General features: G+C 66.8%; 47 protein-coding genes, 1 tRNA gene and 2 pseudogenes (1 of these 50 running past the window's edge). 20 read left to right on the plus strand and 30 right to left on the minus strand.

The annotated features are described in order from the left end of the window. Positions 1-128: 128 nt before the first annotated feature. The 3 genes from NL1_RS22105 to NL1_RS22115 all read right to left on the minus strand — a co-directional run bounded on the left by NL1_RS22105 (position 129) and on the right by NL1_RS22115 (position 1,539). Positions 129-200 (minus strand) — tRNA-Thr (locus tag NL1_RS22105). A 111-nt stretch (positions 201-311) separates the two neighbouring features. Beyond that, entirely contained in the window at positions 312-554 is a 243-nt protein-coding gene (locus NL1_RS22110; RefSeq protein WP_011207082.1) for an MbtH family protein, read from the minus strand. A 151-nt stretch (positions 555-705) separates the two neighbouring features. Then, positions 706-1,539 (minus strand): alpha/beta fold hydrolase, encoded by an 834-nt coding sequence (locus NL1_RS22115; RefSeq protein WP_067842470.1) that lies wholly within the window; start codon positions 1,537-1,539, stop codon positions 706-708. A gap of 205 nt (positions 1,540-1,744) precedes the next feature. On the opposite strand from NL1_RS22115, the gene NL1_RS38620 reads away from it, so the two are divergent. From NL1_RS38620 to NL1_RS22130, 4 genes are all read left to right on the plus strand, one after another. Then, a complete protein-coding gene (locus tag NL1_RS38620) occupies positions 1,745-1,915 on the plus strand; it encodes a hypothetical protein (protein ID WP_169813597.1) in 171 nt (56 codons plus the stop codon). A 250-nt stretch (positions 1,916-2,165) separates the two neighbouring features. Then, complete coding sequence (locus NL1_RS22120) at positions 2,166-3,671, plus strand: alpha,alpha-trehalose-phosphate synthase (UDP-forming) (protein WP_067842583.1); 1,506 nt, start codon at positions 2,166-2,168, stop codon at positions 3,669-3,671. Positions 3,672-4,042: 371 nt separating this feature from the next. Then, a complete protein-coding gene (locus NL1_RS22125) occupies positions 4,043-4,780 on the plus strand; it encodes a response regulator transcription factor (protein WP_067842473.1) in 738 nt (245 codons plus the stop codon). A gap of 140 nt (positions 4,781-4,920) precedes the next feature. Beyond that, the gene (locus NL1_RS22130) at positions 4,921-6,330 is read left to right on the plus strand and encodes a sensor histidine kinase (protein ID WP_067842587.1); all 1,410 of its coding nucleotides are present in this window, start codon (positions 4,921-4,923) and stop codon (positions 6,328-6,330) included. A 28-nt stretch (positions 6,331-6,358) separates the two neighbouring features. On the opposite strand, the gene NL1_RS22135 is transcribed toward NL1_RS22130, so the two are convergent. The 3 genes and pseudogenes from NL1_RS22135 to NL1_RS22145 all read right to left on the minus strand — a co-directional run. Further along, the gene (locus NL1_RS22135; RefSeq protein WP_067842476.1) at positions 6,359-7,465 is read right to left on the minus strand and encodes an FAD-dependent monooxygenase; all 1,107 of its coding nucleotides are present in this window, start codon (positions 7,463-7,465) and stop codon (positions 6,359-6,361) included. A 53-nt stretch (positions 7,466-7,518) separates the two neighbouring features. After that, positions 7,519-13,731, minus strand: a complete 6,213-nt coding sequence (locus NL1_RS22140) for a type I polyketide synthase (protein ID WP_067842478.1) — start codon at positions 13,729-13,731, stop codon at positions 7,519-7,521. 189 nt (positions 13,732-13,920) lie between these two features. Beyond that, positions 13,921-16,848, minus strand: a pseudogene (locus NL1_RS22145) (type I polyketide synthase); the annotation flags it as partial. Positions 16,849-17,178: 330 nt separating this feature from the next. On the opposite strand from NL1_RS22145, the gene NL1_RS22150 reads away from it, so the two are divergent. Continuing rightward, positions 17,179-18,501 carry a cytochrome P450 gene (locus NL1_RS22150; RefSeq protein ID WP_084510851.1) on the plus strand — a complete coding sequence of 441 codons (1,323 nt, stop codon included), beginning with the start codon at positions 17,179-17,181 and terminating at the stop codon, positions 18,499-18,501. A gap of 48 nt (positions 18,502-18,549) precedes the next feature. Here NL1_RS22150 and NL1_RS22155 read toward each other — a convergent pair whose 3' ends face one another. From NL1_RS22155 to NL1_RS22210, 12 genes are all read right to left on the minus strand, one after another. After that, on the minus strand, positions 18,550-19,050 hold the full coding sequence (locus NL1_RS22155) for a h domain protein (protein ID WP_067842486.1): 501 nt from the start codon (positions 19,048-19,050) through the stop codon (positions 18,550-18,552). After that, positions 19,047-19,880, minus strand: a complete 834-nt coding sequence (locus NL1_RS36770) for an Rv1363c family protein (protein WP_084510852.1) — start codon at positions 19,878-19,880, stop codon at positions 19,047-19,049. The genes NL1_RS22155 and NL1_RS36770 overlap by 4 nt, the downstream gene beginning before the upstream one ends. Continuing rightward, positions 19,877-21,307 carry an MCE family protein gene (locus NL1_RS22165; RefSeq protein WP_067842489.1) on the minus strand — a complete coding sequence of 477 codons (1,431 nt, stop codon included), beginning with the start codon at positions 21,305-21,307 and terminating at the stop codon, positions 19,877-19,879. Before NL1_RS22165 ends, NL1_RS36770 begins: the two co-directional genes overlap by 4 nt. Continuing rightward, the gene (locus NL1_RS22170) at positions 21,304-22,521 is read right to left on the minus strand and encodes an MCE family protein (RefSeq protein ID WP_067842593.1); all 1,218 of its coding nucleotides are present in this window, start codon (positions 22,519-22,521) and stop codon (positions 21,304-21,306) included. Before NL1_RS22170 ends, NL1_RS22165 begins: the two co-directional genes overlap by 4 nt. Beyond that, positions 22,521-23,765, minus strand: a complete 1,245-nt coding sequence (locus tag NL1_RS22175) for an MCE family protein (RefSeq protein WP_067842492.1) — start codon at positions 23,763-23,765, stop codon at positions 22,521-22,523. Before NL1_RS22175 ends, NL1_RS22170 begins: the two co-directional genes overlap by 1 nt. Then, positions 23,762-24,835 carry an MCE family protein gene (locus NL1_RS22180; RefSeq protein WP_067842495.1) on the minus strand — a complete coding sequence of 358 codons (1,074 nt, stop codon included), beginning with the start codon at positions 24,833-24,835 and terminating at the stop codon, positions 23,762-23,764. Before NL1_RS22180 ends, NL1_RS22175 begins: the two co-directional genes overlap by 4 nt. Next, on the minus strand, positions 24,828-25,856 hold the full coding sequence (locus NL1_RS22185) for an MCE family protein (RefSeq protein ID WP_084510853.1): 1,029 nt from the start codon (positions 25,854-25,856) through the stop codon (positions 24,828-24,830). Before NL1_RS22185 ends, NL1_RS22180 begins: the two co-directional genes overlap by 8 nt. Continuing rightward, complete coding sequence (locus NL1_RS22190) at positions 25,853-27,034, minus strand: MCE family protein (RefSeq protein ID WP_373862578.1); 1,182 nt, start codon at positions 27,032-27,034, stop codon at positions 25,853-25,855. The genes NL1_RS22185 and NL1_RS22190 overlap by 4 nt, the downstream gene beginning before the upstream one ends. Before the next feature lie 5 nt (positions 27,035-27,039). Further along, complete coding sequence (locus tag NL1_RS22195; protein ID WP_067842497.1) at positions 27,040-27,891, minus strand: MlaE family ABC transporter permease; 852 nt, start codon at positions 27,889-27,891, stop codon at positions 27,040-27,042. Between the two features lie 4 nt (positions 27,892-27,895). Next, entirely contained in the window at positions 27,896-28,660 is a 765-nt protein-coding gene (locus NL1_RS22200) for an MlaE family ABC transporter permease (RefSeq protein ID WP_067842501.1), read from the minus strand. Between the two features lie 285 nt (positions 28,661-28,945). Continuing rightward, the gene (locus NL1_RS22205; protein ID WP_067842504.1) at positions 28,946-29,851 is read right to left on the minus strand and encodes a 3-oxoacyl-ACP reductase; all 906 of its coding nucleotides are present in this window, start codon (positions 29,849-29,851) and stop codon (positions 28,946-28,948) included. A 44-nt stretch (positions 29,852-29,895) separates the two neighbouring features. Then, positions 29,896-30,084 (minus strand): ferredoxin, encoded by a 189-nt coding sequence (locus NL1_RS22210; RefSeq protein WP_067842507.1) that lies wholly within the window; start codon positions 30,082-30,084, stop codon positions 29,896-29,898. Between the two features lie 151 nt (positions 30,085-30,235). On the opposite strand from NL1_RS22210, the gene NL1_RS22215 reads away from it, so the two are divergent. Together NL1_RS22215 and NL1_RS22220 are read left to right on the plus strand one after the other, a co-directional pair. Next, entirely contained in the window at positions 30,236-31,429 is a 1,194-nt protein-coding gene (locus NL1_RS22215; protein WP_067842510.1) for an acyl-CoA dehydrogenase family protein, read from the plus strand. 21 nt (positions 31,430-31,450) lie between these two features. Beyond that, a complete protein-coding gene (locus tag NL1_RS22220) occupies positions 31,451-32,554 on the plus strand; it encodes an acyl-CoA dehydrogenase family protein (protein WP_067842512.1) in 1,104 nt (367 codons plus the stop codon). Between the two features lie 100 nt (positions 32,555-32,654). On the opposite strand, the gene NL1_RS39635 is transcribed toward NL1_RS22220, so the two are convergent. After that, a complete protein-coding gene (locus tag NL1_RS39635; protein WP_245673454.1) occupies positions 32,655-32,903 on the minus strand; it encodes a TetR/AcrR family transcriptional regulator in 249 nt (82 codons plus the stop codon). Between NL1_RS39635 and NL1_RS22225 the strand changes: the two are divergent. Then, positions 32,797-33,888, plus strand: a pseudogene (locus NL1_RS22225) (FAD-dependent monooxygenase); the annotation flags it as partial. The gene NL1_RS39635 and the pseudogene NL1_RS22225 sit on opposite strands and share 107 nt — an antisense overlap. A 72-nt stretch (positions 33,889-33,960) precedes the next feature. Here the strand turns inward: NL1_RS22225 and NL1_RS22230 are convergent. Continuing rightward, complete coding sequence (locus tag NL1_RS22230; protein ID WP_067842518.1) at positions 33,961-35,601, minus strand: acyl-CoA synthetase; 1,641 nt, start codon at positions 35,599-35,601, stop codon at positions 33,961-33,963. Between the two features lie 60 nt (positions 35,602-35,661). Here NL1_RS22230 and NL1_RS22235 point away from each other — a divergent pair, with 60 nt between their 5' ends. Then, positions 35,662-36,444: a crotonase/enoyl-CoA hydratase family protein gene (locus NL1_RS22235; RefSeq protein WP_067842521.1), complete on the plus strand. Its 783-nt coding sequence runs from the start codon at positions 35,662-35,664 to the stop codon at positions 36,442-36,444. A 60-nt stretch (positions 36,445-36,504) separates the two neighbouring features. Here the strand turns inward: NL1_RS22235 and NL1_RS22240 are convergent, their stop codons facing one another. Next, positions 36,505-36,924, minus strand: coding sequence for a VOC family protein (locus NL1_RS22240; protein WP_067842524.1), 420 nt, complete (start codon positions 36,922-36,924; stop codon positions 36,505-36,507). Positions 36,925-37,101: 177 nt separating this feature from the next. Here NL1_RS22240 and NL1_RS22245 point away from each other — a divergent pair, with 177 nt between their 5' ends. After that, a complete protein-coding gene (locus NL1_RS22245; RefSeq protein ID WP_067842599.1) occupies positions 37,102-38,103 on the plus strand; it encodes a sigma-70 family RNA polymerase sigma factor in 1,002 nt (333 codons plus the stop codon). 24 nt (positions 38,104-38,127) lie between these two features. On the opposite strand, the gene NL1_RS22250 is transcribed toward NL1_RS22245, so the two are convergent. Continuing rightward, positions 38,128-39,678, minus strand: coding sequence for an acyl-CoA synthetase (locus NL1_RS22250; RefSeq protein WP_067842527.1), 1,551 nt, complete (start codon positions 39,676-39,678; stop codon positions 38,128-38,130). 70 nt (positions 39,679-39,748) lie between these two features. Beyond that, a complete protein-coding gene (locus NL1_RS22255; RefSeq protein ID WP_067842530.1) occupies positions 39,749-40,786 on the minus strand; it encodes an LLM class F420-dependent oxidoreductase in 1,038 nt (345 codons plus the stop codon). Positions 40,787-41,039: 253 nt separating this feature from the next. On the opposite strand from NL1_RS22255, the gene NL1_RS22260 reads away from it, so the two are divergent. The 4 genes from NL1_RS22260 to NL1_RS22275 are packed head-to-tail and all read left to right on the plus strand — an operon-like array spanning position 41,040 to position 44,631. Further along, the gene (locus NL1_RS22260; RefSeq protein ID WP_067842534.1) at positions 41,040-42,005 is read left to right on the plus strand and encodes a Zn-ribbon domain-containing OB-fold protein; all 966 of its coding nucleotides are present in this window, start codon (positions 41,040-41,042) and stop codon (positions 42,003-42,005) included. Between the two features lie 12 nt (positions 42,006-42,017). Then, positions 42,018-43,052, plus strand: a complete 1,035-nt coding sequence (locus NL1_RS22265; protein ID WP_067842537.1) for a thiolase family protein — start codon at positions 42,018-42,020, stop codon at positions 43,050-43,052. Then, on the plus strand, positions 43,049-44,215 hold the full coding sequence (locus NL1_RS22270; protein ID WP_067842540.1) for a thiolase family protein: 1,167 nt from the start codon (positions 43,049-43,051) through the stop codon (positions 44,213-44,215). The genes NL1_RS22265 and NL1_RS22270 overlap by 4 nt, the downstream gene beginning before the upstream one ends. Next, complete coding sequence (locus NL1_RS22275; RefSeq protein ID WP_067842542.1) at positions 44,212-44,631, plus strand: nuclear transport factor 2 family protein; 420 nt, start codon at positions 44,212-44,214, stop codon at positions 44,629-44,631. Before NL1_RS22270 ends, NL1_RS22275 begins: the two co-directional genes overlap by 4 nt. 85 nt (positions 44,632-44,716) lie before the next feature. Here the strand turns inward: NL1_RS22275 and NL1_RS22280 are convergent, their stop codons facing one another. After that, positions 44,717-45,979, minus strand: coding sequence for a cytochrome P450 (locus NL1_RS22280; protein ID WP_067842545.1), 1,263 nt, complete (start codon positions 45,977-45,979; stop codon positions 44,717-44,719). 130 nt (positions 45,980-46,109) lie between these two features. Between NL1_RS22280 and NL1_RS22285 the strand changes: the two genes are divergently transcribed. Beyond that, entirely contained in the window at positions 46,110-47,273 is a 1,164-nt protein-coding gene (locus NL1_RS22285; protein ID WP_067842549.1) for a steroid 3-ketoacyl-CoA thiolase, read from the plus strand. 363 nt (positions 47,274-47,636) lie between these two features. Next, positions 47,637-48,053, plus strand: coding sequence for a helix-turn-helix domain-containing protein (locus NL1_RS22290; protein ID WP_011207048.1), 417 nt, complete (start codon positions 47,637-47,639; stop codon positions 48,051-48,053). Between the two features lie 533 nt (positions 48,054-48,586). Here NL1_RS22290 and NL1_RS22295 read toward each other — a convergent pair. From NL1_RS22295 to NL1_RS22320, 5 genes are all read right to left on the minus strand, one after another. After that, positions 48,587-49,609, minus strand: a complete 1,023-nt coding sequence (locus NL1_RS22295) for a hypothetical protein (protein WP_067842552.1) — start codon at positions 49,607-49,609, stop codon at positions 48,587-48,589. Further along, a complete protein-coding gene (locus tag NL1_RS22300; RefSeq protein ID WP_067842555.1) occupies positions 49,606-50,121 on the minus strand; it encodes an ImmA/IrrE family metallo-endopeptidase in 516 nt (171 codons plus the stop codon). The genes NL1_RS22295 and NL1_RS22300 overlap by 4 nt, the downstream gene beginning before the upstream one ends. 10 nt (positions 50,122-50,131) lie before the next feature. Beyond that, positions 50,132-51,019, minus strand: a complete 888-nt coding sequence (locus NL1_RS22305) for a hypothetical protein (RefSeq protein WP_067842559.1) — start codon at positions 51,017-51,019, stop codon at positions 50,132-50,134. A gap of 926 nt (positions 51,020-51,945) precedes the next feature. Continuing rightward, a complete protein-coding gene (locus NL1_RS22315) occupies positions 51,946-52,854 on the minus strand; it encodes an SDR family oxidoreductase (RefSeq protein ID WP_067842565.1) in 909 nt (302 codons plus the stop codon). Positions 52,855-52,885: 31 nt separating this feature from the next. Continuing rightward, the gene (locus NL1_RS22320) at positions 52,886-53,677 is read right to left on the minus strand and encodes an SDR family oxidoreductase (RefSeq protein ID WP_067842568.1); all 792 of its coding nucleotides are present in this window, start codon (positions 53,675-53,677) and stop codon (positions 52,886-52,888) included. A gap of 86 nt (positions 53,678-53,763) precedes the next feature. Between NL1_RS22320 and NL1_RS22325 the strand changes: the two genes are divergently transcribed. Genes NL1_RS22325 through NL1_RS22340 form a run of 4 tightly spaced genes read left to right on the plus strand, consistent with a single transcriptional unit; the run spans position 53,764 to position 57,278 of the window. Beyond that, on the plus strand, positions 53,764-54,528 hold the full coding sequence (locus tag NL1_RS22325; protein WP_067842571.1) for an enoyl-CoA hydratase family protein: 765 nt from the start codon (positions 53,764-53,766) through the stop codon (positions 54,526-54,528). Positions 54,529-54,554: 26 nt separating this feature from the next. Continuing rightward, positions 54,555-55,433, plus strand: coding sequence for a CoA transferase subunit A (locus NL1_RS22330; RefSeq protein ID WP_067842574.1), 879 nt, complete (start codon positions 54,555-54,557; stop codon positions 55,431-55,433). Positions 55,434-55,437: 4 nt separating this feature from the next. Then, a complete protein-coding gene (locus tag NL1_RS22335) occupies positions 55,438-56,196 on the plus strand; it encodes a CoA-transferase subunit beta (RefSeq protein ID WP_067842578.1) in 759 nt (252 codons plus the stop codon). Continuing rightward, on the plus strand, positions 56,193-57,278 hold the full coding sequence (locus tag NL1_RS22340) for an NAD(P)H-dependent flavin oxidoreductase (protein WP_067842581.1): 1,086 nt from the start codon (positions 56,193-56,195) through the stop codon (positions 57,276-57,278). Before NL1_RS22335 ends, NL1_RS22340 begins: the two co-directional genes overlap by 4 nt. Before the next feature lie 173 nt (positions 57,279-57,451). Here NL1_RS22340 and NL1_RS22345 read toward each other — a convergent pair whose 3' ends face one another. Further along, positions 57,452-57,671: the final stretch of an acetyl-CoA C-acetyltransferase gene (locus tag NL1_RS22345; protein ID WP_373862579.1), read on the minus strand. Its footprint extends 965 nt past the window's final position; 220 of the gene's 1,185 nt are visible here — the last part of the coding sequence; its start codon lies off the right edge, out of view; its stop codon occupies positions 57,452-57,454.

The following is a 57,671-nucleotide window of genomic DNA, read 5'->3' on the forward strand; positions in this document are numbered from 1 at the left end:
CCCCCTGTCAGGATTGAACTGACGACCTTTCGCTTACACAAACGACAGAGCCTCCACCACTGAGCTCAGCCGCGAAGCGGATGCAGAAAGGCGCCCGGCCCCAAGAACCGAGCGCCCTTCCACCAACGAGCCCCCTGTCAGGATTGAACTGACGACCTTTCGCTTACAAGGCGAGTGCTCTACCACTGAGCTAAGGAGGCGAGAAGCGGTGCCAATCATAGCCGGGCCTGCCCGCCGCGTGACACCGGCTTTACGGTGCCACGCGGTGGCGGCTCAGCGAGATTTCCCGGCGCAGTATCGAATACCGCGGTTCAGGACTGGGCGCCCTGCCGGGCCGCGTCGTCGGCGGCCATCGCGTCGCGCAGACTCTTCGGACGCATATCGGTCCAGTTCTTCTCGACGTACTCGACGCAGGCAGCGCGGCTGTCCTCACCGAACACGACTCGCCATCCGGCCGGAACCTCGGCGAAGGCGGGCCACAGGGAATGCTGTTCCTCGTCGTTGACCAGGACAAAGAAGCGGCCGTCTTCGTCATCGAAGGGGTTGGTGCTCAATTTCACCTCACTGGATACTGGCGCTATGTACGGGATCGACTCCAGGGCCTGTCCGTTGCGTGACCGTGTGAATCACGAGCCGTGCACCGGACAGACTCCCCGAGCGTTGTGTCGACCCTAGCAAGGGAGACGTTACGCGTAGGTGGTTACCTCAGGCAGCAAAGAATTCCAGGAGGATCTTGTTGACCGCCTCCGGCCGCTCGAGGTAGCCGAAGTGCCCGGCGTCGGGGATCTCCTGGTAGCGGGCTCCGGGGATGGCCTCCGCCACCTCCCTGGTGAGGTATGGGGGGATCATCCGGTCATCGGCGAATCCGACGGCCAAGCAGGGCACTGAGATCCCGCGGTAGGCCTGCACGCGGTCGAAATCGTGGTCCATCTTGCGCTGGGCCCGGATGCCGGGGGTGACCGGACCGCCGGTGAATTCGAACAGGTCGAGCCAGTCGCGGGCGGCGTTGGTCTGGGCCATGGTGGCGGGCGACAGGTTCATCACCGCGGTCACCGCGGCCTCGTATTTCGGCGGCAGCTTGACACCGCTCGCGTCCAGGTCGTGCTCGCCGAGCGAGAGCGTCTTCTGGAACTGGTCGAGCCGCCCGTGCCCGGCCATGAACACGGCCTTGCGCACCAGATCGGGCCTGGCCAGCGCGAGTTCCTGGGCGACGCGCGCGCCCATCGAGGTGCCGACCACCAGCGCGGGACCCTCGCCGAGTAGCTCGATGAGCCCGGCGGTGTCGGCGACCAATTCGTCGACCGTCATGCCGGAGGCCGCCTCGAACGAGGGCGCGATGCCGCGGTTGTCGAAGGTGCAGACCCGGTACCCGGCGCCGACCAGCGCGGGCACCTGGTGCAGCTCCCAGACCCGGCCGGGGCTTCCGGTGCCCATGATCATCACCACGAGCGGCCCGCCGCCCTTGACGTCGGTGCCCTTCGCCCGGTCGCCCTTGACCTGATAGTTGAGGGAGATACCGTTCACCGTCGCCAGCGGCATTGTCGACCCTTTCGTGGAGTTGATGCTGCGCCACCACGGTATAGGCACTCGGGTTAGGGTGCAGCAGGCACTCGGGGAAAGCGGGATACTGGTGCGGCGGCGCCGATTCCATACCGCGAAGCGGCTCCGAGGCCTTGGGGGCGCCACTGTCGCTTACCATTGACTATTCGCACGCACGAGCGTATTGAGCCGGGAGGACGAGAATATGGCCGCGAAGGGTAGCGCGAACGACATCGCGGACGACGAGCTGGAACCACTCGCCGACGAGACCGCACGTCAGGCGCAGCGGGTCGTCGCGGCCTACGCCGAGGACGCCGACGAATGCCGGATGCTGCTTGCGATGCTCGGCATCGGCCCGAGCGGCCGCACCGAGTAAACGCCCGGCCACTCACTCGACGACAACGGCGCCGTCGACTCGACAGACAAACTCCAACGCCGAATCAGCGACGCGTGATCAGGCGAGAGCGACGGGCCCCGGCGACACCAGCCCGCGTAACCGCACAGGAGACCGCGAGCGCCGCCAACCAAATAAGGATGCGTGAGTGGACCAGATGACCGAACAGCCGTTCGACGACCAGCACGCCAAGTCCGAACTACCCGAACCCGGCCCCTCGGAGCCCGGCGCCCTGCGTGCCGGATCGATCGCTCCGGAGGGCGCGGGTTCGGGTTTCGTCGTCGTGGCCAATCGTCTGCCTGTCGATCTGGAGAAACTGCCCGACGGCAGCACCCGCTGGAAGCGCAGCCCCGGCGGCCTGGTCACCGCGTTGGAGCCGGTGTTGCGCAACAACAAGGGCGCGTGGGTCGGCTGGGCGGGCGTGCCCGACGTCGAGGTCGAGCCGATCATCGAAGACGGCCTCGAGCTGCATCCGGTGCCGCTGTCGGCGCAGGAGGTCACCGACTACTACGAGGGCTTCTCGAACGGGACGCTGTGGCCGCTGTACCACGACGTGATCGTCCGGCCGATCTACGACCGGAACTGGTGGGCCGCCTACGTCAACGTGAACCGCCGGTTCGCCGAGGAGACCGCGAAGGTGGCCGCCGAGGGCGCGACCGTGTGGGTGCAGGACTACCAGCTCCAGCTGGTGCCCAAGATGTTGCGCATGCTGCGGCCCGACCTGACCATCGGCTTCTTCCTGCACATCCCGTTCCCGCCGGTCGAGCTGTTCATGCAGATGCCGTGGCGGACCGAGATCATCGAAGGTCTGCTCGGCGCCGATCTGATCGGTTTCCACCTGCCCGGCGGCGCGCAGAACTTCCTGTACCTGGCGCGGCGACTGGCCGGGCAGCCGACCTCGCGCGGCGCCATCGGCGTGCGTTCCAAGCTCGGCGTGGTGCAGGTGGGTTTCCGCAGCGTGCGGGTCGGCGCGTTCCCGATCTCGATCGCCTCGGCCGCGCTGGACGAGCACTCGCGGCGGCGCTCGATCCGTGAGCGTGCCGCCAAGATCCGCGCCGAGCTGGGCAACCCGAAGAACATCCTGCTCGGTGTCGACCGGCTCGACTACACCAAGGGCATCGACATCCGGCTCAACGCGCTGGAAGAGCTGCTGATCGACGGCCGCGTCGACCCGTCCGAGACCGTCATGGTGCAGCTGGCCACCCCGAGCCGCGAGCGCGTCGAGAGCTACATCCAGATGCGCGGCGACATCGAGCGCCAGGTGGGCCGGATCAACGGCGAGTTCGCCAGGGTCGGCTACCCGGTGGTGCACTACCTGCACCGCCCCATTCCGCGCGACGAGCTGATCGCCTTCTTCGTCGCCGCCGACGTCATGCTGGTGACCCCGCTGCGCGACGGCATGAACCTGGTGGCCAAGGAGTACGTCGCCTGTCACAGCGGCCTCAACGGCGCCCTGGTGCTCAGCGAGTTCACCGGCGCGGCCGCAGAGCTGCGCCAGTCCTACCTGTGCAACCCACACGACCTGGACAGCGTGAAGGACGCCATCGTCTCCGCCGTCGAAGACAACCGCGACACCAAACGCCGCCGCATGCGCTCCCTGCGCCGCCAGGTCCTCGCCCACGACGTAGACCGCTGGGCCCGCGCCTTCCTCGACGCCCTCGCCCAGGACCAGGTGGCGGGTAGTGCGCTGTTGACCGACGAGGACGTCTACCCGGAGTCGGACAACCCCAGCCGCTGAGCGCGTCACCAGGTCGGCCGGCAGCCGGGCGCGCATCCAGGCCACGCCCTGCCCACCGACGAAGACGTCTACCCGGAGTCCGAGCACCCCACCCGCTGATACAACCGCGATTACCCCTCAGGCCGGCGAACCCGAGGACAAACGCACCATCCACGCCCTCCCAACCACCCCCAGGCGAGTCTTACGAGCCCGTTCGCGGCCCGTCTCGCGTCCGAGCGGTCGCGACGCATGCGCCGAAGGCGCGAGACGCGACCGCTCGGACGCGAGACACCAGGGGGCCGCGAACACGCGCGCGCCAGCGCGCCAACCAACACAGCAAGTTCCCAGGAAAGGTCCAGCGTTCTCGCAGATGCGAGGCGCACCATGAAGCTATGACTGGTGCGCCCACGGAGCAGTCCCCCGAGGCCAGGGTGCTGGTGGTGGACGACGAGCCGATGATCCTGGAGTTGCTCTCGGTGAGCCTGCGCTACCAGGGCTTCGAGGTGGAGACCGCGAGCGATGGCGCGCAGGCGCTGGACCGGGCCCGCAGCTTCCGGCCGCAGGCCTTGATCGTCGACGTGATGATGCCGGGCATCGATGGCTTCGGCCTGCTGCCGAGGCTGCGCGCCGACGGCATCGACGCGCCCGTGCTTTTCCTGACCGCCCGCGACGACGTGCAGGACAAGGTGGCGGGGCTGACCTTGGGCGCCGACGACTACATCACCAAGCCGTTCAGCTTGGAGGAGGTGGTGGCCCGGCTGCGGGTGGTGCTGCGCCGCGCCGGGCCCTGCGAATCCGCGAAGGAGAGTTCGCGGATCCGCTTCGAGGACATCGAACTCGACGACGACACCCACGAGGTGTGGAAGGCGGGCGAGCCGGTCACCCTGTCCCCCACCGAGTTCACCCTGCTGCGGTATTTCATGGTCAACGCGGGCACCGTGCTGAGCAAGCCGCGCATCTTGGATCACGTGTGGCGCTACGACTTCGGCGGCGAGGTCGGCGTGGTGGAGACCTACGTGTCGTATCTGCGCAAGAAGGTGGACACCGGCGAGCAGCGGCTGATCCACACCTTGCGCGGCGTCGGCTACGTGATGCGAGCGCCGCAACGTGGCCGCCCGCCGGGCCAGTGAGCGTGGGTTCGGTGCGTGCAGAGGCCGATCGGAAAGCGCCAGCCGCCAAGCGGACTCGTCCCTCGGCACAGCGGCGCGCCGCCCGCGAACCAGGCAGGGCGCGCCGGGCGCGGGAGGCGCTCGCGCGGTGGCTCGGCGCGATTCCGCTGCGGGTGACGCTGGTGGTGGCCCTGGTGGCGCTGGCCGGTCTCGGCTTGCTGGCTTCCGGCATGGCGGTCACGTCGTCGCTGGAGGTGTCCCTGCTGAACCGCACCGATCAGCAGTTGCACGATGCGGCGATGACCCGCACAAGGACGACGCGCCCGCCGCTGCCGCCGCCGAATCCGCCGCTGGATCAGCGCACCGCGCCGAGCCCGTTCTACATCGTCACCGAGAACAAGAGCGGCTCGGGCTCTTTCGTGTTGAAGCCGTTCAATGTCGACGCCACGCCCGATTTGCCGAATCCGCCGTCTCTCCAGCCGGTGACGGTGGGTTCGGTCGGTGATTCCGACGTCCAATGGCGCGTGCTGACCGTGCACCACCAGGAAACGATCACCACGATCGCGTTGCCCCTCACTCACAATCAGCAGACCGTCCAGCGGCTGGTGATGCTCCAGCTGGTGATCGGCCTCGTCGTTCTCGCCGTGCTGGCGCTTGCCGCCTATTTCGTGATCCGGAGCAGCCTGCGCCCGCTGCGCCGGGTGGAGAACATCGCGGCGGCCATCGCCAGGGGTGATCTGCATCGCCGAGTTCCGGTGCGTGGCACCAATACCGAGGTGGACCGGCTGTCCCAATCGCTGAACGGCATGCTGGCGCAGATCCAATCCGCGTTCGCCACGACCGAGGCCTCGGAGGCGGCGGCGAAGCGCTCCGAGGCGAAAATGCGCCGCTTCATCGCCGACGCGAGCCACGAATTGCGCACCCCGATCACCACCATTCGCGGTTTCGCCGAGCTGTACCGGCAGGGCGCCGTCACCGATCCCGGGATGTACATGGACCGGATCGAACGCGAGGCGCAGCGGATGGGTCTGCTGGTGGAGGATCTGCTGATGCTGGCCAGGTTGGACGCGCAGCGCCCGCTGGAGAGCGGCACGGTGGATCTGCTCGCGGTCGCCAGCGACGCGGTGCACAACGCGCGCGCGGGTGCCGCGGCCGCCGATCCGGACGGTCCGCGCCGCCCGATCGCCCTCGAAGTATGTTCCGGTTCCGGGACTTTGGAAATCACCGGCGACGAGGCCAGACTGCGCCAGGTACTGGCGAATCTGCTGAACAACGCGCTTACGCACACCCCGCCGGACGCCTCGGTGACGGTTCGCCTCACGCCCGCCGACGACGAGGTGCTGCTCGAGGTGGCCGACACCGGTCCGGGTCTGCCGCCCGAGGAGGCCGAGCGGATCTTCGAACGCTTCTACCGCACCGACAGCTCACGCGCCCGCACCAGCGGCGGCTCCGGGCTGGGCCTGTCCATCGTGCAGGCCTTGGTCACTGCCCACCACGGCGCCGTCGAAGTCACGAGCACCCCGGGTGCTGGCACAGCGTTCACTGTCCGTCTGCCCCGCGAAAACCCATGACCCCACGTATACGGTCGCCCATACGGAATCAGTGCGTTTCAGCGTTCGGGACCGGGATACGCGGTGGTGTCCAGCGAGTCGCGGATCGCCGCCCCACGCCTGCCATCCACACCAACGGTCGATCCGGCAGCAGTCCCGCCAGCAGGACGGTGATTCCGGAGCGGGCACCCGTTGCCGGAGTGGGCATTCCGTAACGCGAAAGCAAACTCACGTGCCGCGCGCGGCTACGGCGCGCCGCGGTGTAGGCCGTCAAGCCGGGAGCCGAGGCAGCCAGGGTTACGGCGTCCTCCAGGGCTATCGATGTGCCCTGCCCAAGGGAAGGGAGCATCGCGTGCGCGGCGTCTCCCAGCAGCGCCACACGCCCGCGGACCAGGGAACGAGGCACCGGGAGGTCTATCACCTCGTTGCGCACGACCTGGCTTGCCGCCGAGATCAGGCCGGGCACCGGGTCGGTCCAGTCGGCAAAATGACTCAAGTCGCCGATGCCGGGACGGCCGGCGGCATACACCATTGTGCGACCGCCGGTCATGGGGAAGATTCCCACGTCGCCGCCCGGACCCCACACGAATCCGGCGAAATCCGGGGATGGGCCGTCGACGATCCAACGCCATACCGTGATCCCCGTGTGGCGCAGGGCGATATCGGGCCACATTTGTTGTCGCACGACACTGTGGACTCCATCGGCCGCGACTACCAAGTCGAATGTTGCGGTTGCGGAATCGGTGACCACAACACCAGCCTCGTGCACTGCTCGCACCTGTTGGCCCGATCGAATACACTCCGCGGGCAGCGCATCCGCCAGCAGAGCGATGAGCTCAGCTCGCGACAGCAGAATCATTCCCGCGTACCCCGTTGCATCACTCAGCCGGGAACGTAGCAGAGTGCGCCCCCGCGCTGTGCGCACTTCTGAAATCCGATCGGGCACCATGTGCTCGCGGATCCGGTCCCCAAGCCCGAGCGCGCCAAGGGCGGTAATTCCGTTGACGGGCAGAATGATTGCGGAGCCCACCTCGGCGAACTCCGGTGCCTGCTCGAACACCGTGACATCCCAGCCCGCCTGTCGCAATGCGATTGCCGCCGCCAGCCCGCCGACCCCGCCCCCAACAATCCCGGCCCGCCTGCTGAGTCGGGTCATCTTCCCTCCCAATCCGGTATGAATGCCAAATAGTCGATACAGCGCATGTCGATTCAGAGCCCACTGCCCCTGGTAAGCCATTGTTCGAGAACCTGCGCGGTCAGTTCGGCGTCCGCGCCGACCAGTGAGCCGTGATCGGTGTCCACGACCTCGACGATCTGTGCTGTCGACCAGACTTCGACCGGAAATGCGTTGAGGCTATTGGTAATCGACGACGGCTTCGTACATTTGACGTAGAGAGTTTCACAGGCGACGGGCGGAAAGGTGAGCTGAGCCATCAGGCCGCTCCACTTGGCAATCGCAGTGAGCCGGGCTGCGGTGAATCCAGCGAGGTCAGGGATTACCTCGTCCATTTCCACGAGATGGCCGACCAATCCTTCCGAGATACTTGCGTTCGCCTCGGGCGATATGAAGGCGTCGAGCACAACCAGACCTTTCAACTGCGTGTTGCCGCGCTCGAGCAGCCGACCTGCGACGGCGTGCGCGAGATTTCCCCCCGCCGATAGTCCACCGATGACGAATTCGTCGTCACCGACCGTCTCCATGACCGCCTCGACGAGACCTTCCAATGCGGCATCGAGCGTTTCCGGCAGCGGCTCGTCCGGGTTGTAGCCGGACAAGGGAATAGCCGAGACGCGGCGGTGGCTACCGAGGTACGCGGCGATCGACAGGTACTGCACGTACCCACCGAGAAACGCCGGGGTGTTGATGAGTACGACGTGCGGCATGGCGGTTCCAGCCGAATTGAAGGGGACACCTCCGTTGATACCGACACTGCTCGGTAGGGCCGCATCGGCAACATCGGTTCGCGTGAACGTCGGACGGAGCTCCGCAGCCGCCCGCAGAAACTCGAACCCCGCCACTGCGTTCTTGGAAGCCAAAGCTCGGCGGAAGATACCTACGATCGTTTCCGACGGATCGGCCGCGGCCGTCACTGCCGGCACCAACTGTGGGCGAACTTCGTTCTGCTCGGCGGCATCCTCGGTCTCGGGTTGGCTGGCCAGTCGTTCGCAGATGTGATCGGACAGCGCTGCCGGTGTCGGATAGTCGAAGACCAGTGTGGCGGGAAATGCGATGCCGGTGGTCTTGTTGAGACGGTTCCGGACTTCAACAGCTGTGAGTGAATCGAAGCCGAGCTCTTTGAAGGTGAGATCCAGGTTGATACTGTCCGGATTTCCGTGACCGAGAGTTGCCGAGATATGGGCGCGAACGGCTGCAGATACGAGATCGCGCCTTTCTGTCTCGGGCACTCCGACCAGCTCTTTTGCCAGCGAGTGCACGGTGGTCCGCCTGCTGGATCGGGATCGGTTCGGGCGCGCGATGAGATTCCGGAATACGGGAGGCGGGTCCTGGTGGGGACCGCTCAGGTGGCTGGTATCCCATGTGGACGCGGCGACGCAGGGCAGGCCCTGCTCGAGCGCGGCGTCGAAGAGCGCCAAGCCCACGTCGGTGCCGAGGATGCCGATACCGAGCCGTGCCATGCGTGTGGCGTGGGTACGTGTACTGAGAACGTGCTCGGTCATCGAGGTGGAGTCCTCCCACAGTCCCCACGCGATGGACGTGGCGGGAAGGCCCAGGGTATGACGGTACGCGGCGAGTCCATCCAGGAAAGCGTTTGCCGCCGCGTAGTTGGCTTGCCCGGGTGATCCGATGATCCCCGCGACGGAGGAGTAGAGGATGAACAGCGCCAGATCGTGATCGCGGGTGAGTTCGTGCAGGTGCCACGCCGCATCGGCTTTGGGTGCCAATACGCTGGTGAGTTGAGCCGGACTCATGTTCTCGATGACGCTGTCGTCGAGAACGGCGGCTGCGTGAATGACACCGGTCAGCGGCTTGTCTTCGGGAATGCCTGCCAGTAGCGCAGCAAGGGCCGCGCGATCGGAGACGTCGCAGGCGACGACCTCGACGTCGGCGTCCAGCTCGGCGAGTCGACGGCAGAGATCCTGTGCCGCAGGGTTATCCGGTCCCGACCGACTGGCCAGCAGCAGCGATCCCACCCCGTGCCTGCGGACGAGGTGTTCGGCAAGCGTGGCGCCCAGTCCACTCGTCCCACCGGTAACCAGGATTGTGCCGCGCGCCGCGGCAGTGATCGACGGCGTTTCACCGGTCCGCGCCGGCTCGTATTGTGTCGCGGCGAGCCGCGGTACGTGCAGCACGCCCTCGCGGATGGCCAGCTGTGGTTCATCGCCGGCGATCGCGGTGGCTGCGATGTTGCGGACGGCGACGAAGTCTTCGACGTCGCCGTGCACTCCCTTGTCCATCGAATCGGTGTCGACGATGAGGATGCGCCCGGGGTTCTCCGATTGCGCCGACCGGACCAAGCCCCACACGGCAGCCGCGGCCGGAGTGACGATCTCGCCCGCCGATATCGCCACGGCGTTGCGTGTCAGTACCAGCAGTCTGCTGGATTCGAAGCGTTGTTGTTGCGACCAGGACCGCAACGCGGCAAGCGCGTGCTGGACCATACTGTGGGTGTGCGAGATCATCGACTCGCCCCCGTCCCCGCGACAATCGAGAACGACGACCTGTGCCGCTTCGGCATCCGATGACCCGGGCATGTCGACCCAGGCACCGAGTTCGATTGTCGGCAGCGATGCCGGGTTGGGGATCATCGGCCAGTCGATGACGTGCAGCCGTCCATGCAAGGCCGACGGCCGAAGCTGGTCGAGCCGGATCGGGCGGCTCGTCAGCGACTCGACCGTCATTACCGGAACTCCGACCCTGTCGAACACATGCACCGTGACGGAGTTGGACCCGGCGGGCGTGATTCGCGCCCGCACTTGTTCGGCACCGTACTGGTGCAGCGCGACGTTCTGCCAGGCAAACGGGAGCACCAGTGCTCCGTCATCCACCGCTGTCAGTCCGGCACCAGCTATCGATGCCTGCAGCAGCGTATCCAGCAACGCCGGGTGGAGTCCGTACTCGCTGGCTCGGGACGACGAGCACGGAAGCGCCGCTTCGGCAATCAACTCGTCGCCGTGCCGCCACAGCGAGGTGAGTCCTTGGAAGATCGGGCCATGACCGTATCCGTGGGAGCGGAGCACATCGAAGAGTTCATCGACATCCACCGCGACGGAACCCTGCGGTGGCCAAGCATCCGCAAATGCCGATTGGGCGTCGCTCCTTGCGCCAACGTGCGGGGACAGCTGTCCCTTGGCATGGATCTGCCATTGCGGTTGCGCAGCGAATTCGCTTGTGCGCGAGTAGAACGCGATATCACGTTCGCCCTGCTCGTCAGCCTCCGAAAGCAGGATATGGAGTGGAATCGCGCCCTCCTGCGACAGCACCAACGGTGCGAGCAAAGTGAGTTCTCGGACTATCGGGCACTGGACTTCATTGCCGATCCGGATCGCCAACTCGACGAAACCGGTGCCGGGGAACAGGATCGAGCCACCCACCACGTGGTCGGCCAGCCAAGGCTGAGTCTGCACCGATATCGCGGCAGTAGCCGTCAGTGCGCCGGACTGGGGGGCCGGCAGCAACGTTGCGAGCAATGGGTGGTCCACTGTGTCCAGGCCCATGGATCGCGGGTCGGATTCGCGAGTGGGCGTGGCCCAGTACCGCTGGTGCTGAAAGGCATAGGTCGGCAGTGGGATACGGCGGGGATCATGACCGGCGAGCAGTGTGGCCCAGTCGATGGACAGTCCGGCCAGGTCGAGTCTCGCCGCGGCCGTCAGCAGTGACATGATGCCGTCTTCCCCGCGGCGTAGCGACCCGACGACGGTGGCGGCCTGTTCGCCGCAGACGCTTTCTTCGACGCTGAAGGTAAGCAACGGGTGTGGACTGATCTCCAAGAAGACGATGTGGCCGTCATCGAGGAGCGCCCGGACACACTCCTCGAATCGAACCGTGCCACGTAAATTTCGGTACCAGTAGTCCGCATCGAGCCCTGCGGTGTCCAGCAGCGCGCCGGTGACAGTGGAATAGAAGGGGATACCGGCCGAGGTGGGTTCGATCCCGGCAAGTGCGGCAATCAGTTGTCCCCGAAGTGATTCGACATGTCGGCTGTGCGAGGCGTAGTCGACAGCGATGATGCTCGCCCGGACACCGTCAGCATCACACCGACCGACGAAATCATCGATCGCGGTGCCATCGCCCGCGATGATGATCGAGCGTGGCCCGTTGACGGCGGCGACTTCGAGCGTATCGCCGTAGGACTCCAGCCGTTCGGCCACCTCGCTCAGCGACAAGGCCACCGCAGCCATGCCGCCGCGTCCGGCAAGCTCGTCGTGCACCAGTCGGCTGCGGGTAATGGCGATCAGTGCGGCGTCCTGCAAGGTGATGGCCCCTGCCAGGTAGGCCGCGGCGACTTCACCCTGAGAGTGGCCTACGACGGCGTCGGGCACGACCCCCAGAGAACGCCACCAGGCGGCGAGGCCGACCATGACCGCGAAGAGGGTGGGTTGCACGATGTCGACGCGGTGCAGCCACGAAGGCGCGACCTCGTTGTCGTCCATCCCACTGCGCAACACCTCCAACAGTGACCAGTCGACGTGCGGGGCGAAGACTCGCGCACATTCGGTGATCGCGTCAACGAAGGCCGGGGAGGTCTCCAACAGGTCGCGAGCCATCCCGAGCCACTGTCCGCCCTGGCCCGGGAATACGAAGACGGTCTTGCCGGGCCGTGCCACCTCACCGGCGACGACGCCGGCCGCCGGCGTGCTGTCCACCACAGCGCGAAGGCCCGCGCAGAGCTGTTCCCCGTCGGCGCCGACGACGATGGCGCGGTGCGGGTAGCGGGCCCGGTTCAGCAGCGACCAGCTGACGTCGATCGGACGCAGGTCCGGCCTTGCGTGCATGTGTGCCAGCAAGCGCGAAGCCTGCGCGGTCAATGCTTGCCGGGTATGTGCTGAAATCAGCAATGCCGCCGGATAACCGGCGCCGCTGTCGGATTCGGTCGCGTCCTCGGCCGGTGGCGCCTGTTCGAGGATGACATGCGCGTTGGTTCCGCTGATGCCGAAGCCGGATACCGCGGCACGACGGGGACCGCCGGTGGCGGGCCATGGGATGTTCTCAGTGAGGAGTTCGATGCGGCCATTACCCCAGGCCACGTGGGAGGAAGGGGTACCAATCCGCAGGCTCTTGGGCAGTGTCCCGTGCCGCATCGACTGAATCATCTTGATAATCCCCGCCATTCCCGCGGCGGCCGCAGTGTGACCCAAGTTCGACTTCACCGTGCCGAGCCGCAGCGGGGCCGTGTCGGGCCTACGGAGGCCGTAGGTGGCCAGCAACGCGTTGGCCTCGATCGGGTCGCCGAGCCGGGTTCCGGTACCGTGCGCCTCGACGACGTCGATGTCGTCGACGGTCAGCCCGGCGTTCGAAAGTGCCCGGCGAATGACACGCTGCTGAGCGGGTCCGTTGGGAGAGGACAGACCATTGGATGCACCGTCCTGGTTGACCGCGCTACCGCAAACGAGGGCATGGATGTGACGCCGGTTGCGAACGGCGTCCGAAAGTCGTTCCAGCACCAGGACTCCGGCGCCCTCACCGAAAACGGTGCCGTCAGCGTCGTCCGAGAAAGGCTTGCAGCGACCGTCGGGGGCGAGCGCACGTTGCCGGGCGAACTCGATGTACAGTTCGGGGCTGCTCATCACGGTGGCGCCGGTCGCGAGGGCGAGGTCACATTCGCCGGCACGCAGCGCTGTTGCCGCCTGGTGTACCGCGACCAGCGACGACGAGCAGGCGGTGTCGATCGACAACGCGGGTCCTTGCAGGCCGAACACATACGCGATCCGGCCGGAGATGACACTGACCGAGTTGCCGGTGAGGCGGTAGCCCTCCGTATCCTGGTTGTCGGATCCGTAATGCTGTGCGAAAGCACCGGCAAAGACTCCGGTGTCGCTACCGCGCAACGACACTGGATCGATCCCGGCATCCTCGAGGGCCTCCCAGGTCACCTCGAGCAACAGTCGCTGCTGGGGATCCATAGCGAACGCTTCGCGCGGGCTGATCCCGAAGAATTCGGCGTCGAAACCGATCGCGTCGAGAAATCCGCCCTGCAGAACGTAACTCTTGCCCGGCGTGTCCGGGTCGGGATCGTAGAGCGAATCGACGTTCCACCCTCGGTCGGTCGGGAAGCCGGCAATTGCGTCGCCGCCAGCGGCCACGAATTCCCACAGGTCGTCGGGACCGGCTATGCCACCGGGGAATCGACAGCCCGTCCCTACGATCGCGATCGGCTCCGACGCCCGGTCCAGCTTCTCCTGAGCCGCAACCAACTTCGCCGTCACGAATCTGAGGTCCGCGAGCAGACTGTGGTCAGTCAATGTTTCCCTCCCTAGTTGAATGTGTACGCCTCGAGGCGATCAGATAGGTTCGCGCTTGAGTCGTTCGATGAAGCTACGAAGCTCTTCTTCGGATGCGGACTGCGCGAATCCGGAGCTCGCAACTCGATCCAGGTCGTTTCGCCCGTTCTCCCCAGCCGATGCGGCGAGCCGATCCTGGATATGCCCGGCAACCGATTCCGGAGTCGGATAATCGAAGACGAGGGTGCTCGGCAAATCCAGTCCGGTCACTGCGGCAAGCCGGGCTCGGACCTCTACCGCGGTCAACGACTCGACACCGAGCTCCTTGAAGGTGCGGTCGCGTGGGATGGATTCGGCGTCGTCGTACCCGAGAGTTGCTGCCACCGTGGAGCGGACAGTACGCAGCAGAATGGCGCCCTGTTCGGCATTTGCGAGCCCGGCCAACTGCTGTGGAAGCGGAGGCAGATTCGCATCGTGCGCAGGTTCGCCGAGAGGTTCCGAGGATGGACCGGTCCGTGGATTTGCCGCAAGCCAGTATCGACGGTGCTGGAACGCGTAGCTGGGGAGCGGTACGCGATGGGGTTTGCGGTCGCGCAGCAGCGCAGCCCAGTCGACAGTCACACCGGCGACCTCGAGATGAGCTGCCGCACTGAGCAATTCGCTGGTATCACGCTGGTCGCGACGCAGCGATCCGACAACCGTGGCCGACAATGGACGGCGGGCGGTCATGCTGGTCTCATCGATGCTCGGGGTGAGCAGCGGATGCGGGCTGCACTCGACGAATACGCTGTATCCGTCGTCCAGCAATTCTCGGGTCGCTGCTTCGAATTGGACCGTGCAGTGCAGATTTCGGTACCAGTATTCCGCGTCCAGCTGTGCGGTGTCGAGTACCGCACCGGTGACCGTGGAATAGAAGGCTGTGCCTGTGGCCGATGGTTGGATGTGCGCCAATGCGGCCAGCAGTGGCTCGCGCAATGGCTCGACGTGATGGCTGTGGGAGGCATAATCCACTGCGATGCGAGTGGCTCTGGTGCCATCGCGATCGCATTCGGCCACCACGTCGTCCACGGTCCTCGGGTCGCCGGACACGACTACCGACGACGGGCTGTTCGTGGCGGCGACAGCGATTACACCGAGCCCACCCAGCCTGCTTCTCGCCTCGCCCGCGGACAAGGCCACGGCAGCCATGCCGCCGTGACCGGCCAAGTGCTGGTGCACCAGTCGACTACGCACGATGGTGACGAGCGCGGCGTCTTCGAGGGACATTGCTCCGGCTACGTAGGCCGCGGCGACTTCGCCCTGCGAGTGACCGATCACGGCATCGGGTGCCACTCCGACCGATCGCCACCATGCCGCGATCGAGACCATCACCGCGAATAGCACCGGTTGCACGATATCCACTCGTGCCAGCCAGCTTCCGGCCTCGCCCTCCTCGCCCGCCCGGCCGTCCAGCATCGCGGTCAGCGACCAATCGACGTGGGGCGCGATAGCTTGCTCGCATTCTGCGATAGCTTGCGCGAAAACCGGTGCGGCTGTGAGAAGTTCCCGCGCCATGCCAAGCCATTGACCGCCCTGCCCGGGGAACACGAACACTGTCTTGCCCGAGGTCGCGGCTGTGCGTGCCATGACATTCCGCGCAGGTTCACCGTCACAGAAGGCAGTGAGTCCCGCTATCAGCTGGCGGCGCGTGTCACCTGTGACGATGACACGATATGGATGGCGAGCGCGTCGAAACAGTGACCAGCTCACGTCGATGGCGCGAGAGCCGGGCTGCGCCTGCACGTGACTCAGCAGCCGACGGGCTTGATCGGCCAGAGCCGCTGGACTGTGCCCGGATACGAGCCATGCGACAGGCATGCCGTCGCCGTCCGGCACATGAGGATTCACCGCCGGTGGCGCTTGTTCGAGGATGACGTGGGCGTTGGTGCCGCTGAGACCGAAACTCGACACCGCGGCCCGGCGCGGGCGACCGGTGTCCGGCCACGGAATGGGGGCGGTGGCCAGCTCGATCCGTCCGTCATCCCAGCGCACATTGGGGCTCGGCGAATCACCATGCAGGGCGGCAGGCATTATCCCGTGCCGCAAAGCCTGGACCATGGTGATCACGCCGGCCACACCCGCAGCGGCTGCTGTGTGCCCGATATTCGATTTCACCGATCCAAGACGAAGTGGCGGTCGATCGTGTCGACGTCGGCCGTAGGTAGCCAACAGTGCATGGGCTTCGATCGGGTCGCCAACAGTTGTGCCGCTGCCATGGGCCTCGACGATATCGACGTCGTCGGCAGAAAGGCCCGCAACGGCAAGCGCACGGCGGATAACGCGTTCCTGGGCTTCGCCATTGGGTGCCGCGAACCCATTGCCGCCCCCGTCCTGATTGACGGCCGTTCCTCGTACGACCGCCAAGACGTTGTGTCCGAGACGCTCCGCATCGGCGAGTCGCTCGAGAACCAGAACCCCAACACCCTCCCCCCAGCCGGTTCCGTCCGCCGATGCAGAGAACGGCTTGCATCGACCATCCGAGGCCAAGGCGCCCTGTTCGGAGAACTCGAGGAATGCCGCAGGCGTTGCCAAGACAGTCACGCCACCCACCAGCGCCAAACGGCACTCGCCGGACCGGACCGAGCCGACAGCCTGATGTAGCGCGACGAGCGACGACGAACTCGCCGTATCCACCGTCACCGCCGGTCCCTCGAGCGCCAAGAAGTAGGACAACCTGCCGGAAATCATCGAGCCGGAGGCCATGCCGGTCGGATAGTCGTGATACATCGCTCCCGCGAACACCCCGGTGTCCGTGCCTCGCAACGCCTTCGGATCGATCCCGGCGTCCTCCAACGCTTCCCAGGCCGTTTCCAGAAACACCCGTTGCTGGGGATCCATCCGCATGGCTTCACGCGGGCTGATGTGGAAGAAGTCCGCATCGAATCCGCCCGCATCGCGCAGGAACGCGCCCTTGCGCACCGGTGATGCACCAGGGGCCTGCGGGTCTGGATCCATCAGAGCCGCCAGGTCCCAACCACGATCATCGGGAAAAGGCGCCACAACGTCACGGCCTTCGAGAACCAAGCGCCACAAAGCATCCGGCGATTCGATACCACCGCCGAAGCGACAGCCCATGCCGACAATAGCGATCGGATCTGACATTTCCCTCCCCCTTTGGCTCCTCCACTGCGATCGGCCAGCCCCGAGTATTGTAGGTAGAACGCGTTTCAGTCAAGGCGAGCTTTCGAGTCGCAGGTTGGCGGGTCGACGTTGCCCATCTCCACGCGGTGTAAGAGTTATTGCGTTGTCAACCAACGGTATCCAAGGACGCTTCCGAACCAGGCGGCACTTGCCAGGGCCATCCCCCAAGCCTTGCGGCAGTATGAAACCTGTTCTAAGGTCACCGGCATCCGCGCGCCGGACCGCGCAGGCTCACGACGAGCGCGCACCGGCAGGTCGCCCATTACCTATGAGTTAGTGAGGACACCCATGCTTCCACCACAGCTCCAGCAGTCGGCTTTGCGCAATGGTTGGCTACTTCTCACCAGGCCCAACGAACTGTTCCACCGGGGTTATGCGGAACACGGAGAAATATTCCGAATCGAATTCCCTGGTCAGAAAATGGTGGTCCTCGCCGGCACCGATGCGATGACGGCATTCAGAACCATGGAAAAACACGGCGCCGTGATTCCCTTGGCATGGACAGCATTTCACAACGAGTTCGGCACCGATCGACTCATCATCGATTCCGCCGCCGCCACGCATACCGAACTCCGCCGCAGCCTGGCTCCCGGCTATTCCCGGCAGGCCGCATCGATTTCCGGCTTGATCGACCACGTCGATCTGCTCCTCGCACAGTGGGCCCGGCACCGCTCGGTGCGACTGATGCCCGAGATGCAGCGACTATTCGTTCAGCAAGCGAGCGCAACCCTGGTCAACAGCGCTATCACCCCTGATGTCCATGACGCAATGTGCCACACATTCAGATATATACTCCGCGTTTCCAATGGTCAGTGGCCGAAAGCCATGCTGCTGATGCCGTCGTACCGCCGAAGTAGACAAGCCGTTGTCCAGTACATGACCGGCGTCGCGACCGAACTGTTGGCGAACCCGGAAGGACCCGACAGGACTGCACTGAGCACAGCGCTGGCGACGCTGCGCACACAGCGAAGCGACATCATGACCCATAACGAGCTCGTGGCCAACCTGTTCATACCACTGATCGCCGGCATCGATACCGTCGCGGCGACGATGACTATCGCATTGACCGACATCCTGAGCCGGCCGGATCTTCACCAAGAACTCGCAATGGAAGCCAGAGAATACTTCAGCGACGCCGGATATGTGGACCACAACCCTATGACTGGGATGCCGCGGCTGTGGTCAGCGATCCAAGAATCCATGCGTCTCAGCCCCATCGCGTTCGGCATACAACGAACCGCCACCAGAGAGTTCGAATACAACGGCTTCACGATCAGGAAGGGCGAGCGAATCGTCGTCGCCACTGCGGCAACACACTATTCGGACCAGCACTTCCCGAACCCCACCGAGTTCCTGCCCGATCGATTCCTGCACAAGAAGGCCGAAGCCAGCAGCGGATACGCGCCATTCGGCCGCGGTGCTCACGAGTGCCTCGGCAAGAATTTCGCGAAAACTCAAATACTGCTGACGGTCGGACGGATGATCTCCGCCTCCGATCTGCGGCTGACGGGAACATTTCGGCACATCGAGATGCCCACGATTCCGCCCCGCAACCCCAGCAGTCGTATCCGCATCACCGTGCGCACCGACGGCCGCGTATCTCCGGTCTGATTCGCTGACCGAGCACCGGCCACCATACCGGCCGATTCGGCCGACCTCTCAGACCGGTGTGACCGCACCGATGAGCCAACGGGAATCCTCGCGCTCGAGCTCGACCCGTACTCGGCTTCCGGTGGTGGTGCCCTGTGCGTTTTCCTTGCTGGTGGTTACCTGGTTCAGGAACAAGAGGACTACGGCGTGGTCGGAGCTGGCCTCGACGACGCCGCCGGCCTGGGTGGTGGCGCGGACGGTGAGTTGCTTTTCCTTGGCGCCGGGGGCGATGGCCTGGTTGATGAGTTTGAGGTAGTCCTCGCGGAACTCCGGGGAGAGGGCCTCGGCGGCTTTCGGGAGTTCCTTGTCGACGGTGTTGTAGTCGTAGGTGAACATGGTGGCGACCGAGCGACTGGCCACGTCGACAACTTCGGTGCGAGCCTTTTCGGCGCGTTCCTGGTCCCAGTAGCGGTAGCCGAAGTAGGACGTGACGACCAGCGAGATGGCAGCCAGCACACCGGCCAAGGCGCCGACGGTCAGGACGAGCGGGCTGAGCTTCGAGATTTTCATGCCACGAACTCCACATTCGACGCGGACAGGCCGGAATCGGTGCGGGTCACGGTGATCCGGAACCGGTAGAAACGGGTCTGCGGTTCCGCGGAGCCCGCGTTGGTCAGGGTCTGCTTGGCGGCGATCAGCACGATCGCCGAGTCCTCGTCGTCGCGCACAAGCGCGGACTCGATGACTTCGCCGGTGGAGACCACCTTGGCCTGCTTCACGACTTCCATGAAAGGGTCTACGCGGCCGTCGAATTCAGTTTTGAACTTACCCGAGGCGGTGGCCAGGATCCGTTCGATGTCCTCTTTGGCGGAGTCGGCCCGGATGGTTGTCAAGTTGAGCACGGCCTGCCGGGCGGCCTGCAGGTACTCGGTCCGGCGGTCCTCGCGCACGGTGTTGTTGTGCACCATGAAAACCGTGACTCCGGCGCCGACCATCAGGGCCAGTACCAGCACTGCGCTCGCGGCCAGCGCGACGATGCGCCTGGCACCGAGTTTCGGCTGCGCACCCGCCAGGCCATCTGCGGCTTCCGGCACATCGGCGGCGTCTTTCCCCGGCTCCACCGCGGATTCCTTGGTGAGCGCGACCTTCTCGGCCACCGCTGTGTCCTCGGCAACCGGAGCCGCCGCGGTCACCTCGGCATCCGGCTCAGCGGGAGCACGCTCGGAGGTAGCGCGCTGGGAGGTAGCGGGCTCCGGGGTCACCGACTGGGTCTCGGCGACCGGGACAACGGCGGGACTTTTGACCGTGACTTCGCCGGCCCCGGTCTCCTCGACCGGGGGCCCCGCTGGACGGCCCGCACGCCGACGCGTGCGGTGAGTGTCGCCGTTGTTCTGGGTCATCGTTGTTGCTCCTCGAACATTGCCTGCCAGCTCGCCGGTATTGTGCCCGATCCGCCGGGCCCGACATCGCCATTACGGTAGGTTCGACCATCGGAACCGATGTACACCCCGGTGTTCGGGTCGTAGCTCCGAGCCGCCGCGGGTGTCTGTCCACCATAGGACGCGGGTGCGACCTGAGTCACGTCCGGGGTTTGCGGATCCGTAGCCGGCGCCTCGTACGGGGTGACAGGGCCCCAAGCCGGATTGTCACCCTCCGGCACGTAGCCCGTGCGGCAGAGCTCCGGAGTCGGCGCACGCCTGCCGGGGTATTCCATACACGGGGTGTTGCGGATACCGCGCACAGCGATGTCCGAATCCTGCGGCACCTTGCAGTACAGCCCGCGCGGAGTATCCACAGGCGAGGTATCGGCGGGCGATCGGCGCTCGTTCGCCGGCAGGAAGCCCGTCGTGCACGCGGGCGGATCATTCACCACCAGTTGGAAATCCACCATCGCGCCATACTTGGACGGTCCGCGGATAATGGTCTGCAGCGCCGCGATCAAAGGAGGGAATACCACCAGAATCTGCTCCAGCCCTGCGTGATAGGTGACGCCCACCTGCCCGAGACCGACCAAATTGTTGAGCAGCAGCGGCAGCGTCGGCCGCAGCGATTCGAACTGCGCACTCACCGTCTGCAGGGCCGACGGACCATCGCGCAGCAGATTGCGCAGCGCCGGATCATGTTGGCGCAGTTGATCGGTCACTGTCGCGAGGTTCTGAGTCCAGGACCGGATTGCGGCGTCGGATTCGATCTGGGTGTCCAGCAGCGGCCCGATCTGATCGAGCAGTTTCTTGGTCGGTTCCGCGTTGTCGTTCGCCTCCTGGATCAGCAGTGCCGCCGAATCGATGAAGCGTTGCAGATCCGGGCCCGCGCCGTTGAACGCGAGGAATGCCTCGTCGAGCAGCTGACGCAACTGGGTGTTGGTGATCGTGGACAGCAGCTTGTCGGCCTGGTCCAGCAGGTCGCCGACATCCTGGGGCAGCTTGGTGCGTTCCTGCGGGATCACGGCGCCGTCGGACAGGTTGCCGCCCTTGGGATCCTCGGCTGGAATCAGGTCGACGTACTGCTCGCCGATGGCGGACACACTGCGCACCCAGGCGTCGACATCGGCGGGGACCTTCTGATCGCTGTCGATGGACAGTTTTGCCTCGACACCATCCGGGGTGAGCCGGACCTCCTGCACCTTGCCGATATTCGTGCCGCGATAGGCCACGTTCGCGGTCTCGTAGAGCCCACCGGTGGCGGCCAGCCGAACCGTCACTTCGTAGCGGCCGATGCCGAACATGGCGGGCACACGCACGTACATCCCGCCCATAACCACGAGGCCGATCACAGTGAGCACGGCGAAGATGGTCAGCTGGATCCGGACGAAGCGTGTCAGCGTCATCGCGGCCCTCCTTCCGGGGAAGTGTTTTCCAGCGGCACCGTGAGACCGGGGATGGCCGGTAGTCCAGGAATCGGGGGCAGGCCGGGAATCGTCGGCGTCACGGTCGGCGCCAGCGGCGCGGTGGCCGGATTGCTCCCCTCGGCCGCGGTATTCGGCGCGAAGCTACCGATAACGCCTTCGACGCCACCGAACCGGCCACCCAGCGGGGTACCGGTGAGCCAGTTGCTGTCCAACCGCTTTCCGGTCATGTCCACCGTGATCCAGAGGTTCATGTAGTCACCCTTGATCGCATTCCCGATGTTCTTCATCGGGAATGGGAAGGTGGGCAGGATCTTCAGCGCTTCGATGAGGTTGGTGCCGGTACCGGCGAGCGTGTCCAGGATCGGAGACAGGTTGGCCAGGTTGGTCTTCAGGTCCTCGCCGCTGGCCTGGATGATCCGGTCGGTGACATCGCTGAGGTCGCCGAGTGCGCTGACCGCCGCGGTGATGTTCTTGGTGCGGTCGGCCAGTACGGTCAGCGCCGGGTGGATCTGATCGAGGGCCTTGTCGATGACGTCGGTCTGGTCGGCCAGTTGCCCGCCCAGGTAGTCCAGGCCCTCCATGGCTTCGATGATGTCCGCGGTCTGCTGGTTCAGCCCGGTGGTCAGCGTGTTCAGCTGCGGCAGGAGGTCGCGGATATCGTCCTCGCGACCGCTCAGCGCCGTATTCAGTTCGCGGGTAATGGTTTCCAGCTGCGCGAGACCGCCGCCGTTGACCACCACCGACAACGAGGACAGCACCTGCTCGGTGGTCGGGTAGGCCCCCGCGCGCTCGAGCGGAATGACATCGCCGGCCTTCAGCTCACCGACCGGTGCGACATCCGTCGGTGCGGACAGCTCGACGTGATTACTACCGAGCAGACTGGTCTGCCCGACCTTGGCAATCGCATTGGCGGGCAGGCGAACTCCGGGATCGATCGCGACGGTGACCAGCGCGTGCCAGCCCTCGACGTCGATATCGGTGACCGCTCCGACGACCGTGTCCGACACACGCACCGGCGAATTCCGGGTCAGCGTCGTGACATTCGGCATCTGGATCTTCACTTCGTAAGCGCCAGCGGCGATGTCGGCACCGGGCAGCGGCATCGAGTTCAGCCCGTCCCATTCGCAGCCGGAGATCGACAGCGTCACGACGCCGAGCGCGAGCGCGACGAGACGGTGGGCTGATTTGGTGATCACCGTGCGCCTCCTGGAATAGCTAATCCGGCCACGCCTTCGGGCACGGTGACCTGCGCCGAAACCTGGGCTTCCACTTCTGGCGTGCTGTACACCAGCTGGTCCGGGAAGGCATGCACGCCGCTCGCCGGGTTCGTCATGATCGGCACGTAGTTCATGGCGAGGGAAGAGATGAGCGGCGCGACCATTTCCGCGCACAGCTGGGCGCTGCGCTCGGAGTCGTTGGTCTCCAAGGCTTCGATCGATCCGCAGAGGAAGCTGAGCGGGTCGGCCGGGTTGTTCAGTGCGGCCATACCGCCGAGAGTGCCTTGCGCGGGGCTGTAGATCTGGTAGAAGTTCACCAGCGCCGTCGGCCCGGAGTGCAGCACCCGCTCGACCTCGGGCCGCTTGTCCATCAAGATCTGGGTGACGCTGGCCAGCCGCTCCACACCCTCGGAGAGTTCGGTGCCGCTCCCCTCGATGAAGCGCTTCACATCGGCCAGCGCGATATCCAGATTGTCCAGTCCGGCACCGAGATCGGTGGAGGTGTCGGCCAGCACCTGCGAGACCGAGGCCAGGCGCCCGCCGAACTGCACGATCTGCTCGTTGCTCGCCGAGAGCACCTCGACGAATCTTTGCAGATTGCGAATCGTGCCGAACAGATCGGTGCGGCCATCTGAGAGCGTGGTCAGCGTGGCGGACAGTTCGCGCAGCGTATCGCGGAACTTCTGGCCGTTACCGTCGAGATTGTCCGCGGCGGTATTGATGAAGCGACCGAACGACCCCTGCTCGTCGTCCCCTACCGGTCCCAATGTGGTTGCCAGCTTCGACAATTCGGCCTTGATGTCATCCCATTCGACCGGCACCGCGGTGCGCTCGATCGGGATCTCGGCGCCATCGCCGAGCTTCGCGCCGCCGGTGTAGGCCGGCGCCAGCTGAATGAAACGGGCGGTCACCAGCGACGGCGAAATGATCACGGCCTTCGCGTCGGCTGGGATATCGATCCCCCGATCCAGGGTGAGCTCGACCTTCACCCGATCCCGGCCCGGCTCGATCGAATCGATTCGCCCGACCTTGACCCCGAGCACTCGCACGTCGTCACCCGCGTAAAGTCCGTTCGTGGACGGGAAATACGCGGTGATCGTGGTCTTACCGATCCGGGTGACACCGTTGTACACCCCGACCACCACCAGCGCGGCGACCACCACACCGGCTACCACCAGCACCCAGCGCGGCAACTTGCCGACCTTGTTCTGCAACGTCATCGCGGTGGATCCTCTTCTGACGGGCGGATGGTGGTGAGGGGATTCGGGTTGAGGAACATGTTGCGCAGATCCTCCGGCAGGTGCTGCGGCCATACCAGGGCGTCCGAAAGCGTCTGCAGCGCAGCGGAGCTCGCGTTTACCACGTAGGCGTTGAACCACGGGCCACCGCCGACCTGCTCGCCCAGTGCGGCCGCGTATGGTCCGAGATTGTCGAGCGCGTCGTTGATGTTCTGCTTGTTGCGCTCGAGCAGTCTCAGCACCGAGTTCAACCGGTCCAGGGTGTCTTTCATCTGCGGTTCGTTGTCGTTGACCAGCCCGGTCAGCTGCTGCGCGACACCGTTGACGTTCACGATCAGCTGCGCTATGGCCGCACGGCGCCGATCTAGTTCACCGAGCAGGTTGTTGCCGTCGAGCAGCAGTGCGTTGATCTGGTTGCTGCGATCGGCCAGGGTCTCGGTGACGCTCTGGGCCCGGGTCAGCAGTTGCGAGAGCGCCTCGTCGCGGGCATTGATGCTGCGCGACAACGCGGTAACCCCGTCCAGCGCCGCGCGCAGCGGCGCTGGGGTGTCGGCGAAGGTCGCCGAGAGCGCGTCCAAGGTCTCGTCGACCTGCTGCAGGTCCAGGCCCCGCACCGTGGCGCCCAGCTCGCTCAGTGCGTCGTTGAGCGAATACGGGGAAGTGGTGCGGTCCAAAGGAATCGTGTCCGTGGCGCGCAGTGCGCCCTGGCCCTGTGGCAGCAGCTCCAGCGACCTGCGGCCGAGCACGGTGTTGGTCTTGATGGCGGCGGAGGTCTTGTCGCCCAACTCGATCGACTCGTCCAGACTGAACTCGACAAGCACCTTGTCGCCATCCAGCTCGACCTCGTCCACCTGACCCGACCGGACACCGGCGACCTGCACCGGATCACCCGGCAGTAGTCCGCCCGCGTCGGCGAAGTGTGCGGTGAAGCTCGCGCCGCTCCGGATGAACGGCAGCTGCGTGAACTGCAACGCGCTCAGCGAGATACACACCGCCATCACGATGCCGACCACACCGATCGTGATGGCCGGCGACCTGTTGGTATCAGCCATCGGAGGAGCACCTCCCGGTCGACTGCCCACCTGGCAGCGTCATCTCGATCGGCCTTCCGTCCGGCCCGTCGACGAGCAGCCAGGTCCCGCAGATGTACATCTGCAGGAAGGATCCGTAGGAGCCGATCCGGATCAGCTTCTTGTAGGTGTCGGGCAACCGCTCGAGCACCCACTGCAAGGTGTCGCTGCCGTTGTCGAGGTTGGTGGACAGCCGGCCGAGGTTGCCGATGGTCCCCGCCAGATCCGGACGTGCCTGCGCGAGCAGGTCGGTGAGGTCGCCGGTGGCGCCCGCGATGCGCGGCAACGCGTCGCCGATCGGATCCCTGTTCTCGGCCAAACCCGTTACCAGGCGCTGCAATTCGTCGATCGTGGTGCGGAACTGGTCGCCGCGCTGATCGATGGTCTGCAGCACGGTGTTCAGGTTGTTGATCACGTTGCCGATCAGCTCGTCCCGCTCGGCCAGCGTCTTGCCGAACGAACCGCTGCTGTTGAGCAGCGAGACCAGGGTGCCGCCCTGACCCTGGAAGATCTGAAGCAGCGCCGCGGTCAGATCGTTCACCTGGCCCGGGTCGAGGCCGCGCAGCAGCGGCTTGAAGCCGCCGAGCAGCATGTCCAGATCCAGTGCGGGCGAGGTCTTGTCCGTGCCGATGGTGCCGCCCTTGCGCAGCGTGTCCGCGCTACCGGGCCCCTCCAGCAGTTCCATGTAGCGGTCGCCGACCAGGTTCTCGTACTTGATCGTCGCGCGGGTGCTGGTGAGCAGCGGGTAGCGGCGATCGACGTCGAATTCGACGTGCGCGAGATTGTCCTTGCCGACCTTCACCGAGGTGACCGAACCGACCGGCACACCGGCGATGCGGACCTTCGAACCGGGCAGCATGCCCGAGGAACTGGTGAAGACCGCCTTGTATCCGTATTCCCGTGCGAAACGCATCTGGCTGAAGACGATCACCAATCCGGCGAAGACCAGCGTCATCACCAGCGTGAAGATGGTCAGTTTGACCGTTGTCGCGGTGTTTTTCACGGCGTTGGCACCCCCGGCAGACCAGAGAACAGCAGTTGAAAGATCTTGGGCTGGGCGTCGTGGAACCGCGGCGGCGTCGCGTTCGGTGTGAACGGCGCGCCTTCACTGGTATCGGTGACCACGTAGTCGGAGTGGCTGTCCGGCACCCGGTTCGTCACACCTTCACAGCGCGGGCCGCCGGTGGCGTTCACCTTGGGCAGGTCCTCCGGATAGGTGTAGGGCTTGGAGCCCAGCTGGAAGTTGGTGTTCATGCCGACGCCGTCGTACATGCCGCCGAAGATCTCCTCGGCCAGCGGCATCAGCTTGCCGATGCCGTTGATCAGGCATTCGGTGGCCGGGTTGTAGTCGTAGAGCAGCTGCACGGTCGGCGTCATCAGATCCAGCGCCGTGATCAACCGCTGTTCGTTGTCCCGCAGCACCGATCCGGTGGTGTCGGCGAGCCCGATCAGATTGGTCAGCAGCTCGTCCACATTGCCGGATTCCTCGGCGATCGTTCTGCTGGTGGTGGTCGCGTTGTCCACCGTGCGTAGCAGATCTCCCACGGTGTCGCCGTAAATACCGGTGACCTCGGCGGTCTTGTTCAAATCCGTCTGCAGCGTAGGCAGGTACGGGTTGACGGTGTCCCGCAGATACGCGTCGCTGGTGGACAGCAATTCACCCAATTTCTGTCCCCGCCCCTCCAGGGCCGTTCTCAGGGCCGAAATCGTCGCGTTCAGCTTGTCCGGCTCCACTTTCGCCAGCAGATCCGACAGATGCTGGAACAACGTGTTGAACTCGACGGTCACCTTGCTCGCGGCGATGGTCGACCCAGGCTTCAGCGAGGATTTCGAAGGCTCCTCCGGCACAATGAAATTCACGTATTTGGCGCCGAACACTGTGGTGGATCGAATGTCCACGCCCACGTTCTCCGGCACCAGCTTCAACTGATCGGGGTCGATTTCCAGGCGCAGTTGCGCGAAACCATCGCTGTGGTCGACCGAAGCGACCCGGCCGATCTCCACGCCACGGACCTTCACCTTGGCGTCGGTGTCGAGCACCAGGCCACTGCGCGGCGCGGTCACGGTAATGGTCTCGGTCGGGGTGAACCCGCCCACGAACATGATCATCGCGATCGCGACGATCCCGGCCAGCGCGAGCACCATCGCGGCGCCGGCCAATTTCAGCTTCATCGTTCCCATACCGCTTATCCGGAGAGGTGGAAGTTGCCGGAGGTGCCATAGATGGCCAGGGAGATCAGCAGGGTCACCGTGACCACCGCGACCAGGGAGGCACGCACCGCGTTGCCGACCGCGACGCCGACACCCACCGGGCCGCCCGCAGCGTAATAGCCGTAGTAAGTGTGAATCATCATGACCGCCAGCGCCATGAGGATCGCTTGCGCGAATGACCACAGGATGTCGCTCGGAATCAGGAAGGTCGAGAAGTAGTGGTCGTAGACGCCGGCTGATTGCCCGTAGATTACCACCGTGGCGAACCGGGCCGCCATGAATGAGGCGATCACGGCCAGCGCGTAAAGCGGCACGATCGCGATCATGCCGGCCAGTACCCTTGTCCCGACCAGATACGGCACCGGGCGAATCGCCATGACCTCCAGCGCGTCGATCTCCTCGGAGACCCGCATGGCACCGAGCTGGGCGGTGGAACCGGCGCCGATGGTGGCGGCAAGCCCGATGCCCGAGATCACCGGCGCGGCGATGCGCACGTTGAGGAAGGCGGAGAAGAAGCCGGTCAGCGCCTCGACGCCGATATTGCCCAGCGAGCTGTAGCCCTGCACCGCGATGGTGCCGCCCGCGAACAGCGTCAGGAAGCCGACGATCACCACCGTGCCGCCGATGACGGCGAGCGCGCCGGTGCCCATGCTGATCTCGGCGATCAGCCGGATGGTCTCGGTCCGGTAGTGGATGAGGGCGCGCGGCATCGAGGCCAGCGCCTGCCCGTAGAACACGGCGTGCTTACCCACCGAGTCCAGCGAATCCGACATCCGGCGCGCCCGGCGCACCGCGCGGGGAAACCGGGACTGGATCACGAAGGCCATCGCGTCACCGCACCGTGAACTTGATGCCGACGGCGGTGACCACCACGTTCACCACGAACAAGGCCATGAAGGCGAAGACGACGGTCTGATTCACCGCATCACCGACACTCTTGGGACCGCCTTTGACGTTCAGGCCGAGGTAACAGGCCACCAGTCCGGCGATCAGCCCGAACAATCCGGCCTTCACTTCGGAGATGATCAGCTCGGGCAGGTGGGTGAGCAGCGTGATGCCGTTGACGAAGGCGCCGGGGTTCACGTCCTGCAGATAGACCGAGAACAAGAAGCCGCCGACGATGCCGATCGTGGACACCAGGCTGTTGAGCATGAGTGCGACGAACATCGAGGCCAGCACCCTCGGCACGACCAGTCGCTGGACGGGGTCGATGCCGAGGACGCGCATCGCGTCGACTTCTTCTCTGATGGTTCGAGCGCCGAGATCCGCGCAGATCGCGGTGGCGCCCGCGCCCGCCACGATGAGCACGGTGACGATCGGTCCGACCTGGGTGACCGTGCCGAAGGCCGCACCCGCACCGCTGAGGTCGGCCGCGCCGATCTCGCGCAAAAGAATGTTCAGCGTGAAGCTCACCAGAACGGTGAACGGGATCGCGACCAGCACGGTCGGCACGATGGACACGCGCGCGATGAACCAGGACTGATCGATGAACTCACGCGCTTGAAAGGGCCTGCGGACGCTCGCACGGGCTACCTCCGCGGCGAGTTCGAAGAACCCACCGACGGCCCGCAACGGGACAGCAAGGACCTCGTTCATCCGCGATCCTCCTAGCTCAACTGCATGTATTGCTGCATGGCGCGACACGGCACCATGGCCGCGTCGCCGGGATTGATTAGAACATGTTCACATCTATGTTGTGCCGTTTTAGTCACATTTGAACTGCACGTTTTCTAGATGACGGCCCTGGAATATGAAACGTGTGTCATACATCGGTGGTGACGCCTTTGTGAGGCGTCACACACCCGTCATGTCTACCAAGTGCCGGACTCATGATCAACAGCTGGACAGCTGATCAGTTGTCGCTCGGCCAAGGCGACCAGGTCAGCCCAGTTCGGTCAGGGAGGAAGCCGAGAAGGTCTGCCCGGCAGGCCGCTCGGCGAAGTAGCCGGAGAGCGTGGCCGCGAGGTCACCTGAGTCCCAGGACGCCCCCGCGGCGTCGAACCGCTGCTCGACAACGGGCGCGGCCATCAGCGCCACCATCGGGCCGTAGACCACGAACAGCTGCCCGCTGACCGCGTCGGCCGCGGGCGAAGCCAGGTAGGCGACCAGCCGCGCCACGTGATCGGGCGCGAGCGGATCGATTCCGCCTTCGGGGGCCGCGCTGAACACCGCTTCGGTCATCGCCGTGCGCGCACGGGGCGCGATCGCGTTGGCCCGCACGCCGTAGCGCGAGAGCGCACGCGCGGCCGAGAGAGTAAGGGCGGTGATGCCCGCCTTGGCCGCGCCGTAGTTGGCCTGCCCCTCCGGGCCGAGCAGGCCCGCCTCGGAGGAGGTGTTGATCAGGCGGCCGTAGACCGGCGCGCCCGCCTCCTTCGACTTGGCGCGCCAGTAGGCGGCGGCATTGCGAGACAAGAGGAAATGGCCGCGCAGGTGCACCGCGAGCACCGCGTCGAAGTCCTCGTCGGACATGTTGAACAGCATCCGGTCGCGGGTGATGCCCGCATTGTTGACCACGATGTCCACGCTGCCGAACGCTTCGTTCGCGGTGCTGAGCAGCGCGTCGGCCGTCGACCGCTCCGCGATGCTGCCCGCGACGAACTCCGCCTTGGCGCCCAGCGCCCGGATCTCGGCGAGGGTCTCGGCAACCGCGTCGGATTCCGCGAGGTCGTTGACCACCACCGAGGCGCCGGCGGCCGCGAGGGCGAGCGCCTCGGCCTTGCCGAGTCCGGCGCCCGCACCGGTCACGATCGCCACACGGCCCGCCAAGCTCAGATCAGTTTCGTTCACCGGCCCGACTTTAGAACGTGTTCCAACCTACTGGCAAGACGCTTTCACAGGAGCTTCAGCGCGGCTTTCGGGCACTGCGCCACCGCATCCTCGACATCGCCGAGACGGTCGTCGGCCACCTCGGCGGCCAGGATGTGCAGCTGGTCCTCGTCGTCGAGTTCGAACACGTCGGGGGCGATTCCGACGCAGATTCCGTTCGCCTCGCACAGATCCCGATCGACAATGACCTTCATGGGAACTCCTTTACATGGACTCTCTTCGAAGCCTACAAGCCCGCGCGGTCACGCGCGCCGCCATCGGCCGGATTCCTGGGCAATACTGGAACATGTTTCAGTCGATATGCAATCATCGGGACAAGCGAATCTAACGACATGAGGTTTTGCCATGCGCATTGCGTACACGCCGCAGCAAGAAGAGCTCCGCGCCGAGTTGCGCGACTACTTCGCGCGGCTGATCACACCGGAGCGCCGGGCCGCGCTGAGCGCGACGACCGGTGAGTACGGGCACGGCAATGTGTACCGCGAGGTCGTCCAGGAGATGGGCCGCGACGGCTGGCTGACGCTGGCCTGGCCCAAGGAGTACGGCGGCCAGGACCGGCCGACCATGGACCAGCTGATCTTCACCGACGAGGCCGCCATCGCGGGCGCCCCCGTGCCATTCCTGACCATCAACTCGGTGGCGCCGACGATCATGCACTACGGCAGCGAGGAACAGAAGAAGTTCTTCCTGCCCAAGATCGCCGCGGGCGAGCTGCACTTCTCCATCGGCTACTCCGAGCCGGGCGCGGGCACCGACCTGGCCAGCCTGCGCACCTCCGCGGTGCGCGACGGCGACGACTACGTGATCAACGGTCAGAAGATGTGGACCAGCCTGATCGCCTACGCCGACTACGTCTGGCTCGCGGTGCGCACCGACCCGAACGCCAAGAAGCACAAGGGCATCAGCATGCTCATCGTGCCGACCTCGGCCGAGGGATTCTCGTGGACACCGGTGCACACCATGGCCGGGCCGGACACCAGCGCGACCTACTACCAGGATGTGCGCGTGCCCGTGAGCTCGCTGGTCGGCCAGGAGAACGGCGGCTGGGCGCTGATCACCAACCAGCTCAACCACGAGCGCGTCGCGCTCACCTCGGCGGGCCCGCTGACGGTCGCGCTGAACCAGACCGTCGAGTGGGCGCGCGCGACCAAGTCGGGCGACGGCTCGCGCGTCATCGATAAGGAATGGGTGCAGCTGAATCTGGCCAAGGTGCACGCCAAGGTCGAATACTTGAAGCTGCTGAACTGGGAGATCGCCAGCCGCGCCGACGCGGGCGGCGACGCGGCGCCGCGCCCCTGGGATGCCTCGACCTGCAAGGTCTACGGCACCGAGCTGGCCACCGAGGCGTACCGGCTGCTGATGGAGGTCCTCGGCCCGCAGGCGTATCTGCGCCAGAACTCCCCCGGCGCCGAACTGCGCGGACGCCTGGAGCGCTTCCACCGGGCCGCACTGATCCTGACGTTCGGTGGCGGCACCAACGAGGTGCAGCGCGACATCATCGCCATGACCGCCCTCCGCCAGCCTGCCTCGGCGCGCTGAGCAGAAAGCAGAGAGACCACCATGGATTTCACCCCCACCGAAGCCCAGCTCGACCTGGCCCGCCTGACCGGCGAGGTGTGCGGCAAGCTCGTCACCGCCGACCGGTTGCGCGCACTCGACGTGGCGGGCCGGTTCGACGAGACGCTGTGGAAGTCGTTGGCCGAGACCGGAATTCTGGCCGCGGCGCTGCCGGAGCAGGTCGGCGGCAGCGGCTTGGGCGCGCTCGAGCAGACCGCGGTGCTGCGCGAGCTCGGCAAGTCGGTCGCCGCGGTGCCCTACCTGTGGTCGATCGTGGTCGGCGCGGGAGCGCTGGCGCGGTTCGGATCCGAGGACCAGCGCGCACTGGCGACGCAGGCGGGCGAGGGCAGCGCGATCCTCACCGCGGCCCTGGCCGAGGAGCACAACTACGAGCCCGCCAAGCCGACCACCGTCGCCCGCGAGAGCGACGGCGGCTGGCGGCTGACCGGCACCAAGACCACGGTGCCCTACGCCGACCGCGCCGCCCGAATCCTGGTGCCCGCCACGGTCTCCGGGGTGCCCGCGGTCTTCCTCGTCGACCCCTCTGACGCGTCGGTGCAGGTCACCGCGCAGCAGGTAGTGGACTTCAGCGCGGAGTTCGGCGTCGAATTCACCGACACCCCGGCCGAATTGGTCGGCACGGTGGAGGGCGGCGCGGAGCTGCTGGACTGGATCCTCACCCGCGCCTGGCTCGGGCTCAGCGCTCAGCAGCTCGGCACCGTCGAGAAGGCGCTCGACCTCGTGGCCGACTACGCGCGTGAGCGCGAGCAGTTCGGCAAGGCCGTCGGCAGCTTCCAGGCCGTCGCGCAGCGCCTGGCCGACGCCTACATCGACGTGCAGGGCCTGCGTCTCGCGGTCACCCAGGCCGCCTGGCGCCTCGCCGAGGACCTGCCCGCCGCCGAAGCCGTGCACACCGCCAAGTTCTGGGCCGCCGACGCGGGCCACCGCGTCGCCCACACCGTCGTGCACGTACACGGCGGCGTCGGCATCGACCGCGACCACATCGTGCACAACTACTTCACCGCCGCCAAGCACAACGAATTCGCCCTCGGCGCAGGCATCGACCACCTCCGCGCCATCGGCGCCCTCCTGGCCAACCCGTCCTGACCCGAAACCCGCGGCACAACCGCATCCTGACATCGGCCCGTCGGCACAACCGACGGGCCGATCGTCGTCCCGGAGCCCGCAGCTACCGGGCGTTCCGCCTCTAAGCGGCGGGCTGCGTGGAGGTCAGGTAGCGCTGGAGGGTGGGGGCGATGTCGGCGATGAGCTGGGGTGGGGTCATGGCGACGACCGGGGGGAGTCGTAGCACGTACCGGCACAAGGCCAGGCCGGGCACCCTCGCGGACGCGGGCGTCGACGTCGTCGTGCTGGACCGGCTCGCCGAGGGCGCCAACACCTCCCGCGCCGCTGTTGTGCACGCGCGGACCCTCGAGGTGCTCGCCGAGCTCGGCATCGCCGAGGAACTGATCCTGCGCGGCATCCAGGTTCCGCGTTTCACCCTGCACGACGGCGCGCGCACCCTCGCGACCATCGGGTTCGACAAGCTCCCGACCCCGTACCCGTACACCCTGATGACCCCGCAGGTCACCACCGAGGCGGTACTGCTCGAGCGCCTGCACAAGGCGGGCGGGCGGGTGCACCGGCCGTACGTGGTCACCCGGGTGGTGAACGAAAACGACGGTGTCACCGTCGAATACACCGATGCCGCGGGCGCCCCCGGCACCATTCGCGCCGAGTACGTCATCGGCGCCGACGGCATGCACAGCATCGTGCGCGAGCAGGCGGGCATCGGCTTCACCGGCGACACCTACCCCGACTCGTTCGTCCTCGCCGATGTGCGGATGACCTGGCCGATCGCCAGAGACGAAGTGGCGCTGCACCTTTCGCCCGAGGGTGTCACCGTCGTCGCGCCACTGCCCGACGACGCCGAACCCGACCGCTACCGCGTGGTCGCCACGGTGGCCGAGGCGCCCGAACACCCCACCGCCGAGGACATTCAGGCGATCCTCGACACCCGCGGCCCGGGCGGCGACGTGCGGGTGCGGGAAGTGCTCTGGAGCTCGCGATTCCGCGTGCACCACCGGGTTGCCGACCACTACCGCGTGGGTCGCGTCCTGCTGGTCGGCGACGCCGCCCACGTGCACAGCCCGGCGGGCGGGCAGGGCATGAACACCGGCATCCAGGACGCGGCCGCCCTCGGCCCGTTGCTCGCGCGGGTCCTGACCGGCGAGCCGCAGCGGCTCCTGGACGAGTACGAAGCCACCCGCCGCCCCGTCGCCGTGGAGGTGGTGGCGTTCACCGATCGCATGACGAAAATGGCCACCCTGCGCCCCCGCATCGCCAGGCTCGCACGCAACACCGCACTCTCGGCGCTGAGCCGGATTCCCGCGTTCCGCACCCGTCTCGCCTTCCGCCTGGCCGAGCTGACGACCCGCTGACCACACCGCCGCGCTCGGTGCACGACGACGGGCCGCCGCGATGATCGCGGCGGCCCTTGTTTGCGCTGGTGACTACTTGCCGTTCGCCTCGTCGGCCGGGCGCTCTTCGGTCTGGGCCTTCGCCCAGCGGTAGTCGGGCTTGCCCGCGGGGGAACGCTTGATCTCCTCGACGAACCAGAGGCTGCGAGGGAGCTTGTAGGGCGCGATCTCCTTGGTCAGCACCGGGCGCAGCTCCTCCAGGGTGGGACGGTTTTCGCCGCGACACTGCACCACCGCGACGACGCGCTGACCCCAGCGCTCGTCGTCGACGCCGACCACCAGCGCGTCGAAGATCTCCGGGTGCGATTTCAGCGCGCCCTCGACCTCTTCGGGGAAGATCTTCTCGCCGCCGCTGTTGATGCTGACCGAACCGCGGCCGAGCATCGTGACGGTGCCGTCCTCTTCGACCCGGGCGTAGTCGCCGGGGATCGAGTAGCGAGTTCCGTTGAGCTCCTTGAAGGTCGCGGCGGTCTTGGCCTCGTCCTTGTAGTAGCCGAGTGGAATGTGACCCTTGCGCGCGAGAATGCCGATCTGGCCGGATCCCGGCACCACCGGATTGCCCGCCTCGTCGAGCACCTCGGTGGAAGCGTCGATCTTCACCCGCGGTCCGCCGGTGTGCGCCTCGCCCTTCGTGACCATGCTGAGCCCACCGAACCCGGTCTCGGAGGATCCGATGGAGTCGGTGATCATCCGGTTCGGCAGCAGATCGAGCAGCTTCTCCTTGATGGCGGGCGAGAAGAGCGCCGCGCTACTGGCGATCGCGAACAGCGTCGAAAGGTCGTACGGCTTACCGGTTTCCGGGTTGCCCTCGATCAACGCGTCCAGCATCGGCCTGGCCATGGCGTCACCGGTGATGAAGATGAGGTTGATGCCGTGGCGGTCGATGTGCTGCCACACGCCGTGCCCGGTGAACTCCGGGATCATCACGGTCTTGCCGCCGCCGAACAGGCTCTGGAAGGTGGCCCACTGGGAACCGCCGTGGATCATCGGCGGGATCGGGAAACGGGTCATCGCCGGGTTGGCCGCGCCGAGCTTGGCCAGATCCCATTCGTCGGCGACATATTCGCCGGTGAGGAAGTTGATGCCGCCGCCGAGCACGCGCCACACGTCCTCCTGCCGCCACATCACGCCCTTGGGCATGCCGGTGGTGCCGCCGGTGTAGAGCATGTACAGGTCATCGGGGGAACGTTCACCGAAATCGCGTGCGCCCGAGGACTGCGCCAGCACCGCTTCGTATTCCACCGAATCCGCTGCGGTGGGGATCGTGCCGGTCGTATCGTCGTCCACGACGATGACGGTGCGCAGCTGCGGGGTCGCGGCCCGGACCACGGCCACCTTGTCGCTGTAGCGTCGCTCGTGAATCAGCGCGACCATGTCCGAATTGTCGAAGATGTATTGCAACTCGTTCTCGACGTATCGGTAGTTCACGTTGATCATCACGGCGCGCGCTTTGAACACCGCGACCATGGCCTCGACGGCCTCGATGGTGTTGCGCGAGTAGATGCCCACCTTGTCGCCCGGCTGTACACCTTGTTCCAGCAGGTAGTGGGCCAATTTGTTGGCGCGCTCCTCCAGCTGAGCGTAGGTCACCTCACGGCTGTCGTCGGCCAGCGCGACGCGATCGGGCATGAGGTCGATGGCATGTTCGACGAGGTCGGCTATGTTGTGGCTCACACGCTAAAAATAGAACGTGTTACTGTTCTTGACAAGGCTCGAAAGTCAGGAGAATCCGCAATGCCGCACTGCCTCGTCGAGAAGCGCGACCACGTTCTCATCGTCACCATGAACCGGCCGGAGGCCCGCAACGCGCTGTCGGCCGAAATGATGGCGATCATGCGCGACGCCTGGGACCAGGTGGACAGCGATCCGGACATTCGGGTGGCGATCCTGACCGGCGCGGGCGGCGCCTTCTGCGCGGGCGCGGACCTCAAGGCGATGACCACCCAGCACCCCGGCGATTCGTTCAAGGGCGGCGGCTGGGACCTGTCCAAGATCGAGGCGCTGCTCAAGGGCCGCAGGCTCACCAAGCCGCTCATCGCGGCGGTCGAGGGCCCGGCCATCGCGGGCGGCACCGAGATCCTGCAGGGCACCGACATCCGCGTGGCCGGGCAGAGCGCGAAATTCGGTGTGTCCGAGGCACGTTGGGGCCTGTTCCCGCTCGGCGGCTCCGCGGTGCGCCTGGTGCGCCAGATCCCCTACACCGTGGCCGCCGACATCCTGCTCACCGGCAGGCACATCACCGCGCCGGAGGCCAAGGAGATCGGGCTGATCGGGCATGTCGTCCCGGACGGCACCGCGCTGGACAAGGCGCTCGAGATCGCCGGACTGATCGCGGCCAACGGCCCGCTCGCGGTGCAGGCCATTCTGCGCACCATCCGCGACACCGAGGGCATGCACGAGGAAGAGGCCTTCAAGATCGATGCCGAGCTCGGCGCGGAGGTCTTCAAGTCGGCCGATGCCAAGGAAGGGCCGAAGGCGTTCGCGGAGAAGCGCAAGCCCACTTTCTCCGGCAACTGACGCCGAATACCGCTCGGCCCCCGGCGCGTTCGCGCACGGGGGCCGCGTTGTGTCCGGGCGTCAGTTGGCGCCCGGGTAGTCCATCCAGAACGGCTCCCACTGGTGGCCGTCGGGGTCGATGAAGGTGCGGCCGTGCATCCCGACCTGCGCCTCCTGGGCGCGCTTGTCCTCGTTGACCTCCTCGGTGGCGCCCGCGGCCACCGCAGCCGCGGTCAGCTGGTCGACCTCCTGCGCGCTCGACAGCGAGAGCGCGTAGGCGGCGGCCGTGGCCGAGACGGTGTCGGCGATCGGCCGCTTGCTGAAGGTCGTGAAGTATTCCCTGGTCAGCAGCATCAGGCAGATGTTGTCGTCGACGACGATGCAGGAGGCGTTCTCGTCGGTGAAGTCCTGATTCACCTTCCAGCCCAGGGCCTCGTAGAAGGCCTTCGACCGGTCCAGATCGGTGACCGGAAGGTTGATGAAGATCATCTTGCTGCTCATGTTCTCGTCCTCTCAGGGCGCGTTGGCGGGTTCACACGTAGAGACGGAGCCGGCTGCGCGAACTCATCGCTTTTATCGCCTGTGATCGCGGTCACGACGTTTCCGGCCGATCTTGGTCCAGGTGCGACCGTGTTTCGGGCCTGTTTTGTGTCGGTGGGCTGTGGCATGGTGACATCCATGAGCGACTCGGCCAGCCCGTTCACCACACTCTCGCCCGACGTGCTCGCATCATTCGAGAGCCACCGGCGGGAGCTGTGCGCCTACGCGTACCGCATGCTCGGTTCCTCCTTCGAGGCCGAGGACGCGGTGCAGGAGACCTTCACCAGGGCGTGGAAGTCCTACGACTCCTTCGAGGGCCGGGCCAGCCTGCGATCCTGGCTGTACCGCATCACCACCAACGTCTGCCTGGACATGCTCGACGGTCCGCAGCGCCGGGCCAGGCCGATGGATCTGTCCGGCCCCGGCAGGCCGGATTCGCCGCTGCCCGCGCCGCAGCCGGACTACGTCTGGATCGAGCCGATCCCGAATGCCCTTGCCTTCGGGGCGGATCCGGCCGAACACGCGGCCACCAAGGACACCCTGCGGCTGGCCTTCGTCGCGGCATGTCAGCATCTGCCCGCGACCCAGCGCGCCATCCTGATCATGCGCGAGGTGCTGCGCTTCTCGGCGAACGAGACAGCCGAGGCTCTCACCATGTCGCCCGCCTCGGTGAACAGTGCCTTGCAGCGCGCCAGGGCCACCATGTCCAAGGTGCAGCCGGCCAGCACCGACGGCTACGACGAATCCGACGAGAATCAGCGCAAACTGATCGACGATTTCGTCGCCGCCTTCGAGGCCTACGACATGGACACGCTGACCACGCTGTTGAAAGCCGATGTGGCACTGTCCATGCCGCCCTTCGAGCTGTGGATCTCCGGCCCGGAGAACGTGGCCACGTTCATGCTCGGCACCGGCAGCGCGTGCGCGGGATCCCGGATGGTCCGCCTGGAAGGCGCAAACGGCCTCCCCGCCTTCGGCCACTACAAGCCGACCGAGGAACCGGGCGTGTTCGTGCCGTGGTCGATCACGGTGCTGGAGATGGACGGCGACACCATCTCGGGTCTCAACTTCTTCCTGGACACCGAGCGGTTGTTCCCGCTGTTCGACCTGCCGATGGAGTTGCGCGAACCTGCTGTGTGAGGGTTCCGATCAGGGGCCGAACCCCTACGACGAAGGCACGTACCGGTCGCGCAACTTGCGCTTGTACAGCTTCCCGTTCGGGTCGCGGGGAAGCTCGGGGAGGTAGTCGATCGAGCGCGGCATCTTGTACTTCGCCAATTGCGTTGCCGCAAAAGCGAGTAGCTCGGCGGTGAGGTCAGCGGTGCCGTCCACGCCTTCCGCGGGCTGGACCACGGCCTTCACCTCCTGCCCCCAGTCCGGGTGCGGGATGCCGAAGACCGCGACGTCGGCGACCTTCGGGTGGGTGACGAGCACGCTCTCGATCTCGGCGGGGTAGATGTTCACGCCGCCGGAGAGAATCAGGTCCGAGCGGCGGTCGCACAGGTAGAGGTAGCCGTCCTCGTCGAGGTAGCCGATGTCGCCGACGGTGAACAGGTCGCCGACCCTGGCGTCGTCGGTCTTGGCCTTGTCGTGGTGGTACTCGAAGCTGGACGCGCCCATCTTCATGTACACCAGGCCGGTCTCGTTCGCGGGGACCTCGCTGCCGTCCTCCTCGCTGAGCACCTTGATCACCGACCACGGCCACGCCTTGCCGACCGAACCGGGCTTGCGCAGCCAGTCGGCGCCGTTGATCACCGTGCCGCCGCCCTCGGTCGCGGCGTAGTACTCGGTGACCGTCGGGCCCCACCACTCCAGCATCTGACGCTTGGTCTCCTGCGGGCACGGCGCCGCACCGTGCACCATGCTGCGCAGCGAGGACACGTCGTACTTCGCGCGCACCGCCTCCGGAAGCGCGAGCAGCCGGTGGAACTGGGTGGGCACCATGTGACTGTGGGTGACCCGGTACTTGTCGATCAGCCGCAGCATCTCCTCGGCTTCCCACTTGTCCATGAGAACGAGCGTGTGCCCCAACTGGATCGAGATGGTCGCGAAGTTCAGCACCGCGGTGTGGTACAGCGGCGAACCGCAGATGTGCACGTGATCGTCGTAGGGCGTCAGCTCGAACAGACCGAAGAACGCGGCGGTGTGCGGCGGAACCACGTCGGGGTCGGCGCCGGTCAGCGGACGCCGAACTCCCTTGGGGCGGCCCGTGGTTCCCGAGGTGTAGAGCATCGGCGCGCCGGTGCTGCGCTCGGACGGACGACCGGTGTCGGCCGCACCGAGCCAGGCCACCGACTTGAAGCCCTCGATCTCGCCGACCGAAAAGCGCGCCGTGGCAGGCAGACCCGCCTCGTCGGCGGCGGCCTTCGCGGCGGCAGCGAACCGGTCGCTCGCGAAGAACGCCTTCGCCTCGCTGTCCTGGAGGATGTAGGCCACCTCGGGGCCGGTGAGATGCCAGTTCACCGCGACGATGTAGAGCCCCGACTGGTAGGCCGCGAAGTAGGCGGCGATCGCCTCGACGCAGTTGTGCACCATGCTCACCAGCACGTCGCCCGTCCGCAGGCCGAGGGCGCGCAGCCCGGTGGCGTAGCGATCGGCGAGCGTGGCCAGTTCGCGATAGGTCACCTCCCGGCCCGAAGGATCGACCATGGCGATCCGATCGGGTTCGGCGTTCGCGATGTTCCACAGACCGAGAATTTTCACCGACTCCTGCACGGAGGGATCGTGCGGAGGCGGAGCCGACGGGGCGGGCGAGGCAGTCACCCCATTGAATTTAGAACGCGTTCTACTGATCGACAAGGGGTGCGAGCCGGTGCAATTGTTCGATGTCCGGAACGGACACGAGCATCATGGTGACGCCCGCGGCCTCCCAGACCTTCAATTGCCGACGCACATGCTCCTCGTCGCCGATGATGGCGGTGTCCAGGATCAGCTCGTCCGGAACGACGGCCGCCGCCTCGGCCTTCTTGCCCGCCTGGAACAGCCTGCCGATCTCGTCGACCTCGCGCTCGTAGCCCATCCGCCGGTAGACCTGGGCATGGAAGTTCAGCTCCGGCGCGCCCATGCCGCCGATGTAGAGCGCCATGATCCAGCGCATCCGTTCCAGCTCGGCGGCGGGGTCGTCGGTGATCACCACCTGGCAGCTGGCGGCGATCTCGAAGTCCTCGCGCGACCGGCGCGCGCCCGCCCGCGCGAATCCCTCGTCGAGCCAGTCGTTGTACATGTTCGCCAGCCGCGGCGCGTAGTAGATCGCCAGCCAGCCGTCGGCGATCTCGGCGGTGAGCGCCACGTTCTTCGGCCCTTCCGCGCCCAGCCAGATCGGCAAATCCGCACGTAGCGGGTGCACGATCGGCTTGAGCGGCTTGCCGAGCCCGGTCGAGCCCGGCCCGGTGTAGGGCAGCGGGTAGTGCGGCCCGTCGCTGGTCACCGGCGCCTCGCGGGCGAGGATGCGGCGGATGATGCCGACGTACTCGCGGGTGCGCTGCAAGGGCTTGGCGAACGGCTGCCCGTACCAGCCCTCCACCACCTGCGGGCCGGACACCCCGAGCCCGAGGATCGCGCGACCGCCGCTGAGGTGATCGAGGGTCAGCGCGTGCATCGCGGTCGCGGCAGGCGTGCGCGCCGACATCTGCACCACCGAGGTCCCCAGCCGGACCCGCTCGGTCGACGAACCCCACCAGGTGAGCGGACCGAAGGCGTCCGAGCCCCACGATTCGGCGGCGAAGACGGCGTCGAAGCCCGCCTTCTCGGCCGCCACGACCAACTCCCCCGCGTTCTGCGGCGGCTGCGCCATCCAATATCCGAGTTGCAATCCGAACTTCATGATTGTCCCTTTCTCAGGTACTTAGAGCGCATGGCCGGAGCGAAGGCGGAGGTACGCCCTTGCCACCAGAATAAGAACCTGTTCTACTCGATGGCGTGACTAAGGGGAATACCGCGTCCGGCGTATTCACGGGTGGGGGCCCGACGGGATGAGCACCGCCGCGAACAGGGCGGGATGAACTCCGCCGGGAGCACGGCGCGACGACGGCCGCCGGAACAGCGGCGGGTGATGAAGAGCTGAGAGAGGGTCGGAATTGGACACCAGCACGGCACCCGATGTGCTGAGCGCCCCGCTGCGGGCGCGATTCGACTACACACGGTCGGTGGGACCGACCATCGGCAGATTCCTGACCGGTCTGCGGAGCCGCAGGGTGGTCGGCGTGCGCGGGTCGGACGGCCGGGTTCTGGTGCCGCCGCCCGAATACGATCCGGTGACCAGTGCGCCGCTGAGCGAATTCGTCGACGTCGCCGACACCGGCACCGTCGCTTCCTGGACCTGGGTGCGCGAACCGCTGCCCGGCCAGCCCTTCGACCGGCCGTTCGCCTGGGCGCTGATTCAGCTGGACGGCGCGGACACCAGCATGCTGCACGCCGTCGACGTCGCCGCGCCCGACCAGATGCGGACCGGCATGCGGGTACGAGCGCGCTGGGCCGAACAGACCGAGGGCACCATCAAGGACATCGTCTGCTTCGAGCCGGGCGAGCAGTCCACCACCGAGCCCACCGCCGAAAGCGGCGAGCCGGTCACGATGATCATCGCGCCGGTCGATCTGTCCTACAAGCACACCGCTTCCCCGCAGGAGACCGTCTACCTGCGCGGACTCGCCGAGGGCAAACTGATCGGCGCGCGCACCGATACCGCGGGCAAGGTGTACTTCCCGCCGCGCGGGGCCAACCCGACCGACGGCAGGCCGACCGACGACTACATCGAACTCTCCGATCACGGCACGGTCACCACCTTCTGCATTGTGAACGTCCCGTTCCTCGGACAGCGCATCAAACCGCCGTATGTCGCGGCCTATGTGCTGCTGGACGGCGCCGACATCCCCGTGCTGCACCTCGTGCTCGGCTGTGACGCAAGCGAAGTGCGGATGGGCATGCGCGTGAAGGCGGTGTGGAAGCCGCGCGAGGAGTGGGGTCACGGGCTGGAGAACGTCGACCACTTCGAGCCGAGCGGCGAGCCGGAAGCCGACTACGAGACCTACAAGCACCACCTGTGAGAGGCGCTTACGTTGACTGACAACGCCACCGACATCGCGGTCGTGGGTTTCGCCCACGCACCGCACGTGCCGGAGACCTTCGGCACCACCAACGGTGTCGAGATGCTGGTGCCCTGCTTCCAGCAGCTCTACACCGATCTGGGCATCACCAAGTCCGACATCGACTTCTGGTGCTCGGGCTCCTCCGATTACCTTGCCGGACGCGCCTTCTCGTTCATCTCCGCGGTCGACGCCATCGGCGCTGTGCCGCCCATCAACGAGTCGCACGTCGAGATGGACGCCGCGTGGGCGCTGTACGAGGCGTTCGTGAAGCTGAAGTCCGGCCAGGCCCGCACCGCGCTGGTCTACGGCTTCGGCAAGTCCTCGGCGGGCACGCTGCGCCAGGTGCTCACCATGCAGCTCGATCCGTACCTGGTCACTCCCCTGTGGCCGGACGCGCTGTCCATCGCGGGACTGCAAGCCAGGGCCGGACTGGACGCCGGGCGCTGGACCGAGCGCGACATGGCCGCCGTCGCCGCGGGCGACTCGGGTGACGTCGAAAGCCTGCTCGCCACACCGTATGTGGCGGATCCGCTGCGCGCACACGACTGCGCGCCGATCACCGACGGCGCGGCCGCCGTCGTGCTCGCGGTCGGCGATCGCGCCCGCGAATTGTGCGAGCGTCCCGCTTGGATCACCGGCATGGCGCACCGCATCGACACCCCCGTGCTCGGTGCCCGCGACCTCACCGTCTCCCCCTCGACTTCGGCCGCGGCGCAGTCGGTTACCGGTGGCGACCTGAGCGGCTTCGATGTCGCCGAACTGCACGCGCAGTTCAGCCACCAGCAGCTGATCCTCACCGAGGCCATCGGATTGAAGCCGGAGACCCGAGTGAATCCGTCGGGCGGCGCACTGGCCGCCAACCCGATGTTCGCGGCGGGCTTGGAGCGCATCGGTTTCGCGGCCGAAGCCATCATGGCGGGCACCGCGAACCGCGCACTCGCCCACGCCACCAGCGGCCCCGCGCTGCAGCAGAATCTTGTGACCGTTTTGGAGGCGCTGGCATGAGTGTTCCCGCCGCGGTGCTCGGCACCGGACAAACCCATCACGTGACGAAACGAACCGACGTGTCGATGGCGGGCATGTGCCGCGAGGCGATCGATCGCGCGCTCGCCGACGCCGGGCTCACCATCGCCGATATCGACGCGGTCGTGGTCGGCAAGGCGCCGGACCTGTTCGAGGGCGTCATGATGCCCGAGCTGCACATGGCCGACGCGCTCGGCGCGACCGGAAAGCCGCTGCTGCGCGTGCACACCGCCGGTTCGGTCGGCGGTTCCACCGGCGTGGTGGCCGCCAACCTGGTGCAGGCGGGCGTGCACAAGCGCGTGCTCGCGGTCGCCTGGGAGAAGCAGTCGGAGTCGAATGCCATGTGGGCGTTGTCGATTCCGGTGCCGTTCACCATGCCCGTCGGCGCGGGCGCGGGCGGGTACTTCGCCCCGCACGTGCGTTCCTACATCCGCAGGTCGAACGCGCCGAGCCACATCGGGGCGATGGTCGCGGTGAAGGACCGGCGCAACGGCGCCAAGAACCCGCTCGCCCACCTCCAGCAGCCCGACATCACGCTGGAATCGGTGCTCGCCTCGCAGATGCTCTGGGATCCGATCCGCTTCGACGAGACCTGCCCGTCCTCGGACGGCGCCTGCGCGATCGTCCTCGGCGACGCCGAGGCCGCCGCGGCGGTCGAGGCCGAAGGCAAGAAGGTCGCGTGGGTGCACGGCACCGCGATGCGCACCGAGCCGACCACCTACGCCGGGCGCGACCAGGTGAACCCGCAGGCGGGCCGGGACGCGGCCGCCGCGCTGTGGAAGGCCGCGGGCATCACCGATCCGCTCGAGGAAATCGACGCCGCCGAGATCTACGTGCCGTTCTCCTGGTTCGAGCCGATGTGGCTGGAGAACCTCGGTTTCGCGGCGCAGGGCGACGGCTGGAAGCTCACCGAGAAGGGCGAGACCGAGATCGGCGGACGCATCCCGGTCAATCCGTCGGGCGGCGTGCTCTCCTCCAACCCGATCGGGGCGTCCGGCCTCATCCGGTTCGCGGAGGCAGCGAAGCAGGTGATGGGACGAGCGGGCGACTACCAGGTCGACGGCGCGCGCAAGGCCATGGGCCACGCGTACGGCGGTGGGTCCCAATACTTCTCGATGTGGGTTGTAGGTGCGGAGCCCCGATGACCACCACTATCGAGCATCCCGCCCGCCTCGCCGGGCTCGCATCCCAGGCGGCCGTGCGCGCCCGCGACAAGGACGCATGGCTGGATCTGTTCGCGGCCGACGGGATCGTCGAAGATCCCATCGGCCCTTCGGGTTTCGATCCCGAGGGCAAGGGCCACCGCGGGCGTGACGCCATCGCGGCGTTCTGGGACAAGGCGATCGCGCAGACCGAATCGATCGAGTTCCTCTTCGACGATTCCTTCGCCTGCGGCAAGGAGGTGGCCTTCACCGGCACCATCCGCACCCTTATCGGCGGGCATCGGATCGACGCCGAAGGCGTGTTCACCTACAAGGTCGACGACGCGGGCAAGATCGCCGCGCTGCGCGCGTTCTGGGAGGTCGACCGAGCGATGGCGACCGCCGAGCGCGTCGGCTGATACTCGCTGCCTTTTCCCTGGGGCAGCAGACGAAAAGGCCCTCGAACCGGCGGGGAACTCCGGTTCGAGGGCCTTTTTCGCGAGGTCAGTGCGCGACCGGGCAGCCGCCCTTGTAGTCGACCGGGAATTCCTTGATTCCGTTCAGCCAGCCGGAGCGCAGGCGCTTCGCGTCGCCGAGCTTGCTGATGTCGGGCAGGTGGTCGGCAATGGCGTTGAAGATCAGGTCGATCTCCAGGCGGGCGAGGTTCGCGCCGATGCAGAAGTGCGCGCCGGTGCCGCCGAAGGACAGGTGCTGATTGTCCTTGCGGGTGATGTCGAACTTCTCCGGGTTCTCGAAGACGTCCTCGTCGAAGTTGGCCGACCGGTACAGCATCACGAGCCGTTCGCCCTTCTTGATTTGCACGCCCCCGAGTTCGGTGTCCTCCAGGGCGGTGCGCTGGAAGGAGGTGACCGGGGTGGCCCACCGGATGATCTCGTCGGCGGCGGTGGCCGGGCGTTCCTTCTTGAACAGTTCCCACTGGTCGGGGTTGTCCAGGAAGGCCATCATGCCGTGGGTGATGGCGTTGCGGGTCGTCTCGTTGCCCGCCACGGCCAGCATGATGACGAAGAAGCCGAACTCCTCCTCGCTGAGCTTGTCGCCGTCGATGTCGGCCTCGATCAGGGTGGTCACGATGTCGTCGGCGGGACACGCCTTACGCGCCTGCGCCATCTGGTAGGCGTAGCCGAGGATCTCGGCCGAAGCGGCCAGCGGGTCGGCGTCGTTCTCCGGATCGTCGTAGCCGGTCATCTGGTTCGACCAGGTGAAGACCTTCATCCGGTCTTCCTGGGGCACACCGATCAGCTCGGCGATCGCCTGCAGCGGCAGCTCGCACGCGACCTGGGTGACGAAGTCGCCCGCACCCGACTCGGCCGCGCTCTTGACGATCTGTTCGGCCCTGGCCGAGAGTTCGGCGCGCAAGCCGTTGATGGCGCGCGGGGTGAAGCCGCGCGAGATGATCTTGCGCAGCTTGGTGTGCTCGGGCGCGTCCATGTTGAGCAGCACGATGCGCTGGAGCTCGATCTGCTCGCGGGTGATGTCGTCGTTGAAGCGCGGGATCGCGGTGTTCTCGAAGCTGGAGAACACATCGCCGCGCCGCGAGACCTCCTTGACGTCGGCGTGCTTGCTCACCACCCAGAAACCCTCGTCGTGGAAGCCACCGGTCTCGGGTGACTGCGGGTTCCACCAGATCGGTGCGGTGCGGCGCAGTTCGGCGAATTCTTCGACCGGAACTCGCTCGGCGTAGATGTCAGGGTCCGTGACGTCGAACCCCTCCGGCAGATTCGGGCGGACGTTCCGAGTTTCAACCACCGGATGTCTCCTTCGACAAACTGAAACACGTTCTACAATCAATTGCAGCACAGCCGGAAGGACTAGTAAAGAAGCGCAGCCCATCCGGCTGGCACACGTTTCAGTTTTTGTCCCCAGAGGAAGGTTCAAGATGGGCACACCCGTCATCGTCGAGGCCGCTCGCACCCCGATCGGCAAGCGCGGCGGCTGGCTTTCCGGCCTGCACGCCGCCGAACTCCTCGGCCTGACCCAGCGCGGACTGCTCGAGCGAGCCCACCTGGATCCGGCTCAGGTGGAGCAGGTCATCGGCGGCTGCGTCACCCAGGCGGGCGAGCAGTCCAACAACGTCACCCGGGTCGCGTGGCTGCACGCCGGGCTGCCGTGGCAGGCAGGCGCGACCACGATCGACGCCCAGTGCGGTTCGGCGCAGCAGGCCAACCACCTGGTGGCCGGCCTGATCGCCGCAGGCGCGATCGATATCGGCATGGCCTGCGGCGTCGAGGCGATGAGCCGAGTTCCGTTGGGCGCCAACGTCGGCGAGCACGCCGGTCCGCGCAGGCCCGCGTCGTGGAGCATCGACCTGCCCAACCAGTTCGAGGCCGCGGAGCGGATTGCCAAGCGGCGCGGCATCTCTCGCGCCGATGTCGACGAGTTCGGTGCGCGCTCGCAGCGCCTCGCCGGGCAGGCGTGGGCCGAGGGGCGCTTCGATCGCGAGGTGCTGCCGATCACCGCGCCCGCGGTGGACAAGGAAGGCAACCTCACGGGCGAGAAGCTGGACGTCAGCCGGGATCAGGGCCTGCGCGAGACCACGGCGGAGGGCCTGGCCAAGCTGAAGCCCGTGCTGGAGGGCGGCGTGCACACCGCGGGCAGCTCGTCACAGATCTCCGACGGAGCGGCCGCGGTGCTGCTGATGGACGAAAAGGCCGCGCAGCGAGCGGGTTTGCGGCCGCGGGCGCGAATCGTGACGCAGGCGCTCGTCGGCGCCGAGCCGGAATTCCACCTGGACGGCCCGGTGCAGGCGTGCACCCGCCTGCTCGAGCGCTCCGGGATGAATATCGGCGACATCGACCTTTTCGAGATCAACGAGGCCTTCGCGTCGGTGGCGCTTTCGTGGGCTTCTGTCCACCAGCCGGACATGGACCGGGTGAATGTCAACGGCGGTGCGATCGCCCTCGGCCATCCGGTAGGGTCCACCGGATCCCGGCTCATCACAACGGCTTTGCACGAACTGGAGCGCACCGGCGGCAGCACCGCAATGGTGCTCATGTGTGCCGGTGGCGCACTCGCGACAGGTACGATCATCGAGCGGTTGTAGCAACTTCAACTAATTTCGCGCCCATTTGTTGAACGTTCATCCCAGAGACCGCAAAACGTGTCGTACGCCACACAACTACCAGTACAGTCGACTAGATGAGATGTCAGCTATCTTTTCGCTATCATTGCCCGGTCCGGGAAGACCCCCGCGACGGGCCAGAACCGGGTCGTACCGCCTCTCCACTAGAGACGTTGGCGTGACCCGCAAACGCAACCGTCTCAGTGACTTCGCGGACCTCGCACCTGGAAGCTTCAAGGAAATCCTGAATCAGGCGTAGGTTTTCAGTTACTGAGCCGCTAATATCAATGATACGTATCCGAGATAACGACTGTTAGTACAGCGAAGGGAATTGGGCGGCTCACAATGGCTGATTTCGCGGCGCGGCTGAACAAGCTGTTCGAAACCGTGCATCCCCCGGGGCGCAAGCCGCACACCAACGCGGAGGTTGCGGCTGCGCTGACGGCCTCCGGGCATCCGATCTCGAAACCGTATCTCTCGCAGTTGCGGTCGGGCCAGCGGACCAACCCGTCGGACGAAACGGTGGCTGCACTGGCCAAGTTCTTCAAGGTCAAGCCGGACTACTTCTTCAACGACATCTATGCCGCCAAGATCGATCACGATCTAGAGCTGCTGTCCCAGCTGCAGGGCTACGGACTGCGTCGGCTGTCGAGTAGGGCGTTCGATCTGTCCGAAGAATCACAGAACCTTCTCACCTCCATGGCGGAGAAGTTGCGGGCGAGCGAGGGCTTGCCCGAAATTCCTCCGGATGGAACCGAATAAGGTTCTCCCACAGCGCAGCACAGTGCGGCCATCGGTCGCACTGTGCTGCGTTGTGCACAAACCTGCCCGAGGGCGGGTCGAGAACCACCGCGGCACACAGGTTCCCGCCGAATCCAATTCGGCGGAGTCCGTGCATTCCCTGGAGTTCTCGGATTGAGCGAGCGTCCTCGGATTGCGTGCCGATTCGGATTCCGTGCTGCGCAAGAACGTTTGTAAGTACATGTGAGCGGATCGATACCGCACGGCACGCGATCGCCATTGCGCAAACGCGTGCCACACCGCGGAAGACAAGGCGGACGAGTTCCGCTCTCGTTCGGAAGCCCTGATTTTCCGGGGCGCATTCCATTCCCCTGATGGACGCGGGTCCAACTCTGGTCCTGCGCCGCTGCCGTCACGGTGACGATGTCATCACCGCTCGTCCGTCGGCGCGGTGAGTAGTGCAGTCATCCCCCAATCGGCAGTGGAGTTCGTCGACAGCACAGATCGCCGAAAGCTCGGGGCGTCACGGGCTGTCACCGAGTCGCGCCAGCAGGTCATCGACCGGCGGGCTGTTCAGCGTGCACGCCGGTCGTGGACCTATAGGCGCGTGCGATCGCCTGCACCCAGCCGCGCGCACTGACGCCCTCCGGCGGTGCGATCCATCTGGCGTCTATCACTATGTGCCCCAAGGGATTTCGCGACCACTGTGCGACTCGCTCGGCGCGCTCGGCGATGGTGGGGAGCGGGGCGCCTGCGGCCGCGAGCTCGACACCGCCACCCGACTGCAAGTAGAGGGCGTCCATGATCTGGGCGACCTGATCCGACGCCCGCAGCTGCGTGGAGGTTCCGGGCTGGTCGTGCGTCACTACCTCGGGGAACCGTCCGACCAGCAGGCGGTGCAGCGGCCGGATCTGGCGCAGCAGCACCCTGGCCCGCACCCACAGTTCCACCACGATCCACACGGCGCCGAAAGCGATGAGCAGCGCGGCGATTTCCCACGCCGACCAGCCCCACGCGGGTTGGCCCGCGGGCGCGCGCGGTTCGTCGGCCAGCGCACGGTGCACCTGAAGAATCGCGAGCACGCCGACCAGTGCGGTACCGCCGGTGTAGAGGGCGATGCCGCGACCCAGCGTCGTCCAGTCCAGGTTGCGCAGTCCGGTCACGACGACGAAGAGCGCGCCGAGCACGACGAGCATCCAGCCGAACGTGTACGACCACGCCAGCGCGATGGACACCGCGGTGGCGCCCGTCGCGTAGATCACCATGGCGATCTGACGCAGATTGCGGCGTGAGACCACCGGCCACGCGGCGGCGGCCACCACCGAAGTGGCGGTGACGAACGCGAGCCAGGCCGACAGCACGACGCCGTCGGAGAGCAGACCCGCGCGCAGCCCGTGCGGTCGCAGATTGTCTATGGCGAGGGCGATTCCGGGCACCGCGACGGTCGCGCCGAGCGCGACGGCGGCCACCGCGACGACGATCGCCACCCGCGCCGTCGTCGCGGGTTTCACCAGCACGCGCCCCACGCGCGCGCCCGCGGCCACCCAGACCAGCATGGCCGTCGACCAGAACGTCATCCGAGTGCCTCATCGAATCGAAGGACCGAGACGCCCGCGCCCCGGCTGTTGAAGACGCGCAGCCGGGTCATCAGCATGGCGGCGAAGGTCTCGGCCTCCCATTCGGCCAGCTCGTCGGCGCCGTCGTCGACGATCTGCTGATGGGCGCGCTGGCTGAGCATGTAGGCGATCAGGTCGTCACTCGCCTCCAACGTCACCTCGGGCGCGGGCGCGCCTTCGTGGTCGAACACGATGTGGCCGAGTTCGTGGGCCAGCGTGTGGTCGCGGCTGGGCAACGCGGTCGCCAGCACGATGACGTCCCGGTCGGGATAGAACCTGCGCTGGCCGCAGACACCGGGACCCAGTTGGGCGCTGGCGATTTCGATTTCCCGCTCGCGCTCGTTCGCGATCGCGGCGACCACTTCGTCCAGGGTGGTGGCGTCGAAGTCGGCGGCCACGGCGCACACCGCGTCGACCGCGGCCGCCACGCGCCGGTAGGACCGGGAACTGCTCTGCGTCCTGCTTTCACTCATAGCTGCTCCCTCACAACCTTGGGCCGAAGAACTGGGCGCGGGCAGCGTCCACCCTGGCCTGCGCGGCGGAGGCGCTCTGGAAACTGACCGCGCCGGAACCGGTTCCGGCGAGCGCGAGCGCGATGAGTCCGCCGACGATCGAGAGCACGTTCGGTTCGGGAAGTCCGTCGTCCGCGCTCGTCGGGCGCACGTCGTGGTTCGGGTTGGCGGGCTCCTGGGGTGCGGCGGGAGCGGGCGCCGGTGCGGGAGGAGGCGCCTGTTCCGGAACCGCCTCGGGGGCGGGCGGTGCGGCGACAGGGACCGGGCCGAGCTGCGGAGCGGGGACGGGCGGAATGACAAGGGGCGCTGGCGGAACCACCGGAGCGGGCGGTGTCGGCAGCGGGATCAGCAGAAGCAACAACGGCGTGGCGGAGCCGACCGCGGCTGAACCTACGGCGGCGGAACCGACGCCCGCCGAGCCGAGACTCGCAGAACCGACACCCGCCGAACCAACACCCGCGGAACCAACACCAGCCGAACCAACACCAGCGGAAGCGATGCCCGCGGAACCGATACCGGCCGAGCCGACGGCCGCCGAGCCGATACCGGCCGAGCCGACGGCCGCCGAGCCGACCGCGACGCCGAGACCGGCCGAACCGGTGCCGAGCAGCGCGCCCAATCCGGCGGAACCGGTGCCGAGCAGTGCACCCAATCCCGCAGAGCCGGTGCTGAGTACAGCGCCGAGCCCGGCGGAACCGGTCGCGCCTGCCGAACCCAACCCCGCCGAACCCGCGGCCCCGGCGGAACCGAGCGCGGCGGAACCGGCCGCACCTGCCGAACCCAGTCCTGTCGAACCCGCACCACCGACCGAACTCACGCCGGACGAACCGATCTCCTCGGCGGCGGGTTCGGGAGTCATTGGGACCAGCGGCAATCCGGGCCCGGTGGAGGAAGCGCTCGACGCGGGGACGCGCGGCTGTCCCGGTTCCCCGAGCGGTATGCCACCCGGTTGCGCGAGGGCGGCGACGGAACCGAGTAGCGCAAACCCGGTCACAGCTCCGGCTAGTGCCACCGCACGGAATGCGCGACCAACGGCCATGCGCTAGCCTTCCCCTCTTCGTACAGCGCAGATCTGTGCCCGGTCGCAACACCTCATCCGGGACTTTTGACGGACGGGTGCTCATAGTAAACCCCCATCCTGAACCTCGCAGGAAAAGGATGGGGGCGGCCGGCGACACCCTGAGCGACTCGCGACGCGCGTCACTCGGGTTAGCCCAAACTTCACTGGGCAGGCTCAGATCCCGCCCAGCAAACAAATTGAGGGGTCCGCCGCCTCCGGCCACGCGGCCGCTGCGACGGTGAAGGTACTCCTGGCAGACGCTGCCGGGCGAAGTCCGCTTTCAGCCCCGCGCACGACCGGAACGAAGGGCAGGCACGCCAACAGGATGTGCTGCCAGACGGAGTCCGCCTTCAGCCCGCGCACGGCCGGAGCGAAGGGGAAGCACTCCCGGCAGACGCTGCCGGACGAAGTCCGCCTTCAGCCCCGCGCACCGCCGGAGCGAAGGGGAAGCACTCCCGGCAGACGCTGCCGGACAGAGTCTGCTTTCAGCCCCGCGCACGGCCGGAGCGGAGAAAAAGTACGCCGACGGGACGCCGCCAGACGGAGTGCGCCTTCAGCCCCGCGCACGACTGGAGCGAAGGGGAGGTACGCCAACAGGGCGCTGCCGGACGGGATCCGCTTCAGCCCCGCGCACGGCCGGAGCAAAGGCGAGGTACGCCAACGGGACGCCGCCGGACAGAGTTCGCCTCAGCCCCGCGCACGGCCGGAGCGAAGGCGAAGGTTTCTCAGGCCCCGTAAACCGGCTCCGGCACAACGGCCTTCGCGATCAGATCGGCGACGACGGGACCGAGCTCGGCGGGTTCCCAGCGCGCGCCGCGATCCACCGCGACGCCGTGCCGCCAGCCGTCGGCCAGCGCGACCTTGCCGCCCTCCACCTCGAACATGCGGCCGGTGACACCGGCGGACTGCGGGCTGCCGAGCCAGACCACCAGCGGCGAAACGTTCTCCGGCGCCATCACGTCGAACCCGTCCTCGGGCTTGGCCATCGTCTCGGCGAACACGGTCTCGGTCATCCTGGTGCGCGCGGCGGGCGCGATCGCGTTGACCGTCACGCCGTACCGGGCGAACTCGGCGGCCGCGGTCAGGGTCAGACCGGCGATGCCCGCCTTCGCGGCGCCGTAGTTGCCCTGGCCGACGCTGCCCTGCAGACCCGCGCCGGAGCTGGTGTTGATGATGCGGGCGTCGACCTGGCGGCCCGCCTTGCTCTCCCCGCGCCAGTATTCGATGGCGTGACGCATGGTGGCGAAATGGCCCTTGAGGTGCACCCGCACCACCGCGTCCCACTCGTCCTCGCCCAGGTTGACCAGCATCCGGTCACGCACGAAACCGGCGTTGTTGACGAGCACGTCCAGTCCGCCGAAGGTGTCGACGGCCTGCCGGATCAGGTTGCGCGCGCCCGCCCAGTCCGCGACATCGTCGCCGTTGGCGACGGCCTGCCCGCCCAGCGCCTCGATTTCGGAGACCACCTGCTGGGCGGGCGTCTCGGCGGTGGCGGCGCCGTCGAGGGCGGAACCGAGGTCGTTGACCACCACGCGCGCACCCGCGGCGGCGAAGGCCAGCGCGTGCGCCCGGCCGATGCCGCGGCCCGCGCCGGTGACGATGACGGTGCGCCCGGCGCAGATCTGCTCGCTCATTACCTGTTGTCCTCTTTCGTTCCGGTCGGGATCAGGCCCGCTGCTGGTCGTGCGCCGCGGTGGACGCGGCAAGGAAGGCGGGGCGCTCGCCGCCGCCGTGCACCGGCAGCGAGGCGCCGGTGATGTAGGCGGCGAGCGGCGAGGCCAGGAAGGCGGCGGCGCGGCCGATGTCTTCCGGGCTGGCCATCCGGCCGAGCGGGACCGTCGCGGCGACGGCGTCGACGCCATCGCGGTCGCCGTAGTGCATTTCGCTGAGTTCGGTCTCGACCAGGCCGACCACCAGCGAGTTCACCCGGACCTTCGGGGCCCACTCGACGGCGAGCGACTGGGTCAGGTTGTCGATGCCCGCCTTGGCCGCGCCGTAGGCGGCGGTGCCCGGCGAGGGCCGGTGGCCGCTGACGCTGGAGATCATCACGATCGATCCGCCGTCGGGCTGGTCCTGCATCGCGGCATTGGCGGCCTGCGAAACCAGTAGCGGGGCGAGGAGATTCAGCTCCACGATCTTGGCGTGGAAGTTCTTGCTCGCGGTGGCGGCGAGTGCGAAGGGGGCGCCGCCCGCGTTGTTCACCAGGTGGTCCAGCCGCCCGTGGCGCGCGAGCACGGTGTCGATCAGCTCCTTGACCGCGTCGCCGTCGCGGACGTCGCAGGGCAGGTACTCGATCTCGCGACCGTCGTGGGCCACGGGAACGTCCGCCGGGCGGCGCGCACACGCGACCACCGTCGCGCCCGCTGCCAGAAATGTCCTGCTGATCCCTGCCCCGACGCCGCGCACGCCGCCGGTGACCAGAACGACGCGATCGGTCAGATCGATTTCGAGTCCCACCGTGCTAACCTACCAAGCAACTGCTTGCTTTGCCAATGCCGACGCAATACGGCACGTACCACGAGCTCAGAAACGAAGGGCATGCGATGGGGATCAACCGTCACTCCGAATCAACCGGCATCACCGTGGTCACGGTCGACTATCCGCCGGTCAACGCCATCCCGACCGACGGCTGGTTCGCCATCGCCGACGCCGTGCGCGAGGCCGGGCGCGACCCCGAGACCAAGGTCGTGGTGCTGCGGGCGGAGAACCGCGGCTTCAACGCGGGCGTCGACATCAAGGAGATCCAGAGCAAACCGGGCCACCAGGCGCTGATCGACGCCAACCACGGCTGCTTCGAGGCGTTCGCCGCGGTGTACGACTGCCCGGTGCCGGTCATCGCGGTGGTGCAGGGCTTCTGCCTCGGCGGCGGCATCGGCCTGGTCGGCAACGCCGACGTCGTCATCGCCTCCGACGACGCCACCTTCGGCCTGCCCGAGGTGGATCGCGGCGCGCTCGGCGCGGCCACCCACCTCTCGCGGCTGGTCCCCCAGCACCTGATGCGCGCGCTGTTCTACACCGCGAGCACCATCACCGCCCAGCAGCTGCAGCACCACGGCTCGGTGTACCAGGTGGTGCCGCGCGCCGAACTCGACGCCGCAGCAATGGAAGTCGCCAAGAACATCGCGGCCAAGGATGGCCGGGTGATCCGTGCGGCCAAGCGCGCGCTGAACGGCATCGACGTGCAGGACGTGCACCGCAGCTACCGCTACGAGCAGGGCTTCACCTTCGAGCTGAACCTTGCGGGCGTCGCCGACGAGATCCGCGCCAGGTTCGACGACGACCTCGCGGCACGCAAGGCCGACAAGTAGCCCGCCCACCGGATACAGGAGAACACATGCGGGACAAGCGAATGTCGCTCGACGACGTGGTCGGCGAGCTGCGCAGCGGAATGACCATCGGCATCGGCGGCTGGGGTTCCCGGCGCAAGCCGATGGCGCTGGTGCGGGCCATCCTGCGCTCGGACCTCACCGATCTGACCGTGGTCAGCTACGGCGGACCCGATCTGGGTCTGCTGTGCTCGGCGGGCAAGGTGCGCAAGGCGTACTACGGGTTCGTGTCGCTGGATTCGGCGCCGTTCTACGACCCGTGGTTCGCCAAGGCGCGCATCGAGGGCGCGATCACGGTCCGCGAAATGGACGAGGGCATGGTCAAGTGCGGTCTGCAGGCCGCGGCGGCCCGGCTGCCGTTCCTGCCGATCCGCGCCGGGCTCGGCTCCGCGGTCATGGATTTCTGGGAGGGCGAGCTGAAGACCGTCGCCTCCCCCTACCCGGCCTCCGACGGCCGGACCGAAACACTCGTGGCCATGCCCGCGCTGAATCTCGATGCGGCGCTCGTGCATCTGGACCTCGGCGACAAGCACGGCAACGCCGCCTACACCGGCGTCGATCCCTACTTCGACGATCTGTACTGCCTGTCCGCCGAGCGCCGCTACCTGTCGGTGGATCGGCTGGTCGAGACCGAGGAGCTGGTGAAAGCCGTTCCACAGCAGGCGATCATCCTCAACCGCATGATGGTCGACGGCGTGGTCGAGGCCCCGGGCGGCGCGCACTTCACCTTCTCCGGCAGCTACGGCCGGGACGAGAAATTCCAGCGTCACTACGTGGCGGCCGCCAAGACGCCCGAGTCCTGGGCCGAGTTCAAGGCCACGTACCTCGACGTCTCCGAGGACGAATACCAGGCGGCCGTCCGCGCTTTCGCCACGCAGGAGGGCTGACCCGATGACCGACACCACCACGAGCACCCGCGCCGAAGTGTGCGTCGTCGCCTGCGCGGAGATCTTCCGCGGCGCGGGCGAGATCATGGCGAGCCCGATGTCGCCGGTCACCACGATCGGCGCGCGGCTGGCCCGGCTGACCTTCGAACCGGATCTGCTGCTCTCCGACGGCGAGGCGCTGTACCTGGCCGAAACTCCCGCGCTCGGCGCGAAATCCCCCATCGAGGGCTGGATTCCGTTCTCCAAGGTGTTCGATGTGGTCGCCTCCGGGCGACGGCACGTGGTCATGGGCGCCAACCAGATCGACAGGTACGGCAACCAGAACCTGTCCGCCTTCGGCCCGCTCCAGCGGCCGACCAGGCAGATGTTCGGCGTCCGCGGCGCGCCGGGCAACACCATCAACCACGCCACCAGCTACTGGGTGCCCAAGCACAACGCGCGGGTGTTCTGCGAGCAGGTCGACATCGTCTCCGGCATCGGCTACGACAAGGTCGACCCGGCGAACCCGGCCTTCCGCTTCCACCACCTGCATCGGGTCGTGAGCAATCTGGGCGTCTTCGATTTCGGCGGGCCCGGCCACACGCTGCGCGCGCTCTCGCTGCACCCGGGCGTCAGCGCCGACGAAGTCGCGGAGAACACCGCGTTCGAGATCGCCGGGCTCGCCGAGGCGGGCGAGACGCGGCTGCCGACCGAGGAAGAGCTGCGGATCATCCGAACCGTGCTGGATCCCAAGGGCATTCGCGACAAGGAAGTGACCTTATGACCGGACGTCTGCACACCCCGCTGACCGAACTGGTCGGCATCGAGCATCCCGTCGTCCAGACCGGCATGGGCTGGGTGGCGGGCCCGAGCCTGGTCTCGGCGACCGCCAACGCGGGCGGGCTCGGCATTCTCGCCTCGGCGACCATGACCTTCGCGGAGCTGGAAGCGGCGATCGCGAAGACCAAGGCGCAGACCGATAAGCCGTTCGGCGTGAACATCCGCGCCGACGCCACCGACGCCACCGAACGGATCGACCTGCTGATCCGGGAGAAGGTGAAGGTCGCGTCGTTCGCGCTCGCGCCCAAGCAGGATCTCATCGCGAAGCTGAAAGACGCAGGCGTCGTGGTGATTCCGTCGATCGGCGCGGCCAAGCACGCGGTGAAGGTGGCCTCCTGGGGCGCCGACGCGGTGATCGTGCAGGGCGGCGAGGGCGGCGGGCACACCGGCCCGGTGGCGACCACACTGCTGCTGCCCTCGGTGCTCGACGCGGTCGACATCCCGGTCGTCGCGGCGGGCGGCTTCTTCGACGGCCGCGGCCTGGCCGCCGCGCTGGCCTACGGCGCGGCGGGCGTCGCGATGGGCACCCGCTTCCTGCTGACCCAGGAGAGCTCGGTGCCCGACGCGGTGAAGCAGGAGTACCTGAGCAAGCAGTTGCAGGACACCGTGGTCTCGCTCAAGGTCGACGGCATGCCGCACCGGGTGCTGAACACCGAACTGGTGCAGCGGCTGGAGAATTCGGGCCGCTGGCGTGGATTCGCCGCCGCCGTGTCGAACGCGGCGCGGTTCAAGAGCATGACCGGCATGAAGTGGTCGACCATGGTCAAGGACGGCCTCGCCATGCGAAAGGCCAAGGACCTCAGCTGGTCCCAGGTCATCATGGCGGCCAACACACCGATGTTGTTGCGCGCCGGGCTCGTCGAGGGCAACACCCACGCGGGCGTGCTGGCGGCAGGCCAGGTCACCGGAATCATCGATGACCTGCCGACCTGCAAGGAACTCATCGATCACGTGGTCGCCGATGCGCTGGCACGGATCGAAGCGATGTCGGCGCTCGCCGATCAGGCGTCGGCTACCCAGTCCTGATCTCCGACGACAAGGCCGCTCGATTCACCGAATCGAGCGGCCTTTTCGCGCCTACCCCTACCGACGTTCCACGATCGGACGGCATGAAGGACCTCGCAGACGTTTCACACGCCTCGCAGCGCGTGTGGGCGCTGCGAAGCGTGTAGAGCGTCTGCGAGGACCGTGCTCGAGTCTTAGAGGCGCTCGATGATGGTGGCGTTGGCGGTGCCGCCGCCCTCGCAGATGGTCAGCAGGCCGTAGCGGCCGTTGCGGCGCTCCAGCTCGTTGAGCAGGGTGGCGAAGAGCTTGGCTCCGGTGGCGCCGAGGGGGTGGCCCAGCGCGATGGCGCCGCCGTTGACGTTGACCTTCTCCGGGTCGGCGCCGGTCTCCTTCAGCCAGGCGAGGACCACGGGC

Origin of the sequence: Nocardia lijiangensis NBRC 108240, from assembly GCF_001613045.1 — a bacterium.
In the GTDB taxonomy this organism is placed as follows: domain Bacteria; phylum Actinomycetota; class Actinomycetes; order Mycobacteriales; family Mycobacteriaceae; genus Nocardia; species Nocardia lijiangensis.

Excerpts from the sequence above, each read along its gene's own strand:
- NL1_RS22115 (WP_067842470.1), bottom strand. The coding sequence starts at position 1,539 with ATGCCGCTGGCGACGGTGAACGGTATCTCCCTCAACTATCAGGTCAAG.
- NL1_RS38620 (WP_169813597.1), top strand. The coding sequence starts at position 1,745 with ATGGCCGCGAAGGGTAGCGCGAACGACATCGCGGACGACGAGCTGGAA.
- NL1_RS22125 (WP_067842473.1), top strand. The coding sequence starts at position 4,043 with ATGACTGGTGCGCCCACGGAGCAGTCCCCCGAGGCCAGGGTGCTGGTG.
- NL1_RS22135 (WP_067842476.1), bottom strand. The coding sequence starts at position 7,465 with ATGACCCGACTCAGCAGGCGGGCCGGGATTGTTGGGGGCGGGGTCGGC.
- NL1_RS22150 (WP_084510851.1), top strand. The coding sequence starts at position 17,179 with ATGCTTCCACCACAGCTCCAGCAGTCGGCTTTGCGCAATGGTTGGCTA.
- NL1_RS22155 (WP_067842486.1), bottom strand. The coding sequence starts at position 19,050 with ATGAAAATCTCGAAGCTCAGCCCGCTCGTCCTGACCGTCGGCGCCTTG.
- NL1_RS36770 (WP_084510852.1), bottom strand. The coding sequence starts at position 19,880 with ATGACCCAGAACAACGGCGACACTCACCGCACGCGTCGGCGTGCGGGC.
- NL1_RS22165 (WP_067842489.1), bottom strand. The coding sequence starts at position 21,307 with ATGACGCTGACACGCTTCGTCCGGATCCAGCTGACCATCTTCGCCGTG.
- NL1_RS22175 (WP_067842492.1), bottom strand. The coding sequence starts at position 23,765 with ATGACGTTGCAGAACAAGGTCGGCAAGTTGCCGCGCTGGGTGCTGGTG.
- NL1_RS22180 (WP_067842495.1), bottom strand. The coding sequence starts at position 24,835 with ATGGCTGATACCAACAGGTCGCCGGCCATCACGATCGGTGTGGTCGGC.
- NL1_RS22190 (WP_373862578.1), bottom strand. The coding sequence starts at position 27,034 with ATGGGAACGATGAAGCTGAAATTGGCCGGCGCCGCGATGGTGCTCGCG.
- NL1_RS22195 (WP_067842497.1), bottom strand. The coding sequence starts at position 27,891 with ATGGCCTTCGTGATCCAGTCCCGGTTTCCCCGCGCGGTGCGCCGGGCG.
- NL1_RS22200 (WP_067842501.1), bottom strand. The coding sequence starts at position 28,660 with ATGAACGAGGTCCTTGCTGTCCCGTTGCGGGCCGTCGGTGGGTTCTTC.
- NL1_RS22210 (WP_067842507.1), bottom strand. The coding sequence starts at position 30,084 with ATGAAGGTCATTGTCGATCGGGATCTGTGCGAGGCGAACGGAATCTGC.
- NL1_RS22215 (WP_067842510.1), top strand. The coding sequence starts at position 30,236 with ATGCGCATTGCGTACACGCCGCAGCAAGAAGAGCTCCGCGCCGAGTTG.
- NL1_RS22220 (WP_067842512.1), top strand. The coding sequence starts at position 31,451 with ATGGATTTCACCCCCACCGAAGCCCAGCTCGACCTGGCCCGCCTGACC.
- NL1_RS39635 (WP_245673454.1), bottom strand. The coding sequence starts at position 32,903 with ATGCCGAGCTCGGCGAGCACCTCGAGGGTCCGCGCGTGCACAACAGCG.
- NL1_RS22235 (WP_067842521.1), top strand. The coding sequence starts at position 35,662 with ATGCCGCACTGCCTCGTCGAGAAGCGCGACCACGTTCTCATCGTCACC.
- NL1_RS22240 (WP_067842524.1), bottom strand. The coding sequence starts at position 36,924 with ATGAGCAGCAAGATGATCTTCATCAACCTTCCGGTCACCGATCTGGAC.
- NL1_RS22245 (WP_067842599.1), top strand. The coding sequence starts at position 37,102 with ATGAGCGACTCGGCCAGCCCGTTCACCACACTCTCGCCCGACGTGCTC.
- NL1_RS22255 (WP_067842530.1), bottom strand. The coding sequence starts at position 40,786 with ATGAAGTTCGGATTGCAACTCGGATATTGGATGGCGCAGCCGCCGCAG.
- NL1_RS22270 (WP_067842540.1), top strand. The coding sequence starts at position 43,049 with ATGAGTGTTCCCGCCGCGGTGCTCGGCACCGGACAAACCCATCACGTG.
- NL1_RS22275 (WP_067842542.1), top strand. The coding sequence starts at position 44,212 with ATGACCACCACTATCGAGCATCCCGCCCGCCTCGCCGGGCTCGCATCC.
- NL1_RS22285 (WP_067842549.1), top strand. The coding sequence starts at position 46,110 with ATGGGCACACCCGTCATCGTCGAGGCCGCTCGCACCCCGATCGGCAAG.
- NL1_RS22290 (WP_011207048.1), top strand. The coding sequence starts at position 47,637 with ATGGCTGATTTCGCGGCGCGGCTGAACAAGCTGTTCGAAACCGTGCAT.
- NL1_RS22295 (WP_067842552.1), bottom strand. The coding sequence starts at position 49,609 with ATGACGTTCTGGTCGACGGCCATGCTGGTCTGGGTGGCCGCGGGCGCG.
- NL1_RS22300 (WP_067842555.1), bottom strand. The coding sequence starts at position 50,121 with ATGAGTGAAAGCAGGACGCAGAGCAGTTCCCGGTCCTACCGGCGCGTG.
- NL1_RS22305 (WP_067842559.1), bottom strand. The coding sequence starts at position 51,019 with ATGACTCCCGAACCCGCCGCCGAGGAGATCGGTTCGTCCGGCGTGAGT.
- NL1_RS22315 (WP_067842565.1), bottom strand. The coding sequence starts at position 52,854 with ATGAGCGAGCAGATCTGCGCCGGGCGCACCGTCATCGTCACCGGCGCG.
- NL1_RS22325 (WP_067842571.1), top strand. The coding sequence starts at position 53,764 with ATGGGGATCAACCGTCACTCCGAATCAACCGGCATCACCGTGGTCACG.
- NL1_RS22330 (WP_067842574.1), top strand. The coding sequence starts at position 54,555 with ATGCGGGACAAGCGAATGTCGCTCGACGACGTGGTCGGCGAGCTGCGC.
- NL1_RS22335 (WP_067842578.1), top strand. The coding sequence starts at position 55,438 with ATGACCGACACCACCACGAGCACCCGCGCCGAAGTGTGCGTCGTCGCC.
- NL1_RS22340 (WP_067842581.1), top strand. The coding sequence starts at position 56,193 with ATGACCGGACGTCTGCACACCCCGCTGACCGAACTGGTCGGCATCGAG.